Here is a 45835-nt window from a genome sequence, read left to right on the forward strand (position 1 = left end):
CATTCCGCTATGACATACGGCGAATACAACCATCCTACACCGCCGGGTCGAGTATCCCGCCTCGGACTGCCCTTAAAGCAGTTTAGCCTTGTTCCTCGTTCACAATGTTGCGTCTTGCCGCTCAGTCGTGGGTAGATGGTTTCCCCAACTTGCGACGTTTCCGGTACGCTATTGTCCCCCTTATGGTTTCCCTCCGGGGTAAACCGGCTGACGCTAAAGCGACGCTTTTTCAGCGTCTTTGATACTTTTCTTTACCGGCTTGCCAAAGCCGGATTCCCAAAATGCCCACGCACCGCCTGTGGATGACAAGCGACGCTTCTGGACGCGCTATACAGCTTGAACATCCGTCCATAAACGGTCAGGATCATAATAAAAGACAATACCGTGATCAGCAGGCTGCCAAGCAGCGTTACGATCCAAAGCGGAATAGAATCCAGCATGCCTACGGATTCCACCTTTTCCACGATCTCCGCTGGCAACTGTGACACTGTCCCGCCAGACATACTTGCATTGGCTAAAATCGTTGTGACAATGCCCTGTATGATAGAAAAGAGTGCTTTCATCAAGTCCATGCCGTATACCACGGCTCCCTGAGCCAATGCAAAACGGATGAATGCTTTCAGCACATGCTCCGGCTTTTTCATTTCTGTAAAACTGCCGCAGGTCTTAATGATCCCCATGGCAAAAAATAAAACCAAAAGCCCCAAAGCGATGGCTTTCAAGGCGCCATTGATATTTGTCATCACGCTCCAAATAGCCCCGCCTTTAAAGGATTCCGGATCCTGTGTCAGCAGTGTCCAGATTTCATTTAATTTGTCATTCCAGGTATTTAATGCAGATTGTAGGTTCTGCACGATCCAGTTATCGCTTTCCATTTCCTATCTCACCTCCTTCGTGTGATAAGGGACGGACAGTATTCCTGCCCGCCCGCTGGCATCCTTACGCCATAATCAGGTCGAGGATCTCTTTTGCGAAGGTAATGATGATACCGCCTGCCAGTGTCAAAAATCCGTTCGCCCTCTGGCTCGGATCATGGCTCTTAAGGCTGAGGCCCACCTGCACGATACCAAATCCCAACAGGATCAGGCCAATGGCGCGGATCAGGGAAAAAATGAAAGTCGACAGGTTATTTACAACAGACAGGGGATCCCCTGCCGCATAAGCGTAAGTCGTACACACATTCCCGATAAACATCAGCACAGAATAAACAGCAAACAGCTTCTTCTGCACCCTGCTCATCGGCATAGGTGAGGTTTCTTTTTTTACCTCCTGTCTGCCATTTTCCTCCATGCAGCCCTTTTTCAGTTTCATCTGGTTCAATAAATTACATTTCATCGGCATCCCTCCATTCTTAAATAGGAAACTGCCCTCCGATGATATCCTCATCAGAGAGCAGCTCATAATCTTCATATCTGCCCGCATCAAACGCAAAGGTATCATGGGCCAGCGGCGCTTTCGCATAGTCATACGCTTCTGCCCCTCCGTCCTCTGTCAGCCTGATATTGGGGTGTTTCATCAAATCATATTTTTTGTCCTTCATGGCGCGTTCCCCACGGACAAATAAAAGCGCGTACTGGTTATCCAGCATACGCACTTCATCCGGCATGAGAAGTTCCCTTCCGCTTTGCTGGAAATTTGTAGAGTAACTTCCTGACCGTCCTTTCGTCTGCCCATACGTGTTGGTATCGATGGTTTCCTTTCCAAGCAGTTCCGAGATATACTTATGCGTCTCTTTTTCATTGCCGCCAAGGTATAACAGCTCATCATGAGGTAAGGTTCAGCTTGTCCTTTACAGGACTTGCATCCCCTCCCTCCCAAACCGCACGTACACCTCTCGATGTATACGGCTTTCCGCTTATTATATTTGCGGTATTAAGAATGAATCAGTTTATGACATTCGGGGCATACCACAAGAGTTTTCCGTCTCCTTTTGCGCATAAGGAGTACCCACTCCGCATTGCCCTTTAAGTCTTTTAGTTTCTTTACTTGATGGATTTCCAGATTTCTGCAATCCTTTCCACAAAGTTCACAGGTATGGCGTTCCACTCTCTGTTTCAGAGTGTTGGTTTTAGCGTATTTTGAGAACTGCGGAAGTTCGCTTACATTGTCAAACTTCGTAGCTGATTCTTTTCGCTTAAACCCGTCTCTGTAAAAGGTTGTAGTTTTCCTTCCTGCTCTGGTATCGTATGCGATTGTAAACAGTCCTCCAACACAATATCTGCGCTTGATTTCGTGAACATTTGTTTTATACTTACAGGCAAATGTCTTGTACATACTGTACTTCATAAGATTGGCGAATCTGCCTATCTTAAAAGAATCATTTGCTATGGCATAGTAGTTATAAAGTCCACGAACTTCCGCATTATATCTTGCCAGAATCTCTATATCGCTTTGGTTTACCAGTTTTCCCCTGTGTAGGGCTACAAATCTTTCTTTTCCATTTTCGTTAATCTTGATTTTGATTGCATGATATTCCAGTAACTTTCCCACCCATTTTTCTCTGGGTACAAGTAGTTTCACCACTCCTGCATTGCTCCTGATTTTGTATCCTCCTGCGGATTTCTTTAAATCCTGACTTCTGGATACCGTAATGTCGTAGCCTAAAAATCTGGCTCTGTCTCCTGTATGTGTAACCTTAGTTTTGGTTTCGGACATTTCCAAATCCAGTTCTTCCCTGAGGAATCTGCCGACATCAGCTTTAATCTGTTCTGCGTCCGCTTTGCTCCCAATTACCCCAATAATAAAATCATCAGCGTAACGGGTGTACTGAATCCGTTTATACGTCTCATCTAAAGGTTCGGTAGGAGTTAGTTGTCGTGCTTGCTTTTCAAGCGTTTTCAAATGCTTATTGCGTTCCCAGCGTTCTTCTGGAGATAAATCCGCCCACTTCTTTTTGCCCATACATCTGTAATAGGATGCCTTTTTGACAACTTTATTGTAGTCGGAGTTCATTTGTTTCTTCTTTCCTCGGTTATATTTCTGTGCGTATTCTTCCATAAATTTGTCTAATTCATGGAGATACACGTTCACAAGCTCTGGACTGACACCAGACCCCTGCGGTACACCGCTATATGTCCGATTGTACGTCCATTGCTCCATATATCCTGCTTTTAGGAATTTCCAGATAAGTTGTAGGAACATTTCATCATCAATGCGTTTTCTCAGCAATCTGATGATTGTGTGGTGATTAAAACTGTCGAAGCAGGCGTGTATATCACCCTCAACAAACCAGTTCGTTCCCGTAAAGGTTTTCTGAATCTGGTATAATGCTGTCTGACAGCTTTTGTTTGGTCTGAACCCATGAGATGTTTTCTTAAACACAGGCTCATAAATGCTTTCTAAAATCATTTTCACTACTTCCTGCACCAGTTTGTCATTGCCCGACTGGATTCCCAACGGGCGCTTTTTATTGCTTTTTTTCTTAGCAATATATTCCCTGCGTGCAGGTTTTGGCAGGTAACTTTTATCTCGCATGGATTCAATAATCCTTTGGATTCTTTCGTCACTCATGCCATCAATGGTAGTTCCATCTGCACCGGCAGTCATACTGCCTGTGTTTGCATATATGTTTTTATATGCAAGCCAGTAGAACTCTGGATTGTACAGATTCCGATATAATCTCTGAAACCTGTAAGGTTCATTCTTTGACTTTTCCGTCAAACTACTTAATACTTGGATTGGATTTCTCAATGCCTCTCGCACCGTCCTTTCATATCGTATTAGTAAATAAGCTGCTCCCCTTCGCCATGTGAACGTCATTAACGTCTCGAACTACTATGGGAGCTGTGTGACCATGCCCGTTACCGGGTTTAGGTCATCCCCAGTTAGTATTCATAGAATTAGCGTTTCGTGTTGTCGGCACCGACTTTCGCCATTTACCCGCTGTCTTGCGGTTGTCCTTCCATGAGTATCGCTTGCTTTCATAACTGCGAAATGAAACCAACATGGAATGGCATACGTTTCAATCCTTTTCGTATGCGGAGTGCGGATTCCCCCACTCTGGCTATCGTTCAGGCAGTTTAGCTTTATACCTCATACACGAATTTTTATTCTTGAATTTTCAGATACACAGGATTAGTACCTTATCATTCAGGCTCTCGTCTATTGACAAGAGCGACAACATGCTACACTCCCCTTCGGGTTTCCCCTCTCGGATAAGTTGTAGAATAATAGGTTGTGATTTTTCGTCACTTGATACTTTTACCTACTGCTTGCTAAAGGCAGTATTCCATAAATACCACGCCGCCGAATTTATAATGCGCTGGCGACTTCTGGGCGCACACAGTTACCCACCAGGCTCTCCCAGGAGTCCTTAAAAAGTGCCTTGATCTGGCTCATATTCTGCACGATAATGCTGCAGAAAATCGAACGTGAACGGCAGGTACTCAAAATTTTTTCAAAATCATCCGGCAGGGCAACATTCGGCCACTCATCCATGATGCAGTTTACCGGAATCGGCAGCCTGCCCCCGTATTTGCGGTCAGCCACATAATAAAGTGTTTGGAAAAGTTGGGTATAGATCATACCCACCAGATAATTAAGGGATGTATCCGCGTCCGGGATACAGCAGAAAAGCGCCACCTTTTTTTCTCCCATGCTGGCAAGGTCCAGTTCATCATGGCAAGTTAAATTTGCGATCTGCGGCAGGTTAAACGCCGCCAATCGGACACCTACGGAAATCAGGATCGACTTTGCTGTCTTTCCTGCAGCCTGTTTGTAAATATGATATTGCTTCACGGCAATATTTTCCGGATCGCGCATTTCCAAACGCTCAAACAGGATATCCAGCGGTGACTCGTAATCTTCATCATCTTCCTTTACCTGGGCAGATGATAGCATCTCCATAATCATGGCAAAGTTCTGTTCCTCCGGCGGGGCTTCATGCAGAAGGTACAGCATGAGTGCCTGAAGAAGCGCAGTCTCGCTTTTCTCCCAAAACGGATCCGAGGACTGCGCCCCCTTGGGTGTCGTATTCCGGATCAGGTTTGTGATGAGTTTCAGCACATCCTTATCATCCTTCACATATTCAAACGGATTATAACCGAAAGAGGTATCCGGATTGATCAGGTCAAATACCCTCACCTCATATCCGGCCTTCTCCAAAAATCCGCCTGTTTTCCTAAGAAGTTCCCCTTTTGGATCTGTAATTACCAGAGAGCAATTCCCCTGGAGTATATTCGGTAAAGCGTATGTCCTGGATTTTCCCGCTCCGCTGCCGCCCACGACAAGGACGTTCAAGTTCCTTTTATGGCGGTAACAGTCAAGCCCCATGCGGAAATTTTGTGTAAACAGGATATTGTCGGCATAAGGCTTCTCCTGGTACTTTTTACACAACTGGGCGGCACTCCCCCATTTGGCCGACCCGTGTTCCTCACCCCTGCGGTAATTCCTCCGGTTGGCATAATAGATGCCGATTCCAAAGGCATACAAAAGGGTGCAGATCAGGATGGACTTCATGGTATATTCCGTATAGTGCAGCGCCAGGGGATGATTCAGCTTCTCCGTCAGGGCTTCCATCATCTCAAAAAGGTTCCCTCCGGGGATGATGGCATCTGCGATCAATGCCGCCGCCCACCATACAAACGGCAAAGCGGCAAGCCAGACAATCCACTCTGACTTGCCGCTTTTACTTACCGGGAAGGTTCACCCCGTTCTTTCTTCGGCCGGCTTACTACTTGGAAACTATCCACTTCCGTATTTAATGCCAGTGATCTTCCATTTTCCCAATTCACATGGATCTGGCCGATGTCATCCACAAAAGATACCGTCCCTAAAAGTCCGGGCGGCATTCCCTTTTCTCCATCCATGCAGCCCAGGCGGACTTTTGTCCCTTTAGGATACCTTTGCTTAATGCCTTGCGCCTGCCTGCTCAGTCTTTCCCATTCATTCATGGCATTCCTCCTTTCCGATCAAAAAAGACAGGCATCCCGCCTGTCCGTTACCGTGTCCGATAGGTCCTGTACCTTGCGTTCATGATACGCATTAAAACCGTATCGATCCCATCGGTATATCTTCCATTCTCAATATAAGTATCTCTGAGCCCATTTAAAGCCTGTACCGCTTTTTTATGTTCTCCTTCTGTCAGATAGAGTTTCTTATCCTTGTGGCCGGCCAGCCGCAGGATAAGATCCCCCGTCTCTTTTGTGGATGCGCCCGCTTCTTTTTCTTCCCGGAACACATCCCGCAGTGCATGCACCAGCATATTGACGGTAATCTCATCTGTTTTTACACATCGTCTCTTTTCCATCCTCCGGCCTCCTTTTTTTATTCTTCCTGACCACAACATACCACACTCACCAGCAGAAAGCTACTTACTTTTCCCCAAAAAAAGCACTTTTCCGGACGCCTTTTTTCCAACGGCAAAGTGCCTGTTTATCAGCGTTCCGGCTGTTTTTTCTCTTTCCCTGATTTTACTTTTCCATCAGAAACGGCAAACTCATCTGCAACAAATTCCTGTTCCTGCTCTCCGAGGTTGCGGTTCAAATGGTTGCTGATGCCATAAGCGGCATTACGGATATCCCCGATAAAGGCACGAAGCTCCTTGGGATCCTTATCGCCGTTGCCCTGCATCTCACACACCTTATCAAAACGGAAGCCGGAAGTATCCACACCGTATTTCTGTGCAACTATATAAGTGGTGCAGAACGCTTTGGGCGATACCTTCTGGCGGGCATAGCTGCCGTCATGGGCATCCATGACGGCGCAGGCCAGTTCCCGGTTGATGGCATGGAATGTAGTCACTTCACTCATTCCATTCCTCACATAAATGGTACGCTGTCTTGGGATATATTGCGCCTGCACTCCCTCCGGCAGATTGTCCGCAATACGGATCGGCACATCCGGGTTTGTCAAAAGCGCTCCCATGAGCGTTTCCATATCTTTCGGCTCCGGCGGGACTGGCGGCTTCATGCGGATCTGGCTGATATCATATGCTTTTCCGATATTTGTCCCCTGCATAGTCACGCCGTCTTTTTCATAATCCTGCGTGACCAGAAAACGGTATCCATGCACTCCCGCACGCAGGGAATAACCTTCCTCTTTCACTTTCTCAAATGTCATGACCTGCCGGATCTCCGGATTCTGGCTGTAGAGCAGAAGCAGGTTTGGCGTTTTCTGAGGTTTGCACTGTGCCATAAAATCAAGGAATCCTTTTAAGGAATCCCCGTCCTTAAACACATCCTGGGCCTTTGCGTCAATCTCTGCCCATACTTCTTCGCGCTCCTGCTTCTTTAAGGCGGCATATTCCTCTTTGCTCATACGGGGCTGTTCCTCTGTTACAGGCGGCTCCCCTCCCGATAAATATTTTGATAAATCCATTTATATCACCTTCCCTTCGTTTTTGCTTTTTTTCTCTTTTTCCTGCCAGCCGAGCGGTTCTGTCTGCGGTTTTTGCTGTTTTCTTTCTTTTTTGCAGACTCCTGCTTTTCCTGTTTGATCTGGTCCAATTCCGCGCGGACAGACGGTTTCTCCTTTCCTTCTGTCTTTTCCGGCGCATTTAATAAATCCTGTTCAGACTTTTCCTGCCCGGTAGAAATATCTTTGCTGCGCGAGGAAGGTTCGGACGGATTCCTTTCTTCCTGCGCCTGCATAAAATTTTCCATATCCGGCGCTGGTTCCTCAAACCCAAAATCCTGCTCCATATCCCCAAGTTCAAACTGGATCTCGCCCTCCGGCATCTCCACGGTCTCAGTCGGGGCCTCTGGCATTTCCTGGTTCCGATCTGCTTCCATTGCCACTTCCTGAACAGCTTCACCGCTTTCAGATTTTAAGAAGTCAAGATTCATTTTATCCATGACACGGTTGACCTTGGCGGCATCATCCGCAAACACCATAATCTCACACTGGGACGGATTCTTCCTGTCTCGGATGACAACATATAACAGGCCTCTTTTCTTTCCCTCACGGGCGAATTCTTTTAAACGGTCAGACGGCACGGTAAAAAATTTCAATGGACGGTTCTCCTTCAACATCCGCACCATGCGAGTCTTACCATAAGTTTTCTTCTGGTCCTTTAACACTGCCGCAAAAAATACAGCAAGATTTTTTGCAAGCGTGCCGGATAAGCGCAGGCTGTAATCGATCCCTTCCAGAGAGTAACGCACGACCTGGTCTGCCGCATCTCCACCAAAATTCATGGCTCTCACCTCCCTTCTCTCTGTTCCTGATGTTCTTTTCCTGCCTGTTCGCAGGATTCTTGTTTTTCATGCTCCGATTGTTTCTCCAGTTCCCTCATCCTCTGCTCAATTTCCAGTGAGTGCTGTTCGATCTTTACACACATGCGGATATCTTTCCGCAGCGGCTTCAGCGTGCCTGTGATCTCCTGGATCCGCACAGACTCCGGTTCTGCCCGGTACAGACGATGGCGTTCTTTCGTAAGGGCCAGAACCTGCTGTTCCAGCGGTTTCCGATAGTCTTCTAATTCTTCCCTGGTCGTGATCCCATGTTTCTGCAAAAATTCCATCTGGGCGATCCGTTCATCCAGACGCCGGATATCCTGCCGCACCACATAAGGGACACGCTTTGGTTTCCGCTTGAGAACCCCCATCTGGTAAAGATAAGAATAATAAAGGGCCTGCAGCCCGTGAAGCTTTTTCCGCTTTGCGGGATTTCCTTTTCCAGCCTGTTGCCCTTGGGGAAGTTTGGGCTGTAAGATCCATCCCCGGATGGCTTCCTCGGTATAATTCTTTCCAAGGCTTTTCAGCCTCACATACCGCTCCATGCCTGGAGCGCGCAGGGCAATATATTTCCGGTTCAATTTAAAGGAATATCCCTTCTTTTCCATCATGCTGATAAACTGCCGCCAGCTAAAGCTCTCTGCCACAGTTTCTCTAATATCCATACGGATGGCGGTCCTCCAGGTTGGTTTCCCGTCCTGCTCCGCCTGCCATTCAGCATAAGCCTTCCCTTTGCCGCCTCCCGGCTGGATAATGGACAGGCCATATTTTTTGCACAATCCATCGGATATCCTCCGCACATCCTCATAATAGCTCCGGCTGTTGCTGTGGTATTTCCTTCCATCTTCCATGCTGACGGAATTAAACACCAGATGGTTATGGTAATGGCTGGTATTCAGATGCGTGGTAACCACTACCTCATATTTCCCTTTCAGCAACTGCTCTGCCAGTTCCAGACCGATCAGATGCGCAAGTTCCGGCGATACCTCTCCGGCCGCAAAGCTCTGGATCAGGTGATACCCTTGTACGCCATCCACTTTATGGAACCTGCGCTTAGTTGCAAGCATATCCGCAAACGCATCCTCACAGGTACAGCCGATGGCATCTTCAAATACCATGGTTTCTGTTTTATCCCGGTTCAGGGCATAATCGATGGCTTCCTCCAGCGATCCAGCCGATGCCGCAGGCTTTGTGGTCTTTTCCTTATCTTTGATATAGTTAATGGAATTATCCAGACGGTGGACAGGTATGATGCTGGTATATGCCATAAGGCATTACCATTCCTCTTTCACGATCTGCCATACTTCTTTTGAAATCCGCAGCATTTCCCGGACACTCTCCGTTTCCGCACGGCCGGCAGCATTGGCCACATGGGCCAACTGGTTGGCATTGTTGCACAGCCCTGCCACCTTCCGGAGCAGATCCGCATGATGCTCACAGGGTTTTGCCCGCACCTCTGCCCCCACGATCAGTGAACGGAGGAATTCTTCCCTGGACAGCCCGCTCCGCTTTACCTGCTCATCCAGCAGGCGCAGCTCCTTTGCATTGAGGCGGACAGGTATCACATGATTTCGTTTTCTCATCCTTTCACCTGCTTTCCGTTCTTTCATTCTTCTTTTTCGCTCCGGCTGCCTGAAAGTATTCCATTGGCAGTGTTGAGGACATGTCTGCCTGCGCCAGCACCTCTTTTCCGGCAAGTTCGATCTTCCGGCAGTCAGGGACGAATGCCGCATATCTTGGATACGCATATCCTTCCGCCTCTACCAGAATCCCTTCCCTATACTCGGAAGTCGTCACAAGGATACAATGCATGTTCCGATCTCCCGGCTCCGTGTACATGACATCCCGGTTATCATATAAAAACCGATAATACCCATACAGTTCACCAGAGAATCTTTCAAATTGTTCCCTGGAAAGCTCCGCAATTTTTTCTACTTCAAAGCCACGGCGGAAACTCCCATAATATTGTTCTTTCAAATCACGCATGTTTATGGGTTTCCTTACGAATTCTGCGGTATCATTCTTTTTTGCATCTTCCACTTACATTTCCCCTTTCTTCTTCAGAATTATGAGGGCAGCAAGCAGCGATACAACGATGGTTCCTGCAATCACTTTCTTTTTCATGGCACACCTTCTTTCCAAATTAAATTCCGGGCGGAATGAAAATAACTTCGTTTCCCATGAACCGCCCGGTCTGTCTTTTATTTAAATCCATTTATAATCTTCACCCCATTCTTCTCTCTATCTGCTGTATTACCGCACCGTCTCGTCTCTGCCCGGACTCTGCTTGGCTTTCGGCTGCAGGTCGCGGGGATGCTCTCCTGAGAGCGGCCTGATAAAATCAATCCTGCCAGCGGCTGCGATTGCCTGCTGGTTTAGCTGTCTCTGCCATGCACTGGCGCTTGGCGCCCATTTGAACCCATTTCTGCGAAGTATCTGCCGTTCCTCAGCAGACGGCTTTTCTTCAAAAATAAGCTGCAGGCGGTTCATCTCCTGATTCGCCACAGCCTTTCCCCCAGCAAACTCCCATCCCCGGAATCCCGTTTCCGCATATTCTTTCAGCTCTGCAATGCGTGATCGAATGCGCCGGATCTCGGCACTGTTATTTGACAAAACATAAGATGCGAACGGCTTATCTCCCAAATGCCAGGGCTGTGCCATCGATGCCTTGAGTTTTTCTATCTCCGCCGCACTGAGTGCTGTACATCCATCCAGCGTCTTGTGCTTTCGGTAATATGCATTTACCTCTTTCATCGTCTGTTGGGACTGCTCCAGCCCCTTCAGCTTCTGCTCTAACTGTTCAACCGCATGGGGATGGTCTGCACGGATGCCTCCCATGCCCGTACTCTTGATCTTATCCAGAATGCCCTGCACCTGCCGCCATTCTTCCATGTTCTGATTGCCGGCTGCGTTCTGCTTTTCTTTTTTTCCTGCGGGGAAATTTGCAGGGCCGGCAACCATGACAGACGGAACACGGGCATCGATCTCAAATCTGCGGTTCATGTTATCTGCCAGCTTTCTGGCATAAGTATCCACAAGCGCATCTATTTTTCCATGGTAAATCGGATCGACTTTTTCTTTCTGGTGTTTTCCAGCTTCCACCGCCTGATCCACGCACCGCCGATATTCTGCCGTAGCGGTTCCTTCTATATAGCCAGAAAAACTGTTCATCTCTTTTGCCCTGCGCGCCATATTTTCACGGATTGGGTAATAGATCACCTGAATTTCCTGTCCTACTGCCAATTATGCGTCTCCTTTTTCCAAAAAATAAAACCAGCCACAAGGCCGGCTGCGATCATTCCTATGATTATCTTTTTCTTCATGGCACACCTTCTTTCTGTTCATTTGGTTATGGCCGGAGAAAACAGGATCCCCCTTATCTGCATCTGAAGGGCAAATTCTGTCATCCGCCACCTCACGCCATTGATCTCGGCATGGTCCTGATCCAGATAGCGGCACACTCCTGCCACGGTTTCTCCGTCACCATACATAAGAGTTACGCAGTCCCCATCGGGAATGGTAAACAATAGGACGCCCTCCGGATCGGTAAAGCGGATCGTCCTGCCGTCTGTTTTCGGCAGGGCAGTATCCCGCGCCCGCTTATCTCCCGGCTCATAAATGCCATCCTGCTCATCCGCTCTTTTTGCGGCAACCGCAAGGCAGGTGACAACAACTCCAAAACAACCGCCCACCATGGCTCCTACAAATACACCAATCATTCCCATTTTCTTCATTCTCCTTTCGTTCACGGGGGTTTGGGGTTCTCCCCAAAGTGCGTTTGGATATCCAAACGCTATGCTTGCAAAACCAGTTCCACCGATTTCCATCGACTCCCCCATGCAGGTTCGATTATGATGCCTTTTCTTTGATTTTGATCAATCCATCCAATGTGGTGCAGATGATATGCAATCGGTCTGCATTACTGATGTCTGTATTCATCGTTCCGGTGACCTCTTTTCCACAGACCACCACCATCCGACACCTCTTTAAGATCAAGTGGGACATCCGGTTATATGCCTGCTGATCCTCTGCTTCCCCTTCCTCTAAGAAAGGCAGAAATCCAAATCTCGGACAAATGGGAACATAACCCAGTTCATAAATCTTCCGGCAATATCGCTGCACCTTTACTCTGCTTTCTTCTGCCGGACAGCACACATATGCCATCGCCTGTTCCATCGCCTCACCTCCTATCGTACCTGTTCCTTTTTCTTGGCTTTCTCTGTTATCACTTCAAAGTTCACATCCATCGTGCGTTCATCAAATTCCCCATCAAAGCCACCGTCCTCATACAGAATCTCTGCCCGTTCTACCGCTTCTTCCCTGGAATGTGCAGAGATGGATTTGCGGATAGTATAACTTTTTCGGATTTCAATCTCAAATGTCTTTTCCTGTTTCCGTTCCACGGCTTCATACTGCACAAACTGAATGTCATATTCGCTGGTACCGGGGCCATACATACGGCATCCTTTTTCTGCTTCTTCTTTGCTGGATGCTTTCACCGCAACGGTTTTTTCACGCACTTCCCGGATAGTCACATCATAGACTCTGTCCATAAGCCCCCTTTCCTGCATCCACGTGGATGCACATTTCTTCTTCAGAAAGAAAGTTGGACATCCATGTGGATGCCCTTGCTATTTCCCGTTCTCTTCTGTTTCCTTTGCTTCCAATGCAAACTTCACCCGGTCACTGCCCAGCTTATAATAGGCGTCTGTCACCTCGATACCTACTGCCTCATAGCCTTCCTCTACGGCTGCAAGGACAGTCGTTCCGGCTCCGGCAAAGGGATCTAAGATCCTGCCGCCCGGCTCACAGATCTGGATCACGTCTTTCATCAGCTGTAACGGTTTCTCTGTCACATGGATACGGTTTTGGGGATTTCCATAACGGAATACACCGGGAAGACAAGACACCGGACGGCTGATGGGCATGGGGCCGTTGCTGCCCCACACAATATATTCAGCCTGCTGGCGGAAACGCCCTTTCTGCGGACGGGAGTTTCCCTTATCCCACACCGCAGTTCCTCTCCAGATCCAGCCTGCCCACTGGAGGGCATCTGTAATGGAGGGATACTGTCTCCAGTCAATAAACAAACAGATCGGCGCACCGACTTTGCAGGCTTTCCGCACATCGTAAAGCCACTCTGCCATCCAATGGGTCCAGGAACGCTGGTCCTTGTTATCCCCATCAAAATCCGGCAGGGCATTCTCCGCTTTCATACTGCTGTACTTCTGATTGGTGGTACGGTTTCTTTCATTCTGCTTCGTTCCTCCGGACGCATAAGGCGGATCGGTGATCACTGCATCAAAAATTCCCGGCTGGAATGCTTTCACCAGTTTCAGCGTATCTCCATGCAGAATTGTCCACTTCTCCCCTCCGGTATATTCCTCCGGGTACGTTCCTTCTTTCAACAAGTTCCCTAATTGCAGGGTATTTTCCATAGGCATCATCCTTTCTTATCAGCGCTGTGGCTGTTTTTTACTTTTCTTTTTATTTTTCTGAATACATTCCAAAAGCTGCGATTTTCTTGCCTGCGATTTTTCATCTGATACACTCAATTCGGTTTCCACATATTCACTGATGATATGCAAAGCCTGATAATAATTACCGGACTGCATCACCCGTTTATACATTTCATTTGCCTGCTGATCCATCCCTTCTTTAATCAACAAACCTGCCGCAGCTCCTAAAATGATAAACACATTTCCATCTCTTCCTAAAAGCTCCATCTTCGGTCTTTTCTTTTCCGGTTCTTGATTCTTCTGGATCTCCGGCTTGACCTGTTCAAAAAGATAGTCTTTCGGCTGCCAGAAATGGACGTAGAGTTCTCCACCATCGACCTGAATTTCCTGCTGTTCAAATCCTTCTCCCCAGCCATCACTGTACTGTCCGGTGAGATATTCACACAGTTCCGATAATTCTTCCGTTTCCAGATACTCCTTCAGTTCTAAGGTTGTACAGCCATATAACACACCATCCGATTCTTTCACCGATGGAACTGCAGACACTACCTTTTCTTTAATGGCAGCACTTCCATCAAAGTAATCCATCAAATTATCAGTCTTATCATCGTCATGTCCGACACGGCTGTATTCTGTAATCTTTTCCTGAATCGCAGTGGCATACTCCGTTAAATCATCTCCTTCAAAAAACACCTGCTCTTCTTCAAAATCGTTATACCCCTCTTCTTCCCAATCCTGTTCCATCTCATTAGGAATAAAAGTTCCTGTCAGTGGTGTCAATAATTCTATTCTGATTCTATCTTCCATTTACCTCACCTCCCTCGTTCCCTTCGCTGTTTCCTCTGTTTTTCCCATGCCTGTTTTGCCAGGTCTCCATAGTCTGCACCTTCCATCTGTGGTAGGTTACAGACCACCGTATATGTTTCCCCATACTGCTCTTTTAACTGCGCACATGCCCATTGCCCGGCAAAATCGTTATCGGTGCAGATTTCAATTTCTGTCACCTCCGGATGCTCTTTTAGGAAATGTTCCAATGCATCCGGGCGCTTCATCTTCTTCGTTGATCGTTCCGCTCCTTCTTTTGGTGCTGCAATGCCCCCTAGAGACAGACGGTACTTATCGGTTCGTCCATCTTCCAGAGTCATATGGGCAAGGGCGTCAATGCAGGCTTCATATACTGCCACCCGACAGCTATTCCCAAGAGGTGGAACACAAAAGCTGTATTGCTTTTCACTGCCTTCCTGTTCCATCCGGAAGTTCTTTCCACGGTTGTCATAGATTCCCCGTAAGAACGCATATTTTGCCTGCCCCTGCTCATCCGTTCCAACAAAAACAGCGTTATGGTATGGGGCGCTCTCATAAAGGATTCCGATCTGCAGACAGTAATCCAACACATCATCCCGGATTCCCCGCTGGTTCAAATATCTCCGCACCCGGTAAAAGCTGTCATTGGGTGTTGGCAGAGAAAAAAGCTTCTTTTTGGGTGCTGGTTCTTCTCTTGAAACATACACTGTCGTCTGCTCACACAAGGCTTTCACTGCTTCTGTATATTCCATGCCATCTACCTGCATCAAAAACCGCAAGGCAGACATTCCACCAATATCCCTGGACTTCCAATGCCATTTACTGGTAATCTCATTGATTTTGAAACTGTCATGATCTTGAAGCTGCCATTCATTTCTTGTCCGTGTTTTTTTCAGTCTCCCCGGCTGATATGTCTGCAGATACTCATAGGCTCTCACCTGCTTGGCTACCTGATATTCTTCTTCGGTAACCCAAGCCATCAGATCACCGCATTGCGAAGAGCCTCTGCTTTATCGGTACGCTCCCACGGAAACTCTTTTCTCCCGAAATGCCCAAAGGCTGCAGTCTGTCGGAAAATCGGACGGGTAAGACGCAGCGTATCCACGATCTGCTTTGGAGTCAGCCCAAACACCAGAGGGATTGCCAGCTCCAGACAATCATCGGCACACACTTTTCCCGTACCAAACGTGTCCACCTGTACCATGACTGGCTGTGCCACTCCAATTGCATAAGCCAAAGACACCTGACACTTGCTGGCAAGCCCCGCAGCTACGATATTCTTAGCAATATATCTGGCCATATAAGATCCAGAACGATCCACCTTTGAACAATCTTTCCCGGAAAATGCACCGCCGCCATGAGGAACCATGCTCCCATAACTGTCTACCATCAGCTTCCTTCCAGTCAGTCCCGTATCCGCGTCTAATCCTCCACAGACAAAACGCCCCGATGGATTGATATAAATCTTGGTTTCCTCATCCGGTGGCAGAGGACGAATAGCCGGCAGCAACACCTTTTTTCGGATCTCTGCCTCCAGCCTTTTCAAATCTTTTTCTTCCGTATGCTGACAGGACACTACCACACTATCCAGTCGGACAGGTTTCCCGTTTTCATACTCTACGGTCACCTGGGCCTTGCCATCTGGTAGAATCCCTTGAATATAAGAGCTTTGTCGGCAGGCAGATAATTCCCGGACAATCCGGTTTGCCAACACTACAGGCATAGGCATGAGTTGTTTCGTTTCATCACAGGCATATCCAATCATCACACCCTGATCTCCTGCCCCTTGGAACCAGTCCATCTGATTGTCAGACACTCCTTCCCTTCGTTCTTTTGAGGATGCGACTGCCCCTGCGATGTCGGGACTCTGTCGATGGACAAAGGTATCCATTTCAATTTCTTCACTAGAGTAACCCACATCCGACAATACTTTTCGCACTACTGCAAACACATCCGGTTCATAGGCACTGGTAATTTCCCCTGCCACAATGATCGTTCCCTTCGTGGCAAGCACTTCACAAGCAACTCTGGATTGTTCATCCTGTTTCAGACACACATCCAAGATTGCATCTGCGATCTGGTCACACAATTTGTCCGGATGTCCTTCGGTTACTGCCTCTGCTGTATAAAATTTTCTCATATATATTTCCTCTCTTTCATGCAAAAAGGCAGGATATCTTCCTTTTTACGGAAACACATCCTGCCTGATTTCTTCTTTATTTGACTGATTTACTGATGATATAAATTTTGAATAGATTGTAGATACCTCCAGATAGTTGCAAAAGCACATTCTTTTGAACACTTTCCTGGCACTACACTATGTCACATTTCGCTGCGCATCCCTGTAACTCGGAACACTTTTCGTTCCATATTGCCACTTTCCAGCTGCAACTTGTCTCACATCCTGCACTTTTCGGGTACTTTCAAACACTTCCCGGCAGGTACCGTTCCAGAAAGTCCCCAAAGAGCTGGAAAAGCACCCACCTTTGAACACTTTCCCGGAACTACAAGACCACACAAACCGCCACGATCTGTTGCGGCCCCTTAATTTTGAACACTTTTTGTGTCAGAGCTCCACTTCCCACTTATAGTTTGTCTCACATTCTGCACTTTTGGGGTACTTTTGAACACTTTCTGACATTACTGACTCCAAAGAGTACTGGAGATATCCAGAGACTGGAAGAAAGTCCCCATTTTTACTGCCACAAGGATATTCCGGGCTTGCTTCCACTCATAAGAACAAGTCACCAGCGTCAGAGTTTCCTCACAACCTATGCCATCTACCCCTGTTTCAAACAGCGACAGCTCTTTTGCCTGCTGTACATAAGCCTCCAATTCCTGTGGACTCTGAAAAGATGTCCTCTGGAAGTCGAACATGGACACATCGACTTTCAAAACTGCCGCTATCCGGTACTCCTCCATCCCTTCCGGTGTCTGAAAGAACACCCTGGGATGTGCTTTCCAGTAATCATAGGAGGCGTACTGATCCAGATTCCCAAACATTGCCCCGCTGTTCATGTTGTGTCCGTAGATGGTCAGATTCCCGGATTCTCCCAGAATACAGTCTGCCTGGAGGAACAAACTTCCATTGATGTCGTAGCTTCCCCCGTAATCCCTCCGCAGATAATACTCCGGTTCTTCCGGGCTGCTCTGCAGTACCGGATAATCGATGCCACTCTCTGGGATCGTAAGCCAACCCCGAACATCCGGATACTGACTCTGGAGGGAGCGGAGGTCAACGGCAGACACTTCCGGTTTTCTTCCAGCCTGTTCCTCTTTTTGTGTTGGAGAACCCCCGCCCGGAGGAAATTCCTCCGGGAAGTGGGATTTTAAGTCCTCCACCAGTTCCCGGTTCTGCCGGGGGATGATAACAAAGTCATAACAAAGCAACGCTACACTCATTATGCAGATGACACACAACATCACCTGCAACATCCACAGACTACTCTTCTTTTTTCGCTTCATCTGTTTTTTCTATTTTCCCATGTTTCTTCTTATAAATCAGAGTTGCTATAAGTCCGATTGCTGATGCTCCCAGAAGAGCAAACAGGAGGATTGGTTTCCAGCGGTTGTCTCCAGTCTGCGGCACACCCGGAGTTTCCGGTGTCCTTGCATCCTTCATTTCCACCTTCTGAACCTCCATGGTATCTTCCAATGTAAACTTCACATCTTCTGCAATCTCATACCCTTCCGGGGCTGTGATTTCACGCAGGATCAATTCTTCTCCTACCGGGAGCTTCTCTACCAGATGCGGTTTTCCTTCTGTTACCCACTCTTCCAGAATCTCACCATCTTTATTTAAGATCTGCAGTTTCGCTCCTTCCAGTTCTTCTCCTGTCGTGATATCTGTCTTGGAGATTTCCACCTTGGAATAGGTATCTTTCATCTCTACTTTCGTTACACTTCCATCTTCTTTTACTTCAAACTCAATATCTTCTGCAGATACATAACCCTCTGCGTAAGGCGGCAGTTCTTCATGAAGAATGTAAGTTCCCTCTGACAAACCATACACTACATGGGGTTCTTTCGTACTGATCCACTCTTCCACAATGTTGCCATCCTTATCGATGATCTGCAGTTTTGCTCCTTCCAGTTCTTCCCCAGTTGTAGCATCCGTTTTTGTAAACTGGCTCTCCGTTGGCTGGTTTTCCACCTCTTTGGTCAGCTGGATTTCAGCAAGGTTCTGGTCCTCGTAAGATGCATCGATTTCCCAGACTTCCTCATTTGGAAGATATCCTGGCTTTCTCACTTCCTCTTTTACATAATATTTTCCATGATACAGGTCGCAGTCAAAGGTAAGCTGCCCGTTCTCATCCGTTGCTTTCTTCTCCAACAGCGTATCTTTTTCCACCAAGACTTCACCCTGCTGGGACAAGATATCCTCTCTTGCATACAGTCCGAAAATCACGCCTTCCAGTTTTTCTTCTGTAACTGCATCTTTTTTCTCTACAGAAATGGAAATCTTCTGTCTTTCATTTTTATAGGCAACGCCTTCATAAACCACAGCCTGCGTATCATCCTTTGCAGTCAGGGTAAATTCCTTCTGTTCCGGGTTCAATACGAAATGGTCGCCTGCCACCGTTTCTTTCAGATAATAAGAACCTAGTGGAAGATTGTTCACCACTGCTTTTCCTTCTTTATCTGTCACCAGGGTTGCTACCAGATCATCTTTTTCATAGCGGATGACCGGATTGCCCTGTTCATCTTTCGCACCATCCGGAGAGTAAATGGTATCCTTGGCATACAATTCAAAAGTTGCCCCTTCCACACCGGATTCTTCATATACAAAGTCATGGAACACCCCAGTATCGGTATCCCCTCCGGTCACTGCATCTTTGATCTTTCCAGCCAATCTTTTTGCCTTTGCAAGCAGGGAATCTCCCTTCACCTCTACTGGCTGTTCCCCGGTTTTCGTTAATGTCAGGCTTCCCACCTGCTCATCGTTTGGCTGCTCGACTTCCACAATGACTGCTCCGGTATCCGGATCGATCTGATGGGCAGTATCCGAAGAAACGGTAATCACGATTCCCTCTTTGGCATTTTCTTTGTAATTGCCTTTTTCGGTCACTTCTAGTGGAGAAATCACCGTTTGCCCTTCATACAAGGACATTTCATACCCCTGTCTTACAAATCCTTCCGGCGCTTTCACTTCTTCAATCCGATAGGTAGAACATTTCACTTCTTCCGGTGTGACCAGATAGCCTTCCTCATTGGTCTTGAAAATGCTAATCGTTTCTTTCTTCGGATAGAATACCGTCTGCTCTACATATTCCTCTTTTTCCATATCAAAGATTTTATAGGAAGCGCCTGCTTTTAAAACCGGATTTCCTGTCTGTGCATCCTTTTTCACAATCTTTAATAAAAATTCAAACGGACGGTCATCGAACACACGCCACACCATCGGCTCTCTGCTGTCCTCGTCTACCTTCACCAAAAACGGATCGATGGCTTTCAAATTCTCCGGTACGGTGCTTTCCTCTACTACATAAAGACCATACGGAAGTTCCGGGCTAAGGGCATATCCCTTTTTATCGGTAAGAAGTTCCGGCACCGGGACAGCCTTGCCATCCACATAGGTCACTGCCACCTCTTCTTTGCTAAAATCATACCCACGGAAATCTTCCGCAGTAAACTGATCTCCATGGGATGGCTGTAGTTCCCCGCTCTTTACTTTCGACAGGTTGCTGACTAAATACACTTTAAATCCTGCACCTTCCACAAGCTCTGTTTCTGTCTGGTCTCCATCTTCGCTGATCTTGATGAGCTGGAACGCCTGTTTCTTCACCTGCTCCTGTACAGTCAGATCTCTGGTTACCTCTGCTACTTTCTGACTTTCATAGGTAAGGTCCACGTCATATTCTGTAGGATCTACCGTATAACCTTCCGGCGGAGTAATCTCTTTCACATACATTTTCCCCAGATACAGTTCAGAAAAATCTAAAGTGCCATCTTCCTTAATCACGCCCTGTGCGATGAGACTGTCTTTTTTAAACAACACACCCGTCTTTCCATCTGGGTGGACAATATCCTCTCTGGCATACAGACCATACACGGCTCCTGCAAGGGAGCTGTCTCCCTGTGGGAGAAAGTCCTGCGTCTCCTTATCAATCTTTCTGATATGGACAGCGCCTCGTACCCTCTCATCGGTTGCAGTGATTGTAACCGTCTTTCCGGCTTCCACATCCACCTTATGGATCACATCACTCTGTGCATACTTGTCCGGAGCCTTGATTTCCTTCACATATACGGTTTTAATGGCTGCCTCAAAATAATCACTCACTGCCTTTCCCTCTTCCCCGGTGTCTGGCATTTCCATCAAAAGATGCTCACACTTGCTGTCTGTATAAATGCCATATACTGCACCGTCTAAAGGATTCTTGGTATCCGCATCCTGTTTGAAAAGCTCGATCCTTGTCATCTCCAGCCAGTCTACCGTAAAACTTACCGGATTGGCTTTCTCCGATTCAAAGACTCCAATGTCCTGATTGCTGTTTCCTGTGGATAATACCAGCGTTCTCCAGGTTTCCCCTACAGAGCCACGCAGCTCCCCGGAGGAATATTTTCCGGTATGAAGCATTGGGGCAGTCAGATAAAAGGTATCCCCGCCATAAATCTTCAGCGCACCATTCTCTGCGGAAGTTCCCTTTGTCTTGTTATAAATGGTAATGTCTTTTGGTACATTGACCGAAATGTAGTTTCGATGATCCCCGGACAATGTGATATCTGGTGTTTTCTGTACGTTTCCATTTCGGACTGCTTTTACAGAAGTCTTGGAAAGGGAGATTTCCCCCTTCGGAGGTTCTTCCATGGCAAACAGGTGATCAATATAGGCGATCACGCCTGCGTTTACCAGATCTTCATACTTACATCCTGTAAATCCCGCCTCACCTGCATAGGCATAGCTGGCTGCGATGTGGGTATATACATATTTCTCTTCTGCACTTTTCCCGGACAGATAACTGCCTGTAATATCCCCGGCGCCGCCATAACCATAATACAGCACCTTCTGCAAGTTCTTATTGCTGTCCAGTACCTGTGCCACATAGTCTCCACTGGGCGGTGAAGAACGATGGGATTCCAGACAGTAAGCAATCTTTCCATTGACCGTAAACCAGCAGGTTAAGTAATTTCCAATATAACTTGGATAGTAAATAGTCTCCCCTTTTTCCAGATGTACGGTTTCCCTTGCTCGGAAAGTGTTTTCCGCACCGGAAAGCATCATCACTTCCCCATCCTCAATCTTTTCTTCCAATTCCCTTGCTGCCTGTGCATCTTCCCCGGATACCGTCACTTCCACATCCGGGATCTCCTGCACAGGCGTCTCCGAATCTTCTTCGGAATTCGTATCCTCCTTCTGTTTCTGACCGCCATTTTCTTCTGTATGCGCCTGCCCTTCCGTATCCGTCAGGATGATCTTTCTGCTCACAGAATAGCTGTCACGCGCATCCTTTGGCACAACCCAGTAGGTTGCAATATAAGTGCCTGCCTGGTCAGGGTGGTAGCTCCCTCCATCTTCCGCTTCGATACGTTCCAAGGTAACATCCTCTTGTTCTGAATTGTAATGGATGCCTTCCATACAAGTCTCTGCCATAAAATCCTTGTCGGAAATGTCTTTCGTGATATCTTCTGCTGTTACCATATGTTTCGCAGCTTCTGAAACTTTCTCTGTCTGTTCCGTTTCAGATATTTCTGCGTTCTCCGTCACTAGCTCTGACGGATTTTTTGTTTCTGCCGCATGGACATCCGCTAAGTTCCCAAGCGGACTAAGACCCATGAGCAGTGCAAGCCCGAAGGCTACAAGTCTTGTTTTGATATTCCTGCTCTTCATTGCACTCTCCTTTTTTTCGTTAAAAATACCGCAGAGACTTTCCCCTGCGGCTTTGTTATCTGCTGACTTCTGTTTTCTTGTGACTGGGTTTCTCTCTGCCTACTTCCTGTCTTGTACGCTTTAGCGCATCGGTTATAGATCGGCTGGAAATCCCATTCTGATGGCAGCCTTCCACGATCCCCATAAAATAAAGATCCGAGGGGATGGCAGGCTGATCCTTATAGGGGGCATTCATGGTATATGCCATGACTTCCCGCTTCACACCATCCTTTCCCTGAACAAGAACAGGCTCCTTCCCATACAGATGGGGATATCCTTCATAAAAGTCCAGGCTTTTTTCACACTCCGGTGTGATCTTCCAAAGCACCCCTTCCACTTGGCTGCCCTCTTCCGGCAAAATGGTGGCAACACCGCTTCCCTTCCCTCTGCCACAAAAGGTCAGGCGGTATCCATCCAGCCAGACATTCTCCACTACGGAAGCTGCCGGACAGCGGTAGGCCATCTGGTCTAAGTTCATGTTACTGCCATAGGCAAAATAATATGTTTCTTTCATCTCTACCTCCTATCGGACATCCTCTGCCCGATGATTTCTATTCAAACATTCATACTGACTGCGGTCATATCTCCACGCCCGATCCCCTTCCAGGTTGGCAAGCAGATGTTCCCGGACATTTTTATATTCCGGTCCGATAAGCCCCAACCGCAGTAAAAAGGTACGGAATGTAAACGCAGGATTCTCGGTAATCTCTGTTTTCCGCATCTGGGTACATTTCTGATTGATGGCCTGAGCGGAAATGGCAAGAGCCAGCGTGATATTTGCCCGTACTTTTCCTGCATGGAGAGTGCTTTCAAAACACCGCCATTCCAGCGTTCCCTTCGAAAACACCGCATGAAGATTTAAGGCATAATATCGGCTACTGTCATAATGATTATGACTTCCATCCCTGCCTCCATACCAGATCTGTTTCAGTTTTTCCATGGAAATGGTGTTGTTTGGCATTCTGCGGATTTTTTCTAACACAATTGGACGCACTTTCTGACAATAGTTGCTTTCTCTGGAAGTCTGCACTTTCAATGCCTTAAACAGAATATCCTCTTTGGAATACATGATAGTCATAGCATTTTTGAGGCTTCTTGGGGTGTGGTTGGAAGCGTCCACATGAACATGCTGCCCGCAGGACTCATTTACCTTTGCCCCATGGTGTCTCAAACACCTCACTACTTCCTGCAGCTTCCCCATCTCTCTATAGGAAAGTTTGGGACTGACCATTTCGGTACTGTATTCACTTCCGGCACGAACCATGCGTCCACGCTCCCTGCGTTCCGTATAGATACTGCCATCATACATAAACTTCCACTTCTTCCCTTCCTGATCTGTCACAGACCAGACGCCATAATACCCACCATCACAAACTGCCCGTGTTCCAAACATCTCCGCGACTACCTCCGCAGCCCTCTGCCTGGTAATGCCTGTCATCTCAATCTCTGTGCCGAAATACTGATCCTGAATTCCAATTGCCATACTGCCTTACCTCTTTGTCTTTTCATCCTCTGCCCGGATTTCTTCATCTGCCTGCCGAAGAAGCGTTCCGATGGCTTCGATCACGTTGACGGTCACTCCATTTCCGGCCTGTTTATAAAGCTGGCTGTCCGAAGTATCCTGTTCTATGCGGTCAATCTGCCAGTCATAAAAACCCTGCAGCCGCAGACACTCCCTCGGCACCAGCCTCCGGATTCTGCCCCGATAGGCAACTCCATGCCGGTCTGTGGCAGTAATGGTGAACATCGGCTCTTCCGGCTCCTTCATCCTCCGGCCATTCTGCCGGGTTTCTTCCCTTCCCGGAGTCAGCACTGCCCTGGCACCTTCCTCTTTTAAGACACCGGAGCATTCCCCTTTATGATTATGGATGCCGGACTGTCTGGTATTCAGACACCTGCACTGCTCTGTGACAAGAGGCGGCACAGACAGATCCACAAAATGAAGCGTTCCCTGCTGGATTCCTGTGGTAAGGGTATGGGCAATCTGATGCCCCACACGCCCTCTTCTGGTATTCATGCCTGCATATCCTAAGTCAATGCTATCTCCCGGATACGCCATCTTATATCCCTGCTTGGTATTCTCCTTGATGGGAACACCCATCTCATACAATCCAGTTTTTCCACCCATACCGCCTGCCAGCGATGTCAAAGTACAGCTTAATCCTTCCGGACTGTACACTCTTTTCCCTTGGCTGCCTGTTCGGATTTGTATAAGAGACGTTCCATTTGCTGCTGGGAAAGGTAATATTTTTCCGGCACATCTTCGATCAAGATATCCGACAAGATACACCCGTTTTCTGGATTGGGGGACTCCAAAATCCTTGCTGTTAAGCACTTTCCATTCCACACCGTACCCCAGCTCAGATAACGTACTGAGGATGGTGTGAAACGTCCTGCCTTTGTCATGCGAAAGCAGTCCGGGAACATTTTCAAGGATGAAATACGCAGGTCGCTTGTCTGCAACCAGTCTGGCAATCTCAAAGAACAGAGTTCCTCTGGCATCTGCAAATCCTCCCCTCTTTCCGGCGATAGAGAATGCCTGGCAAGGAAATCCTGCACACAAAAGATCAAAGTCTGGCATTCGTTCAATTTCGATTGTTCTTGCGTCATTGCAAAACCACTCCCCTTCTGTGTCGAACAGCAATCGGTAGTTCTTATCCGCATAAGCATCCACCTCGCAGTGTCCCACACAGGTAAAACCGCCTGCACGTCTTAACCCTTCCCGGAATCCCCCGATCCCGCTGAATAAATCAAAAAATCGAATGGTTGCGGCTATCAACCTCCTTTGCTGAGAAAAAGCAGGCGGCATGGTTTCTTTTCCACACCGCCTGCAAGTTTTATAGTTCTATTTCTTTGGCATTATACGATTTCTCCGGTTTCTTCCTCGACTTCTGGAAGTTCCTCTTCTTCATCTGCATCTTCAAAAAATTCTGTATCCGCTTCTTCCTCTTCCAGTTCTGTGGATTCTTCGAAGTTCTCATCATCTGGTTCTTCCTCCACATCTTCCATCTCTTCGATTTCCTCTTCGGTAATCTCTTCCTCATCAGTCTCTTCTATAGACTCTTCCGCCTCTTCCATTCTGTCTGTTTCTGCGGTTTCTTCCGGCTGCTCTAGCTCCTGCCATTTGGCTTCTACCTCTTCCACCGCTTTCTCGATGATGCGGATAATAAAATCTTTCTGTTTGATGCCTTCCTTCGCAACTACCCATTTGACTCTCTGGAATAATTCCTCTGTGACCTGTACTGCTAATGTTCTTTTTTCCATGCTCTCTTCTCCTTTTCCTTCCAGTCTGTTAAAGTGTTCTTCAATCACCTGCCGGATGAATATCTGTGTACTTGTTTCCTTCTCTTCGATCTCGGCTCGTACCTTCTCATGTAATTCCACCGGGATCTTTCCGCATATGTTCTTCATCTCTGCCATAAGCGTTTTCCCCTTTCGTTTTGTTATACACAACATACTCCAAAGTTTGAAAGAAAGCTATTCACAATACCCACTAAAGAATCCATGTCAAATGCATGTAAAACCCAAGCATATCCAACAATGCCATACTTTCCTTGTCCATAGGCCTCACCCCCTTTACTCCTGTTCCATCTGAAATAAAAAATCCAGCATCTGATCTGGAATTTCTTCCTTTTCACATGCTGGCAATCGTTCCATACTGCCACTTTTCAATTCTTCCCGAACCGTCTCCTGAATCAGTTTCCGCAAAGTTTCCCGCTCTTCTTTTTCCAAAATCACATCCACCAGATACTGATTCCTCTGTCCTTTTGGAACTTCCATTAAAATCTGCCACGCTTTTTCATGCTCCGGGTTCTTAAGGTTTGGGCGAAAGGAAAAGACCGGGCGGCTCACAGTGTCCTCATCTGCCCCACAATCCGTTCATATCCGGCTGCGTTGGCATGGACGTCTGTGAGGTAAATCGGACGACACAGGCGGTCCTGGGGGCTTACACGGTGCTGGAAAATGGAAGCTCCGCCTCCCATGAAAACAGATGGGACTGCCCGCAGATCAAAGCCTGCCTCGGTGATCGCAGACAGTATTTTTTCAATGTAAAGCCTGCCCTGTTTCTCGATCAAAGACACGACTTCTGCAGGCATACTACAGGGCTTTCCATTCAAAACACGCTCGATCTGTATCTCCGTTACGGACAGCCCGGTGTTTCTGCGCACCTGTTCTAAAATCTCATCCATACAACGGATGACACCAAGTTCCAGACTGCGGCAAGTAGCTGCATTGGGAACCGCATTATCAAGACGCATCAAATCTACCGTCCAGCCTCCGATATCCACAAGAAGCACAGAGGGTTCATCTTTTAAGTATTCCGGATAAAGAGCTAGTGCTGAGTACCCCTGTGGGAACAGTTTCACATCCTCAATCTGGATTTCATAGCGTTCCCCTTCGTAAAAAAAGCGGACAGGCTGTTCCTTCCGAAACAGATATTCCTTAAATTTCTGTTTTTCCCTTCCAAATCCGGTAAGGGGAAGTCCGGCTGCAAGAACAACCTTGGCAGTTCTCTCCCCTTTTCGCTTCCGAATCTCCTGTGCCAGTGCAGCCAACGTCAAAAGATAATAATTATCATTGGCAGTCTTGTCCTTCACTAAAGTCTGCCGCCCTGTCCCACACACATAATAAGCACCGCCGTATTGGAGAACATTCTGCATGGTATAAGGTTCATAGGTGTATCGCATCAACCCTGTTGGAAAACACACCTGTTTTGTTTTAATGGCATAATATCCGTGGTCGATTCCAATGATCATCGCTTACCACTCCCTTCTTTCTCGTTCTATAAAAATTTCCGGTAAAAGAGCTCCCGGACTCGGAGCCATGCTCCTGCAAAGACTTTTTCTTTTCCAGCCTGTTAAGCTTCCTACTCCCGGTCCCGGACAAATGCCAGGGCTGGAAGATAATGCAGCGTTCCCTCTAAAACAAGCGCCTGCTTTTGAAATCGCAGGACTCCCTGATTCTGCAGATCGATCAGTTCACGGTACGCTTCCTTTGTCAGGAAATAGCGATGATACTCTCCCTTTTTCCCGAACCATTCCTTTTGCTCCAACAACAAAAACTCCACCATATATCGGGTATCCGTTGCAAAGCGTTTCTCACATAGTATGGCGTCACCCTTAACTGCCTTCACACCTTCCGATTCCCTGGCTACTGCCAGTAACTCATGGATACTGATACTCACGTTTCCTATCACCTCCCTTCAAAATCTTTTCCTAATTTTCTGTGAAAAAAAGACAGGCACCTACACGATGTCTGTCTCTGTGGGATCTACCATCCCTTGTTCCTGATATTGTTGTTTTATAATTTGTTCCAGCTGTTTCCGAATTTCCTTATCCGGTACCTGGATGCAAAATTCACGGATCCATCGCTCATGCAGATGCTCATCTGCTTCTGTCGACTCCCAGGACACGATGCTGCAAGTCTCATCATATAACAATTCCAACTGCCGAAACTGTTCGCCAAACTGTCCTGCATACTTATTCCAGATTTCCAGGTTATACAAGTTTAGCCCTAAAAAATCTGTCACATACGTCAGCCTGTCTAAATCTGAAAACGTCATCTTTTCTTTTCCCAATAAGATTTCCCTGTCACGCTTCCCACATAAAAACAGGAAAGCAAACCGTTCCATATCCTTTTGGTGCATACCCATCACCCTTCTTGTAAATAATTCCTTATCACGAAACATTATAAAAAGTGAAAACAGTAAAATCAATATAAAATTTCTTTATTACGAAACATTATAAGAATGAAAGGACTTCAACATGCAAAAAATCAGACCAGATATGGATATCGGTAAAAATATACAATCCATCCGTTATGCGAATAAACTGACCCAGGATCAGGTCATTGCAAAATTGAACCTGATGGGAATTTCCATGTCCAAAAGTACCTATGCCAAGCTGGAAACCAACCGCATGAACATCAAGGTATCGGAACTTGTTGCCCTTGCTAAAATCTTCCACACCGATATCAATGCGTTCTTTTCCGGACTTCTCTAATTCTTAAAATCAATTTTTTTATCATCATTTAGTAAATGAATAATATATTTTCCACGCAATTCAATAAGAAACTTTATTCGTTTATCCATTTCTAAAATACTTTCTTTATTCTCAAACAACTTATTGAATGATATCAACGTATCGGTTTTTTCAATTTTTTCCCTATCTAACTCATGAATTAGTTCTTCCCAATTCCTTCCCTCAATATATAGTTTATATACTTTATCAAATATCCTAGTAAAATATATTTGTTGACAAGTATAGGTCATATATTCTCTAAAAGACATTAGCTTATCTATTTCCGTGGGAAACTCTTTCCAATTATCTTGTAAAAATTTTAAAAACCAAGGCCATAGTTCATTTAAATCTTTATGAATATGCTGTAAATTAGGGCCATAATTTTTTGAAACTATTGTCTTAGGTACTGGAGCCATATTGCCAATTGTATGATATATTTTTTCAAATCCCAGTTTACCATAAGCATAAAGCTGTGCTTGCTCATGAGGTTGACAACTTTTAGGGTTATGCATAATATCAAACAAAAAGTCTTTTTTTATATTTTTATCTTCAATACTAATTGCTCTTCCGCCTTCCACCATTTCTATATTTGTGAATTTAATTATTTTTCCAAATAATCTAATAAATATTAGTTGTGAAAGAACTGACTGTTCACAATCTACCATTGAATATTCTGAATCAAAACTATACTTCCAAGCGTTTTCGCTTTTCAAATATTCAGAGCATCCTTTTTCCCATGCTATCATTTCCTTTTTGCTTCTAGCATATTTTTTATGCTTGCAGTAACACATATATTATTATCTCCATTCGCTTTTAATTCATATTAAAATATTATTTTCCTGAAGATTTCTTCTGCAATAATTGTTGAACAGAATATTCTTCTGATAATATTGAAGGTAGATTCTGTTTCCAATTTTGATTTTCAAAATCCGCTAAATTCATAGTAAAATTTCCCATTTTAACAGCTGTATCTTCAATACTACACACACCTCTAATATTTTCATCCATCAAAACGTCCTTTATTAAAGGTGAGAAAAAGTAATTTGATGCTTTGTATCTAATCAGCAAATAAAATATTTCCCTTAGTTTTTCTTCTTCGCTTAATTTTTGGAATTGCTTAGCATATTTTTTCATTAGTCGATCACCTGTTTTATAAAAAACAGTAATTACTGATTTCTTTTTCAATGGGAAAATACATATCAACAAATCTTCCAGTGTTTTATGATTTAATACATTCACATTTTGCAACTTCGTAAAATCAACATTATGCGATATAGGTATTGAAACCTGTGCAGCAATGGGCACCGTATAATCTAAAATATTATGATAAATAATTTTATAATTTCCATATCCGTTCTCAAAACTTCTTTTAGCAAAATCTAAATTTTCTTGAAAATCTCTTATATCAACTTCAACGGTTGGTTCCTCTGTATTCCCAATACTATCAAAAAAAGAAACTATTATCTGATCATCTGTTAACTCTGAATGATTTAAAGTATTTTTGAAACTTCTCAATCTTGAATTAAAAAGTTCATTCAAGTATATTTTTAGCGCCAAAGAATCCACTATCTCTTCCGGTTTCATAGTTAATAGTGCTTTTTCACTTTCATAAATATTAAACTTTTCTTGATCACATTTTGAACATATTGAATAAAATACACCTGCTTTATTCGTTCCGACATATTCTTTATCAGAGAAAGGGGTCCTTAAACCTATATATTCCGCTTTCAAAACATTATAATTTTTTTTATAAAGTCCCTTTATATTTTCAAGACAAAAAAATGGCACTGTATGTGATTTATGAAAAGATCTAGATTGATTCTTTAATTCCTTTCCACATAAGGCACAGCTTATTTGATCTCGCTGATTATTAAATCTTTGATTGATCTTTGATTTAACAATGCTTATTTCTTTATTATTTGGTATTCTAACTTCGTTCATTTTTCCCTCTTCCAATTTTAAACTTATTAAACCAATTATACTATAGTTCAAATTTCCTAACAATTGAATTCAAACAAATATGTACCTCTTTTCCAGTAGAAATATAAGCTTCTCTGTGATCTACATAATTGCCATTTTCAAATCCCATTGTTTATGATAATATAAAATTACTTATTATTGCTCGGAGGAACACTATGGAAAAGATACTGTTTTGTAATCTCGATTTATTAAAAAAAACTTTTGACGGAAATGATAATGCAGCTCTTCATAGAACACGTAATCAATTTTTAAATTATGCAAATGATTTATCTTCAGACGAGGAAAATCATATCTATTTTATTAGCCGTGACCAGAAATTACTCGATTCTGCTAAAGAATACTTTTCTCCTCAAAAAGGATATCCAAATTTCAAGTTCCGGTTACGTGAAAAGGCGCGTGACTTCGTCATGCAAAATCGTCATCATAATAATTTATTTGTATTTATAGGCGGTAAAGAAGTAGACTTTCACATGGCTGTACATACACGCTCACTTTTTATTGTTCCTACATGGATACCCGTAGAAGAAAAAGCTGAATTTTACGGTGTACATGTTGATACCCCAGAACAACTTTTCAAATTTATACGCGCACTAAATAACCACGAAAACTGGTATGCACAAGTAGAAATAGAACCAAATGTGACTGCTTTGTCACTAATGGATGGTAGATATAAATATAAAGCAAAGACAGAAAATGAACGTGACATGGTAGAGCATTTTGAACAATTATTAAAATTTGGTCAAAGTAGAAATTACTACGATATCCTCTTGTACCATTTTCTTGCGGGAATGACGAATAGTAAATTATTTGATGATATTGAATTATTTGGAATGATACCTTCCTCTGATTGCTCTTTAAATAAAGATATCTTTAGTTTTATGCGTCAAACAAGAATTATAAAAGGAAAACATATTCCTCGCAAACTAACATACGGCGAAAACTTATTATTAAGAAAAAATCCAAAACAGAAGGCCCACTTATCATATTCGACTGAGCAACGTGTTATAATGGGCGCTGTAGAAGAATTCAAAACTCTATGTATCAATCCTGATTTCAAAAATAAAATCAATACTTTACGGAAATCAGGAAAATTTAATGTTTGTATATTCGATGACTATATGACACATGGAAACTCTTTTAACGCCGTCCGAAATTTACTGAAACAGTTAGGGGCTAATAAAATCATCTTTGTTTCTTTAGGAAACTTCGGAAAACCTTTTCAAAAAAAAGATTATGCAATTAACGGAGATGTCTATAATGTTGGTTATACTTACAATATGACTAATTCCAGTATTAAATCTCTTAATTATAATGATACGGCTAAAGACGAAGTGTCAGAATTATATGAAATTTTTAATTCATAATATTATATTAGAATAGGAAGTATTAACTGTGGAAAAATATTATATTGCTCTATATAAATTAGGTATTAAAAATGAATTACTTCTAAAAGCAATAACTGAATATGACTCTGATTTTATAATCCATTTATTTGAGGGGAATACCGATATTTTTCTTACTAATATAGAATGGTTAGAATACAAAAATATCTTTGAAGATCATTCTTCCCTTCTTAATGCATTAGAAGCAGCCGAAACTATTTTACAAATTAATAAGCAAAATGAAATCCATACTGCCTTATATGCAACAATTAATTATCCTCATAATCTTATGAGCATGGATAATCCTCCTGCTATTGTATATTATAAGGGTGCAAATCCTAATAGAAATTTCGAAAAGGCTATCGCTTGCATTGGAACAAGAAAACCTACCCGGTTTGGCTTTAATGCTATTAATTATTTAATACCTCAATGGGTAAATGAAGGATTTGCAATTATATCTGGTTTAGCTGCTGGAGTTGATCGACTAGCACATATATCTTGTTTAACTGAGGGAGGCAAAACAATTGCTGTTCTTGCCCATGGTCTAGATATGATTTATCCTGCCTCTAATAGAAAATTGGCTGAAAAAATATTGCTATGTAATGGAACATTACTTTCTGAATACCCTGTTGGGACAAAACCTGATAAGTTTAGATTCATCAATAGAAATCGTCTCATTGTAGGACTTTCCAAAGTAACTGTGGCAATGGAATGCGAAAGAAAAAGCGGATCTATGCATACAATTGAGTTCGCCCAAAAGCAAAATTGTCCTATTTTCTGTCCCGATCCTGGAGACACTCCAAAAGAAACTCAATCAGGATTAAAATATATATTAGACAATAACATTGGATCTCTAATAAAAAATGGATTAGATTACCAAAATGTTGTTATTTCTGCTGGATATAATATTGAACAACCTTCAATGAATGCTAAATATATAAAAGAACAATATTTGAAATCATTAATTGCTAGTATAGAGGACGATTTCATAATCAAATCTATTTTTGAAAAAATAGGTTTAAATTATACTTCCGATTGTTCTTGTCTAATTAATTTAAATAACTATTTATTGGATTTCATTCAAAATACCGGTTACCCTATCCAAACAATAATTGATTTATTTATAGAAAGCATCATTTCAACATATACACCAAGCGAGAAAGAGAGCTAACGCCCTCTCTTTCTCTATGCTATGCAGACATTATATGTTTAAAAATCTTTTCATTTATATACACCTGTTTCGTATCGCCATTTCAGATATATGAAACTTTTCTCAAAAATCTTTGGCTATCCATTTTGTCCTCAATATCGCACCCTGAGGAACCTTATTATCCACTTTTTCATAATTGTAATAATATTTTCCTTTTGACAAAGAAAAAACAGAACCTCTTTGTGATTGATTATTCCAGACAAAAGTAGGAACAACACACACCTCTGAATCCATATAGCCATATTTGCCTACTCCAAATGCGATACACGGAATAAAATCTCCAGCGATTTCTGATGTTCTTTTTTCTAATTTTTCCACAGCACGTTCATTTGCGGAAATCATAGTCGTTTCTTTTTCTTTTTTATTAGATAAGCAACGACCTACAGAATAAATAAGCAAATCAGGAATTTCAATATCATTTGTATAAGCTCTGATATACCCTTCACTATCCATCTGCACCTCATATCCTTTGGTTTCTAATGCTACCGCTGTTAGTGCCTCAAAAAAATTTTTTGTAATTTTTTTTCTCATTTTGAATATCTCCTTGTAATTCAGAGATTATTTTTTATTTTAATCTCTTTTTCAGGAATATACTATCACTCTTTTCACCTTTTGTCCAGAGTTTATTTTTGTTTTTTTACTCTAAAAGTTTTGATAATTAACATAAGGGAACTCCTCTCAGAGGCATTATCATTTTATTATTAGAACTATTCATATCGACATTCTTTTTTACAAACTCAAATCCCAATTCTTTGTAAATCTTATATAATAATTCATTCTTAATATACGTTTCACCCTCATATAGCTCAGAGTGTGGATATACACTTAAACTTGTACCACCATCTTTAATCACTTCTTGTACCATTTTATCCATAAGCTTTTTACCTATACCTTGATGCCTTACCGCCTCTCTTACTCGAAAATATTTTATTTCGTATTCGCCCTCTACTGCCATTCCTATTCTTCCAATTTCCTTCTTTCGAAAAAAATCTTTATACGCTACTGCTTCAGCCCATCCTCTATTTATGCCTACTACATTAATTCTCACCTTTATATCTTTCATTTTTCCAGACATCATACCACTCTTTCTTTATAAACAATATTTTCATATTGTATCATGACCTACTTCAAATAAAAAGATTTGTTCCGAAATATTCCAATGTACTAACATAACTATTTTAAGCATTTTTTTATATTTATTTTGAATAATCTATCTCGTTATTAATTCTAATTTGAATTTACAATACGAATATAAATTCCACAAATTAGCTTTAAACGGGAAATCTTTTCTATAAATAAATTGTGTCTTAAATGGAATATTATGGCAATGACACCATTCCTGTATTTGTTTCATTCTTACACTTTCCCCTGTATCAATCCTATTTACCAAACATTGTATCTTGAAATCATCTATCCCTAACCTAAAAAACAAATAAAACAATACATTATAATATCTAATCAATACAACTTCTTTTGTTGCTTTTTCCTCTGACCTCATACACACTTTCCACCTTTCACTGTATATCCAGTTCTATTTATCCACATATTTTTACTCTATACACCTTATACCCACCCCATAATAGGGGGTTAATATTCCCACCAATACCAACACCAGCTCAATCACCCCCACTCCCTGTTCATCCTTACAGAACTCCCTTAATTCCTTTCCTAACTCCATCGCTCTCCTCCTTATGCTTTACTTGAATTCCATCAGCGCAGGAACAGCTATCATGACCATGACCACTGACAGGAGTATGAACAGCGGAAGCAGCAGTTTTGTTCCTGCTTCCTCCCCCAGGCGCCTTGCCTGGTGTTTTCTCTGTTCAAATGCATCTGTCATCTCTGTACGCAGCAGATTCCTGAGATTCTTTGAACCGTTTTTACGGTTTTGCTCCAGCAGACCTCCTAACTTCATATAAGACTGGAGCCCGCACCGCCTTCCAAACTCCTCAAATGCCCTGCCCTCCGGCACTCCCCCCTTCATCTGGCAGCTGGTCTCATACATTTCTTCATAGACATACCGTTTCCTGCGCCTTCCCTGCTCCACCATCATTTTATATTCCAGGGCAATCTTATCCCAGGCTGTCCGGATACTCATACCGGCGCCGAGAAAGATGGTCAGCCTGGACAATACCTCCGGGTAATCCAGTGCCAGCTGGCGTTTTCTCGCCTCTGCCCTGTTTTGCTGTTCGGCCCGGTCCTTTAGAAAACATAAGACGGCTCCTGCCGCTCCCAATCCCATCACAGGAACAAAGACAGATTCTTCCGGCAGACTGTATTTCAGGCTCCGTCCCTGATATTCCTTCGGAAGCTTCATATAAGCTGTGGAGGACTGCAGTTCATCCTCCCTCTTAAGAAATTCAGCAAACGCTTCCTCCGTCTGTTCCTGTTCCGTAATCACCGGCGGCTTCACACACACAGACAGTTCATATTCCTCCGGCCAGTTTCCCTCTGTCATGCGCACATGCAGGTTGATTTTGATTCCCTGTTCGTCAATCCCCCTCTGTTTCATCTCCCGCACATGCAGTTCACCAAAGGAATCCAGAAGCTCCGGCTCATCTGATTCCCACCTGAGCCTTATTCCATAGCTGTCCAGGTATGTAAGCAGGTTCAGATCCTGCCTTACATCCTCAAGAGACGGATTATTTCCCAATATAAGTTTCGGAAGCTGTACCATCACGGCCTCGTATGCCTTATGGGCCTCCTGTTTCGTATATACCCGTTCTGACAGGACCATTTCCACAGGAACCGCCTTCTCCCCAAGACCCTCCACCATCAGGCTGTATGTCTGATCCCCCTGTCCGTAGCTTCCCCTGGCCAGGGTATTGCCTTCCAAAAGATCACTGTCTGTGCGCTGCCACAGCTGTGCCGCCATTCCCATGAAAAGGCCAGCTGCCAGGCATATGATCTGTTTCCGCCCAATCCAGGCCTGAAGCCTTCCCCCAGGTCTGTTTCTCATCTTTATCGTCCGCTCCACCTGCCTTTCACACCTCAATGTCCAGTATCTTCCCGGCCATAACCAACGCGCCCGCATAGGCTGCCAGGCACATGGTCATCACCCCCCGGCCAATCCAGGTGCCGTACATCACGCTGAAAAATCCAGGGGATGTAAGGTCAATGTAGAGCACAATCAAAAACGGTATCAGATTCATAATTTTCTGTTCAAATATCCTGGAGGCAAGCATGGTATGTATCTCCTCCTTAACCTGCACCTTATCCCTGATAATTCCCGCTGTCTGGCGGATGACTTCCACCAGCTCACCTCCGCTTCGTTTAGCCGCGGACAGGACCTGGGCAAAATTGTCCACATCCTCCAGTGCGCTGCGCCGGCCAAAATCCATAAACAGTTCTTCTGCCGGACGGTTCATCCTGATTCCATCGGACAGGATCCGGAACTCCTCTGTAATCATCTCCCGCCTCCCAAACAGTACTTCCAGCTCCTTTATGCTAAGGGTGAGTCCATTTTCCAAAGAATACCCTGCGCTGAGAAAGGAGGACAGCACCTGGATTCCCTCCTTAAACTGCAATTCCAGCCGCCTGGCCCTCTCCTTCTTCAAATCCTCCCTCCTGTATAAAGGATAACAGGCTCCAAAGGGCATCAGAATCAGGAACACCGCCGCACTGCGATAAAATACATAGGATGCCAGCCCGCAGACTCCCACCCCGCAGACTCCGTATAACAGCCACTCCCTGGCTGTAAGCCGGTAGGTACCGTAATCCACCCTGTCGGGAGGCCGGGCCCTGGGAGCCCTCTTTTCCGGTTTACTCCTGGCAATCTCCTGCCTAACAAGGTCCCGCCTGTGTCCCGGCCCCTTTCTGACGAAGCCGGTCCTCCTTCCCGTCATATTCAAACAATGGTTCCAGTTCCACCTCTCCATTCTGCAAACCTCCTATTCTCATAATGGATAAAACTCTTCTCTTTCCATCCTTCAGTCGTCCCAGATGGACCATGATGTCCAGAGCTGACACAATCTGGCTCCTGATTGCTGCCAGCGGAAGGTCCGCCGCCATCAGCACCATGGTCTCCAGCCTGCTTATCATGTCCCGCGGGCTGTTTCCATGACCCGTGGAAAGACTGCCGGGATGGCCTGTGTTCATGGCCTGGAGCATGTCCAGGGCCTCCTTCCCCCTCACCTCGCCCACTACGATACGGTTGGGATTCATGCGCAGGGCCGCCTTGATAAGCTGGCTCATGGTAATTTCCCCTTCCCCCTCCGTATTGGCGTTCCTTGTCTCCAGGCGCACGAGATTTGGAACCTGTGTTATCTGCAGTTCAGCTGAATCTTCAATGGTAATTACCCTCTCACCGGAGGGTATGAAGGATGACAATGCATTTAGGAATGTGGTTTTCCCGGAGTTTGTCCCTCCGCTGATGAACATGTTGCATCCATCCTCCACCAGCTGCTCCAGAAAACCGGCAGCCTCCGTGCTTATGGCTCCGAAACGAATCAGCTTTTCCATGGTAATCGGGTCCGGAAATTTCCTTATAGTTACAACCGGACCATCCAGGGCCACAGGCGGAAGCACCACATGGACCCTGGAGCCGTCCTCCAGCCTGGCATCCACCATGGGGGAGGATACATTCACCACACGGTTGACCCTGCTTACAATCTGCTGTATGATATCCTCCAGCTGTTCCGGCTTCTCAAAATTCCTGTCCCACAATTCCATCCTTCCGTTTTTCTCCATAAATATCTTTCCTGCCCCATTAACCATGATTTCCGATACGGAGCTGTCGTCAATAAGCTCCTGCAGGATATCCAGACGGCGGAAGCTGTCAAAGAGGCTTCCCCGCAGCCAGAGCCGTTCCTTTAACGGCAGGAACATTTCCTGCCCCATCTCGCCTATGGCCCTGTCAATCATCTCCAGCAGTTCCCCGTCGTCCATATGGTGTCTTTCCTGCAGTTCTTCCATGATGCGCTCCCTTATGACCCGCCGCACACCATCACGGCTCCTCCTCCTTGTACTCTCCCTCTCTTCCATGGCTCACTCTTCCTTTTGTTTGCTTTCCCTGGCCTTTATTCCTGCTTCTCCTCCATCCCCTACCTCTCCGGCTGCTTCCCGTCCAAAAGCTGCCTCACATAATCCCCCATCTCCCCCCATATCAGCTGTTCCAGGTACCCCTCCCGTTTCACAATACACGTATGCTTGGGCAGTCTCAGTTTCTGAATCCTGTCCCTGACCCCGGCATCGTCTGCTTCCTCCAGGTACTCCTCGAATTCCTCTATCTTGGCAGCTGAGATATAGTCCTCCCTGACCGGCATATACACCACATCACACATGGAGAGAATGGGCAGAGCTCCCCTTCCCATCTGGCCCACGTCCAACACCAGCCTGTCATAGCCGCTCTCCCTTGCAATCCTGTCTATGAGCTGCGCCATGTCCTCCGGCGCCACCTGGCTTAAGTCCTCCGCATATCGCACCGGAGGTATATAATCCATATTTCCCCAGTTGCTGATCATAGACTTTAGCTTCATCCAGTTATACCCTCCCTGTCGGTACAAATACAGCACATCCGATAAATCAGCCTTGTACTCACTGTTAATCAGCCTGGAAAATCCTGAGTATTCCTCCAGGTTCAGATACAGCACCGCCTCCTTTTTTGCCATCACCTGCCCTATGGTCAGGGCCAGCGAGGACTTAAAGCACCGGTTAACAGGGGAATATATTCCCATGACCAAGGCCCTGGCCCCAAGAAGGGCCAGCGCCGGCTCCACAGGGCGGCTGCAGTAGGAAGCCAGCACCTCACGCATGATACAGTCCCCGGACTGGTACTTGTAGATGGACGGAAATACATCCAGCCCATCCACCAGCTCCCCGTCACACAGCACCATGATCTGCTTTGCCTTCACATCCCCCACCAGCGTCCGGGAGCACTCATCTACCAGCAGGATTTCTATGGGATGTTCTTCCCCATATTCTCTGAGCCTGTCCAGGCTGGAAAATGCCATGGCTGTAAACGGAATCTTTTCCTTCTGATTCACATAATCTGCCAGCCGTTCCCCAAAGGCGGGGTCAGCGTCATAGACTGCCAGAATCTTTACCATATATTCACTTCTCACCTCGTTTCTGCCTGGTGCACAAGCACCTTAACACCCATCACTCATCCATTCCACAACGCTGTAATAAGAATCCCTGCAAAAAAACAGGCTCCCAATGGAATTACGCACTTATACCCATCCCGCTCCGGGCAGTAATACGCCTCTATTTCTTTACTCTGAATCAAACGCCTGATATAGGCAGCCAAATACAAGAATCTTTGACAGACGCTGCCCTCTCGCAGCATCTTTCCAAGAGCCAGAACAGCTCCCAGACACAAACCAATTACCACGGACCAAAATCCTCTTTCCAGGCCAAAACAGCCTGCCACAAGGGCCATGAACTTAATATCCCCGGCTCCCACCATCCGCAGCAGGAAAAATGGAAAACCGGCTGCGGCCGCCAACGCCAGCCGAATTATAAAAACAGCAACACACTCTGCCGCGGCTGCCCAAAAGCCCGTGTCTGCCGCCCAAAAACCAACGCTTCCTGATCCGGACATGCAGGCCCCCGCCGAAGCAGCCAGCCCTGCCGCCGCCACGGCTGCCAGGGCCCTGTTAGGTATCCGGTAATACCTGATATCCATAAGGGCGCAATAGGCCATCATGCCATATAATGCATATGACATAAAACAATGTAAAATTAATACACTACCTCCTCTCTCCGTTCCATCTGTCACTTTTTTCTGAGGAAATTTCTGCCTGAGCCAGGCAACGCAAAACTATTGATGTAAATACAACCATTGAAATTAATCAGACTGTCATGAAATAGACTGTGTTGAATGTTGTTCCATTATGAAGGATTTTCCGGCAAATGTCAAGGGTGAATTTTATCATTTCATCCCCGATTTCCTTGACCTTCCTCCCTATACATGGTAAAATAAAGTTGGTTCAAATTTTTAAACCAAAGGAGGAAGTGGCAGATGACAACTGCCCAGGAATTACAGAAACGCTTTCATGCCTGTATGCCGCTGTTCATTGCCCTGGGCGATGAGATGCGTCTGTCCATCATAGAGGTACTGACAGAGGAAGCCCTTGACAGCAGGAATACACCCGGCCCCACCCAGTTTGAGCAATACGGCCTCAATGTAAATGAAATCACCAGGCGGACCAGCCTTTCCCGCCCGGCCATATCCCATCACCTCAAGATATTAAAGGATGCGGGCATCGTGGGCGTACGCCAGGAAGGCACGGCCAACTATTATTACCTCACTCTGAGGGAATCCAACCGCCGGCTGATGGAGCTGGGATACAGACTGGAGGAATTCCTGTACTGACAGCCTGCATTAAAATTTAATTCCGCCGGCCCGCATGCATAAGATGGCATTTTCCAGATATACTATTTCTATCAATATCTGGGAGATGAAGCATATGTTTGACATCATGAAAGCAGTCAGGGAGACAGCTGCCGCCAGGTCCGCCGTGACCAGGGCGCGGCGTCCCAGACCTGAACTCATCCGCCTGCGCGTGGAAATCGAGCGCACAAAATGTGCCATCGAAGCCGCCAGGAACCACTTTGAGCAGGCCGTGGACCCTACCCTGATAGACTGCTATATCTACGAACTGAACGCGGCGCAGCTGCGCTACCAGTTCCTGCTGCGTAAATTTAAAAGCCAGGAGGATTAGTACTCACAGTACTATCCCCCTCCGGGCGCTGTAACATATGACTACATAAAGATTGCGAGGAAAACAACATGAGCACCTGGTATGAGCGGGGAGTGTTCTATCACATGTATCCCCTGGGGATGACTGGAGCTCCCAAACACAATGATGCAACCGAAGTAACCAACCGTTTTGAAGAATTAGACAAGTGGATTTCCCACATCCGGTCCCTGGGCTGCAACGCCGTCTACATAGGCCCGCTTTTTGAATCTACCAGTCATGGATACGATACCAGGGATTATAAACTGGTAGACCGGCGTCTGGGCGATAACGATTCTTTCAGAAAATTTGTGGACCAATGCCACCAGGAGGGCATAAAGGTGGTTGTGGACGGCGTATTCAATCACACGGGACGTGAATTTTTTGCCTTTAAGGATATACAGGAAAAGCGCTGGGATTCCCCCTATAAGGACTGGTATAAGGGAGTGAACTTTGACTGGCAGAGCCCCTGCGGCGATTCCTTTGGATACGAAGCCTGGCAGGGACATTTTGAACTGCCCTGCCTGAACCTCTTTAACCCGGATGTAAGATCCTATCTCTTTGATGTCATCCGGTTTTGGATTGATGAGTTTGACATTGACGGAATACGCCTGGACTGCGCCAATGTGCTGGACTTCAACTTCATGAAGGAAATGCGCAGCAAGACAGAGTCCATGAAGGAAGATTTCTGGCTTATGGGAGAGGTGATTCACGGGGACTACAGCCGCTGGGTTAACAGTGAGATGCTTCACTCCCTCACCAATTACGAACTTCACAAAAGCCTTTACTCCGGCTTCAATGACCACAACTTCTTTGAAATTGCCCACAACGTAAGACGGCTGGAGGCCATCGGACGCCAGCTTTACACCTTTGTGGACAATCATGACGAGGACAGGATTGCCACAAAGCTTAAGCTCAGGGAGCACCTGTTCCCCATATACCTCTGCCTCTTCACACTGCCCGGCATCCCATCCGTCTATTACGGCGGCGAATGGGGCGTTGAGGGAAAACGCACCAACACCAGCGATGAGGCGCTGCGTCCCGCCATCTCCATAGACCAGGAAGGTGAACTTCACTGTGAGCTTACGGACCTGATTGCACAGCTGGGACAGATTCACAGGCGGCAGGAGGCGCTTCACACGGGCCGTTACCAGGAACTGCTGCTGACCAACCGCCAGTATGCATTTGCTAGACACGGTGAGGACTCTGTCATTATCGCCGCGGTAAACAATGACGATGAGCCGGCCTCGCTGGCCATCCCTGTTCCGATTCAGGCCAGCGAGGCAGTCAATCTTCTGGAACCCGGAGACCGCCTCCCCATTTCAGACGGGAAGGTCCACATAAAATTAAAGGGCAACTGGGGAGCTGTCCTGAAACTCAAGGGAGAGAACTGATATGGTAGCTAAAAAACGCACTGCAGCATCTTCAAAGAAAAAGGCTTCTGCCACAGGTTTCATATCTGACCTGGACTGCTATCTGTTCGGGGCAGGCACACACTATGAAATTTACCAGAAATTAGGGGCACATCCCAAGACATACAAGGGAAAGGAAGGCATCTACTTCGCTGTTTGGGCCCCTCATGCAAGAGAGGTCCATCTGGTAGGCGATTTTAACAACTGGAATCCGGAGGCCAACCCCATGGAACGAATCTCCGAATCCGGCATCTGGGAGATTTTTAATCCGGGCATGAAGCTGGGAGAGCTCTATAAATTTGCCATTACCACCCAGTCCGGCAGGATTCTCTACAAGGCAGATCCCTTTGCCTTCAGCGCGGAATACCGTCCGGGCACAGCCTCTGTCACAGCCGATATCCAGGGCTTTTCCTGGACTGACAGCGCATGGATCGAGAAGAGGACCCAGGCGGATGTACAAAAGCTGCCCATGAGCATTTACGAAGTGCATCTGGGTTCCTGGCGCAAACGGGACAGGCCTGAAAAGGACGGCTTTTATACATACACAGAGGCTGCCCATGAGCTGGCAGCTTATGTAAAGGAGATGGGCTATACCCATGTAGAGCTGATGGGCATTGCAGAACACCCATTTGACGGCTCCTGGGGATATCAGGTGACGGGATACTTTGCCCCTACCTCCCGCTATGGCACACCGGCGCAGTTCATGTATTTTGTCAACTACCTGCATAAGAACGGCATAGGCGTCATACTGGACTGGGTTCCGGCCCACTTTCCCAAGGATGCCCATGGCCTGGCTGACTTTGACGGAGAACCCCTTTTTGAATATGCGGACCCCAGGAAGGGTGAGCATCCGGACTGGGGCACCAAGGTATTTGATTACGGCAAGAACGAGGTCAAGGACTTCCTCATCAGCAATGCACTCTACTGGGTGGAGCAGTACCACGTGGACGGCCTCAGGGTGGACGCGGTGGCGTCCATGCTGTACCTGGACTATGGACGCCAGGAGGGCCAGTGGGTCCCCAACAAACACGGCGGCAACCAGAACCTGGAAGCAATAGAGTTCTTCAAACATCTGAACACAGTGGTCCAGGGGCGCAACCACGGAGCCCTTGTCATTGCCGAGGAATCCACCGCCTGGCCCAAGGTGACGGAGCATCCCGAACAGGACGGACTGGGCTTTACCTTCAAGTGGAACATGGGTTGGATGCATGATTTCCTGGAATACATGAAGTTAGACCCCTATTTCCGCAAATATAACCATCACCGCATGACCTTCGGACTCACCTATTTTACAAGTGAGAACTATATCCTGGTCCTTTCCCACGATGAGGTGGTTCACCTGAAATGCTCCATGATTAACAAGATGCCCGGCCTTGGCAGGGACAAGTTTTCCAATCTGAAGGCCGGTTACACCTTCATGATGGGCCATCCCGGCAAGAAGCTCATGTTCATGGGTCAGGATTTCGGCCAGCTCCATGAATGGGATGAAAAGGTTTCCCTGGACTGGTACCTCACGGACGAGGTTGACCACAGGGAGCTTCAGAACTATGTGAAGGACCTGCTCCATCTGTACAAAAAGTATCCTTCCCTTTACCGCCAGGACAATGACTGGAACGGTTTCCAGTGGATTAATGCCAATGACGGCGACAGAAGCATCTTCAGCTTCATCCGGCGGGATGAGACGGGTAAGAAAAACCTGATGTTCATTATAAACTTTACTCCGGTGGAGAGACCGGATTACCGTGTAGGTGTTCCAAAGCGCGGCAGGTACACCCTGCTCCTGGATAATCACGGTGCTTACAAGGCAGCAGAAGCTCCGTGCTTCTCATCCTCAAAAAGCGAATGCGACGGACAGCCCTACTCATTCTCCTATCCTCTTCCTGCATACGGAACAGCTATCTTTCGTTTTTAAGAAATATTATCCCTTTAGGGCCTAAAAGTACGTTAAAAATTTATCAAATTGGGTATGTACTTTTCAGTCATGTTGTAGTAGAATAAAGGCAGTGCGATGGATTACCTGTCGCAGCACCGTTTATAATGTGTGGAAGGAGAGTATAATTATGGCAAAACAATTAATTTCCAGTAGCGAAACAAAATCCGTTTACCGTGACGGAAGCACTGCCATCAAGGAATTCTGCGAAGGCTTCCCAAAAGCCGAGGTTCTCAATGAAGCCCTGTGCAACGCACGTGTGGAAACCATTGAAGCCCTGAATGTTCCTAAGGTTCTGGGGGTATCTGTAATCGATGGCAAATGGTCTATTACCAGGGAATTTGTGGAGGGCAAGACCCTTCAGCAGCTGATGGAAGAAAATCCTGACAAGACAGGGGAGTATCTGGAGCAGATGGTTGATTTACACCTGTTGATTTTTGCCCAGGCCTGCCCACTGTTAAACAAGCTGAAGGAAAAGACCATCCGCGCCCTTAAATCCGAGGAACAGCTGGATGAAAACCTGCGCTACGAGCTGCTTACAAGGCTGGACGGCATGCCAAAGCACACCAAGCTGTGCCACGGCGATTTCTGCCCATCTAATATCATCGTAGGCGACGACGGCAAATGGTACCTGGTTGACTGGGTACATGCTTCCCAGGGCAACGCAAGTGCCGATGTAGCCAGAACCTATCTGCTTCTGAGCCTGAAGGATAAGAAGATAGCTGATATGTACATGGATCTGTTCTGTGTTAAAACGGGCACAGAAAAGCGCTATGTACAGGGCTGGCTTCCCATTGTGGCAGCTGCCCAGCTGGCTTACAATCGTCCTGAGGAAAAGGAACTGCTGGAAAGCTGGATTAACGTATTTGATTATCAGTAAAATCCGCCTGCACATGGAAAAAAGAGGCGCCGGAAGATATCTTCCGGCGCCTGTGACTTTAGCAAATTAATACGGCGTTTCTCACAGTCAAGGTATCATATTTTACGATATTTGTGATACCGGCTGAGAGACTGCTTATCTGCTCCACAAACAAAGCCATCAAGCTCTTGATAGCAGTGGTCAGCTCCATGTCCTGTATATCTTCACAGAACATGAAAAACAGCTCTCCATAAGTTTTCTGGCCGTTCTGGTTCCGGCGAGCCATCATAAGTGGTTGCAAAGAGTCTTTGAATGGTATATACTGTTTTCTATAAGACATCATCCTTTGTAGGTTATTTGTTTCTTGACAAAAACAGTATTCTGCTCATTTTATGAGTCGTTGACCTAAGCAACCTGGTCCGGGATTATTATTATTTGCATCTTTTTTTGAATCGAATTTGTCATTATGTAGTTTGCTTATATTCATATTTGTGCTATCGGCTTTCGAGAGAATACGTCTCTTGTGCTTCTTTTATTTTTGAGACAGCGAGGTTTCTCGACAGAGGGTCGGCATGGATGATCTTGAAAGGCTTCCAGCCAAAACATAAATCACCGCCGAATGGATTGACAGACTTTCTAAGAGGTTTTGCCATCTGGAGCTTGTTCCCAAGGAGGAAACGTCAATGAGATCGGACTTTGTAACTATTAACCTGTAGTCCCTATCGACTACACCATTATTATACTAGTATAACTCGATTTTAATAAGTTTACATTATTATCCTGAAATGGTATAATACTTATAGACCATTTCAGGAGGTAAAATGATGCCAAAGAGTGCTACGCCTATTTTTCTTTCCAATGATGATAAGTCATATTTAAAGTCCATTCTACAGAAGGGGACTGTTGAAGCCAGAGTCCACAGGAGAGCCAAAATCCTCTTATTAAAATCAGATGGCATGGCAGATGAAGCCATTGCTGACAAACTCGATATTTCGAGACCGACGGTAAAGCTCTGCCTGAAAAAATATATGGAATCAGGCGTGAAAGCTGCCATGGAAG

Annotated in this window: 48 protein-coding genes and 3 pseudogenes; 9 read left to right on the plus strand and 42 right to left on the minus strand. The window is 45.7% G+C overall.

All coding sequences use genetic code 11. The features are described 5' to 3' along the window. Positions 1–329: 329 nt before the first annotated feature. The 30 genes and pseudogenes from G614_RS27710 to G614_RS0116465 form a co-directional block, all read right to left on the minus strand. Positions 330–875: pseudogene (locus tag G614_RS27710) on the minus strand (hypothetical protein); the annotation flags it as partial. Positions 876–939: 64 nt separating this feature from the next. Continuing rightward, complete coding sequence (locus G614_RS0116315) at positions 940–1311, minus strand: hypothetical protein (protein WP_044918022.1); 372 nt, start codon at positions 1309–1311, stop codon at positions 940–942. 159 nt (positions 1312–1470) lie between these two features. Continuing rightward, a pseudogene (locus G614_RS30160) lies at positions 1471–1765 on the minus strand (type IV secretory system conjugative DNA transfer family protein); the annotation flags it as partial. A 107-nt stretch (positions 1766–1872) separates the two neighbouring features. Continuing rightward, complete coding sequence (locus G614_RS0116325) at positions 1873–3690, minus strand: reverse transcriptase/maturase family protein (protein ID WP_027642808.1); 1818 nt, start codon at positions 3688–3690, stop codon at positions 1873–1875. 561 nt (positions 3691–4251) lie between these two features. Next, complete coding sequence (locus G614_RS0116330) at positions 4252–5589, minus strand: VirD4-like conjugal transfer protein, CD1115 family (RefSeq protein ID WP_330366933.1); 1338 nt, start codon at positions 5587–5589, stop codon at positions 4252–4254. 41 nt (positions 5590–5630) lie between these two features. Then, positions 5631–5891, minus strand: a complete 261-nt coding sequence (locus G614_RS0116335) for a DUF4314 domain-containing protein (protein WP_027642810.1) — start codon at positions 5889–5891, stop codon at positions 5631–5633. 47 nt (positions 5892–5938) lie between these two features. Then, a complete protein-coding gene (locus tag G614_RS0116340) occupies positions 5939–6247 on the minus strand; it encodes a hypothetical protein (RefSeq protein WP_027642811.1) in 309 nt (102 codons plus the stop codon). 128 nt (positions 6248–6375) lie between these two features. Beyond that, positions 6376–7317: an ArdC family protein gene (locus G614_RS0116345; protein ID WP_027642812.1), complete on the minus strand. Its 942-nt coding sequence runs from the start codon at positions 7315–7317 to the stop codon at positions 6376–6378. 5 nt (positions 7318–7322) lie between these two features. After that, complete coding sequence (locus G614_RS0116350) at positions 7323–8135, minus strand: PcfB family protein (protein WP_027642813.1); 813 nt, start codon at positions 8133–8135, stop codon at positions 7323–7325. Between the two features lie 5 nt (positions 8136–8140). Further along, positions 8141–9442, minus strand: a complete 1302-nt coding sequence (locus tag G614_RS0116355; protein ID WP_027642814.1) for a relaxase/mobilization nuclease domain-containing protein — start codon at positions 9440–9442, stop codon at positions 8141–8143. A 6-nt stretch (positions 9443–9448) separates the two neighbouring features. Next, positions 9449–9757, minus strand: coding sequence for a plasmid mobilization protein (locus G614_RS0116360; protein ID WP_027642815.1), 309 nt, complete (start codon positions 9755–9757; stop codon positions 9449–9451). Positions 9758–9761: 4 nt separating this feature from the next. After that, positions 9762–10214 carry a DUF6329 domain-containing protein gene (locus tag G614_RS29305; protein ID WP_049948069.1) on the minus strand — a complete coding sequence of 151 codons (453 nt, stop codon included), beginning with the start codon at positions 10212–10214 and terminating at the stop codon, positions 9762–9764. Positions 10215–10427: 213 nt separating this feature from the next. Beyond that, positions 10428–11366, minus strand: a complete 939-nt coding sequence (locus tag G614_RS0116375) for a hypothetical protein (RefSeq protein WP_049948071.1) — start codon at positions 11364–11366, stop codon at positions 10428–10430. Between the two features lie 149 nt (positions 11367–11515). Further along, complete coding sequence (locus tag G614_RS29310) at positions 11516–11899, minus strand: DUF3789 domain-containing protein (RefSeq protein ID WP_049948070.1); 384 nt, start codon at positions 11897–11899, stop codon at positions 11516–11518. A gap of 124 nt (positions 11900–12023) precedes the next feature. Further along, positions 12024–12350, minus strand: a complete 327-nt coding sequence (locus G614_RS0116390; RefSeq protein ID WP_027642818.1) for a hypothetical protein — start codon at positions 12348–12350, stop codon at positions 12024–12026. 11 nt (positions 12351–12361) lie between these two features. Continuing rightward, positions 12362–12727 (minus strand): hypothetical protein, encoded by a 366-nt coding sequence (locus G614_RS0116395; RefSeq protein WP_027642819.1) that lies wholly within the window; start codon positions 12725–12727, stop codon positions 12362–12364. Positions 12728–12805: 78 nt separating this feature from the next. Further along, positions 12806–13612, minus strand: a complete 807-nt coding sequence (locus tag G614_RS0116400) for a DNA-methyltransferase (protein ID WP_027642820.1) — start codon at positions 13610–13612, stop codon at positions 12806–12808. Between the two features lie 18 nt (positions 13613–13630). Then, positions 13631–14440, minus strand: a complete 810-nt coding sequence (locus G614_RS27720) for a hypothetical protein (protein WP_044918012.1) — start codon at positions 14438–14440, stop codon at positions 13631–13633. A gap of 5 nt (positions 14441–14445) precedes the next feature. Continuing rightward, entirely contained in the window at positions 14446–15417 is a 972-nt protein-coding gene (locus G614_RS0116410; protein ID WP_027642821.1) for a DUF3991 and TOPRIM domain-containing protein, read from the minus strand. Continuing rightward, positions 15417–16577, minus strand: a complete 1161-nt coding sequence (gene metK, locus G614_RS0116415) for a methionine adenosyltransferase (RefSeq protein ID WP_027642822.1) — start codon at positions 16575–16577, stop codon at positions 15417–15419. Before metK ends, G614_RS0116410 begins: the two co-directional genes overlap by 1 nt. 500 nt (positions 16578–17077) lie before the next feature. Continuing rightward, positions 17078–17902 carry a class B sortase gene (locus G614_RS27725; protein ID WP_044918015.1) on the minus strand — a complete coding sequence of 275 codons (825 nt, stop codon included), beginning with the start codon at positions 17900–17902 and terminating at the stop codon, positions 17078–17080. Next, positions 17880–22265, minus strand: coding sequence for a SpaA isopeptide-forming pilin-related protein (locus G614_RS0116425; protein ID WP_027642823.1), 4386 nt, complete (start codon positions 22263–22265; stop codon positions 17880–17882). Before G614_RS0116425 ends, G614_RS27725 begins: the two co-directional genes overlap by 23 nt. 55 nt (positions 22266–22320) lie before the next feature. After that, positions 22321–22818, minus strand: coding sequence for a gamma-glutamylcyclotransferase family protein (locus G614_RS0116430; RefSeq protein ID WP_027642824.1), 498 nt, complete (start codon positions 22816–22818; stop codon positions 22321–22323). A 9-nt stretch (positions 22819–22827) separates the two neighbouring features. Then, a complete protein-coding gene (locus G614_RS0116435) occupies positions 22828–23787 on the minus strand; it encodes an amidoligase family protein (protein ID WP_027642825.1) in 960 nt (319 codons plus the stop codon). A 6-nt stretch (positions 23788–23793) separates the two neighbouring features. Then, positions 23794–25083 carry a DNA (cytosine-5-)-methyltransferase gene (gene dcm, locus G614_RS0116440; protein WP_420341527.1) on the minus strand — a complete coding sequence of 430 codons (1290 nt, stop codon included), beginning with the start codon at positions 25081–25083 and terminating at the stop codon, positions 23794–23796. An 80-nt stretch (positions 25084–25163) separates the two neighbouring features. Beyond that, positions 25164–25724: a hypothetical protein gene (locus tag G614_RS32185; RefSeq protein ID WP_027642827.1), complete on the minus strand. Its 561-nt coding sequence runs from the start codon at positions 25722–25724 to the stop codon at positions 25164–25166. Between the two features lie 156 nt (positions 25725–25880). Then, positions 25881–26156, minus strand: a complete 276-nt coding sequence (locus G614_RS34495) for a hypothetical protein (RefSeq protein ID WP_021651985.1) — start codon at positions 26154–26156, stop codon at positions 25881–25883. Next, complete coding sequence (locus G614_RS0116455; RefSeq protein WP_027642828.1) at positions 26153–27061, minus strand: ParM/StbA family protein; 909 nt, start codon at positions 27059–27061, stop codon at positions 26153–26155. The genes G614_RS34495 and G614_RS0116455 overlap by 4 nt, the downstream gene beginning before the upstream one ends. A gap of 110 nt (positions 27062–27171) precedes the next feature. Further along, the gene (locus G614_RS0116460) at positions 27172–27489 is read right to left on the minus strand and encodes a DUF5720 family protein (protein ID WP_027642829.1); all 318 of its coding nucleotides are present in this window, start codon (positions 27487–27489) and stop codon (positions 27172–27174) included. Positions 27490–27549: 60 nt separating this feature from the next. Then, the gene (locus tag G614_RS0116465; protein WP_027642830.1) at positions 27550–27951 is read right to left on the minus strand and encodes a hypothetical protein; all 402 of its coding nucleotides are present in this window, start codon (positions 27949–27951) and stop codon (positions 27550–27552) included. 118 nt (positions 27952–28069) lie between these two features. Between G614_RS0116465 and G614_RS0116470 the strand changes: the two genes are divergently transcribed. Next, positions 28070–28306 carry a helix-turn-helix domain-containing protein gene (locus G614_RS0116470; protein WP_027642831.1) on the plus strand — a complete coding sequence of 79 codons (237 nt, stop codon included), beginning with the start codon at positions 28070–28072 and terminating at the stop codon, positions 28304–28306. Here G614_RS0116470 and G614_RS0116475 read toward each other — a convergent pair. Beyond that, positions 28303–29115 (minus strand): hypothetical protein, encoded by an 813-nt coding sequence (locus tag G614_RS0116475; RefSeq protein WP_027642832.1) that lies wholly within the window; start codon positions 29113–29115, stop codon positions 28303–28305. The two genes, G614_RS0116470 and G614_RS0116475, sit on opposite strands and share 4 nt — an antisense overlap. A 40-nt stretch (positions 29116–29155) precedes the next feature. Then, positions 29156–30265 carry a hypothetical protein gene (locus tag G614_RS0116480; RefSeq protein WP_027642833.1) on the minus strand — a complete coding sequence of 370 codons (1110 nt, stop codon included), beginning with the start codon at positions 30263–30265 and terminating at the stop codon, positions 29156–29158. Positions 30266–30459: 194 nt separating this feature from the next. Between G614_RS0116480 and G614_RS0116485 the strand changes: the two genes are divergently transcribed. Both G614_RS0116485 and G614_RS0116490 read left to right on the plus strand, forming a co-directional pair. Continuing rightward, the gene (locus tag G614_RS0116485) at positions 30460–31668 is read left to right on the plus strand and encodes a phosphoribosyltransferase (RefSeq protein ID WP_027642834.1); all 1209 of its coding nucleotides are present in this window, start codon (positions 30460–30462) and stop codon (positions 31666–31668) included. Positions 31669–31696: 28 nt separating this feature from the next. Continuing rightward, positions 31697–32857, plus strand: a complete 1161-nt coding sequence (locus tag G614_RS0116490; protein WP_027642835.1) for a DNA-processing protein DprA — start codon at positions 31697–31699, stop codon at positions 32855–32857. Between the two features lie 102 nt (positions 32858–32959). Here G614_RS0116490 and G614_RS0116495 read toward each other — a convergent pair whose 3' ends face one another. The 8 genes from G614_RS0116495 to G614_RS0116535 form a co-directional block, all read right to left on the minus strand. Continuing rightward, entirely contained in the window at positions 32960–33427 is a 468-nt protein-coding gene (locus G614_RS0116495) for a hypothetical protein (protein ID WP_027642836.1), read from the minus strand. Between the two features lie 127 nt (positions 33428–33554). Beyond that, positions 33555–33959, minus strand: coding sequence for a GNAT family N-acetyltransferase (locus tag G614_RS0116500; RefSeq protein WP_162142766.1), 405 nt, complete (start codon positions 33957–33959; stop codon positions 33555–33557). Positions 33960–34445: 486 nt separating this feature from the next. Next, positions 34446–34574: a hypothetical protein gene (locus G614_RS33385; protein ID WP_278245999.1), complete on the minus strand. Its 129-nt coding sequence runs from the start codon at positions 34572–34574 to the stop codon at positions 34446–34448. 18 nt (positions 34575–34592) lie between these two features. After that, positions 34593–35855 (minus strand): hypothetical protein, encoded by a 1263-nt coding sequence (locus G614_RS0116515; protein ID WP_044918026.1) that lies wholly within the window; start codon positions 35853–35855, stop codon positions 34593–34595. A gap of 25 nt (positions 35856–35880) precedes the next feature. Beyond that, positions 35881–36741: a type II secretion system F family protein gene (locus G614_RS0116520; RefSeq protein WP_027642840.1), complete on the minus strand. Its 861-nt coding sequence runs from the start codon at positions 36739–36741 to the stop codon at positions 35881–35883. Next, positions 36680–37879, minus strand: a complete 1200-nt coding sequence (locus tag G614_RS0116525; RefSeq protein ID WP_027642841.1) for a CpaF family protein — start codon at positions 37877–37879, stop codon at positions 36680–36682. The genes G614_RS0116520 and G614_RS0116525 overlap by 62 nt, the downstream gene beginning before the upstream one ends. 59 nt (positions 37880–37938) lie before the next feature. After that, positions 37939–38943: a hypothetical protein gene (locus G614_RS0116530; protein WP_027642842.1), complete on the minus strand. Its 1005-nt coding sequence runs from the start codon at positions 38941–38943 to the stop codon at positions 37939–37941. Positions 38944–38999: 56 nt separating this feature from the next. Continuing rightward, entirely contained in the window at positions 39000–39563 is a 564-nt protein-coding gene (locus G614_RS0116535; protein ID WP_027642843.1) for a prepilin peptidase, read from the minus strand. A 294-nt stretch (positions 39564–39857) separates the two neighbouring features. On the opposite strand from G614_RS0116535, the gene G614_RS0116540 reads away from it, so the two are divergent. The 5 genes from G614_RS0116540 to G614_RS0116560 all read left to right on the plus strand — a co-directional run bounded on the left by G614_RS0116540 (position 39858) and on the right by G614_RS0116560 (position 44797). After that, positions 39858–40211 carry an ArsR/SmtB family transcription factor gene (locus G614_RS0116540; protein WP_027642844.1) on the plus strand — a complete coding sequence of 118 codons (354 nt, stop codon included), beginning with the start codon at positions 39858–39860 and terminating at the stop codon, positions 40209–40211. A 94-nt stretch (positions 40212–40305) separates the two neighbouring features. After that, complete coding sequence (locus G614_RS0116545; RefSeq protein WP_002566374.1) at positions 40306–40560, plus strand: YaaL family protein; 255 nt, start codon at positions 40306–40308, stop codon at positions 40558–40560. 68 nt (positions 40561–40628) lie between these two features. After that, complete coding sequence (locus tag G614_RS0116550) at positions 40629–41969, plus strand: alpha-amylase family glycosyl hydrolase (protein ID WP_027642846.1); 1341 nt, start codon at positions 40629–40631, stop codon at positions 41967–41969. A 1-nt stretch (position 41970) separates the two neighbouring features. Beyond that, entirely contained in the window at positions 41971–43899 is a 1929-nt protein-coding gene (gene glgB, locus G614_RS0116555; RefSeq protein WP_027642847.1) for a 1,4-alpha-glucan branching protein GlgB, read from the plus strand. A gap of 148 nt (positions 43900–44047) precedes the next feature. Continuing rightward, complete coding sequence (locus G614_RS0116560; RefSeq protein ID WP_027642848.1) at positions 44048–44797, plus strand: phosphotransferase family protein; 750 nt, start codon at positions 44048–44050, stop codon at positions 44795–44797. A gap of 58 nt (positions 44798–44855) precedes the next feature. Here the strand turns inward: G614_RS0116560 and G614_RS31365 are convergent, their stop codons facing one another. Both G614_RS31365 and G614_RS34500 read right to left on the minus strand, forming a co-directional pair. Next, on the minus strand, positions 44856–45011 hold the full coding sequence (locus tag G614_RS31365; RefSeq protein WP_155245066.1) for a hypothetical protein: 156 nt from the start codon (positions 45009–45011) through the stop codon (positions 44856–44858). Between the two features lie 201 nt (positions 45012–45212). Further along, positions 45213–45369, minus strand: a pseudogene (locus tag G614_RS34500) (IS110 family transposase); the annotation flags it as partial. A gap of 228 nt (positions 45370–45597) precedes the next feature. Here G614_RS34500 and G614_RS0116570 point away from each other — a divergent pair. Further along, positions 45598–45835: helix-turn-helix domain-containing protein (locus G614_RS0116570; RefSeq protein WP_242828111.1), on the plus strand; the 238-nt coding region annotated here is incomplete at its 3' end.

The organism is [Clostridium] clostridioforme AGR2157 (genome assembly GCF_000424325.1).
In the GTDB taxonomy this organism is placed as follows: domain Bacteria; phylum Bacillota; class Clostridia; order Lachnospirales; family Lachnospiraceae; genus Enterocloster; species Enterocloster clostridioformis_A.

Excerpts from the sequence above, each read along its gene's own strand:
- G614_RS0116315 (WP_044918022.1), bottom strand. The coding sequence starts at position 1,311 with ATGAAACTGAAAAAGGGCTGCATGGAGGAAAATGGCAGACAGGAGGTA.
- G614_RS0116335 (WP_027642810.1), bottom strand. The coding sequence starts at position 5,891 with ATGAATGAATGGGAAAGACTGAGCAGGCAGGCGCAAGGCATTAAGCAA.
- G614_RS0116340 (WP_027642811.1), bottom strand. The coding sequence starts at position 6,247 with ATGGAAAAGAGACGATGTGTAAAAACAGATGAGATTACCGTCAATATG.
- G614_RS0116345 (WP_027642812.1), bottom strand. The coding sequence starts at position 7,317 with ATGGATTTATCAAAATATTTATCGGGAGGGGAGCCGCCTGTAACAGAG.
- G614_RS0116350 (WP_027642813.1), bottom strand. The coding sequence starts at position 8,135 with ATGAATTTTGGTGGAGATGCGGCAGACCAGGTCGTGCGTTACTCTCTG.
- G614_RS0116355 (WP_027642814.1), bottom strand. The coding sequence starts at position 9,442 with ATGGCATATACCAGCATCATACCTGTCCACCGTCTGGATAATTCCATT.
- G614_RS0116360 (WP_027642815.1), bottom strand. The coding sequence starts at position 9,757 with ATGAGAAAACGAAATCATGTGATACCTGTCCGCCTCAATGCAAAGGAG.
- G614_RS0116375 (WP_049948071.1), bottom strand. The coding sequence starts at position 11,366 with ATGGCGCGCAGGGCAAAAGAGATGAACAGTTTTTCTGGCTATATAGAA.
- G614_RS29310 (WP_049948070.1), bottom strand. The coding sequence starts at position 11,899 with ATGGGAATGATTGGTGTATTTGTAGGAGCCATGGTGGGCGGTTGTTTT.
- G614_RS0116390 (WP_027642818.1), bottom strand. The coding sequence starts at position 12,350 with ATGGAACAGGCGATGGCATATGTGTGCTGTCCGGCAGAAGAAAGCAGA.
- G614_RS0116395 (WP_027642819.1), bottom strand. The coding sequence starts at position 12,727 with ATGGACAGAGTCTATGATGTGACTATCCGGGAAGTGCGTGAAAAAACC.
- G614_RS0116400 (WP_027642820.1), bottom strand. The coding sequence starts at position 13,612 with ATGGAAAATACCCTGCAATTAGGGAACTTGTTGAAAGAAGGAACGTAC.
- G614_RS27720 (WP_044918012.1), bottom strand. The coding sequence starts at position 14,440 with ATGGAAGATAGAATCAGAATAGAATTATTGACACCACTGACAGGAACT.
- G614_RS0116410 (WP_027642821.1), bottom strand. The coding sequence starts at position 15,417 with ATGGCTTGGGTTACCGAAGAAGAATATCAGGTAGCCAAGCAGGTGAGA.
- metK (WP_027642822.1), bottom strand. The coding sequence starts at position 16,577 with ATGAGAAAATTTTATACAGCAGAGGCAGTAACCGAAGGACATCCGGAC.
- G614_RS27725 (WP_044918015.1), bottom strand. The coding sequence starts at position 17,902 with ATGAAGCGAAAAAAGAAGAGTAGTCTGTGGATGTTGCAGGTGATGTTG.
- G614_RS0116425 (WP_027642823.1), bottom strand. The coding sequence starts at position 22,265 with ATGAAGAGCAGGAATATCAAAACAAGACTTGTAGCCTTCGGGCTTGCA.
- G614_RS0116430 (WP_027642824.1), bottom strand. The coding sequence starts at position 22,818 with ATGAAAGAAACATATTATTTTGCCTATGGCAGTAACATGAACTTAGAC.
- G614_RS0116435 (WP_027642825.1), bottom strand. The coding sequence starts at position 23,787 with ATGGCAATTGGAATTCAGGATCAGTATTTCGGCACAGAGATTGAGATG.
- G614_RS32185 (WP_027642827.1), bottom strand. The coding sequence starts at position 25,724 with ATGGCAGAGATGAAGAACATATGCGGAAAGATCCCGGTGGAATTACAT.
- G614_RS0116455 (WP_027642828.1), bottom strand. The coding sequence starts at position 27,061 with ATGATCATTGGAATCGACCACGGATATTATGCCATTAAAACAAAACAG.
- G614_RS0116465 (WP_027642830.1), bottom strand. The coding sequence starts at position 27,951 with ATGCACCAAAAGGATATGGAACGGTTTGCTTTCCTGTTTTTATGTGGG.
- G614_RS0116470 (WP_027642831.1), top strand. The coding sequence starts at position 28,070 with ATGCAAAAAATCAGACCAGATATGGATATCGGTAAAAATATACAATCC.
- G614_RS0116475 (WP_027642832.1), bottom strand. The coding sequence starts at position 29,115 with ATGTGTTACTGCAAGCATAAAAAATATGCTAGAAGCAAAAAGGAAATG.
- G614_RS0116480 (WP_027642833.1), bottom strand. The coding sequence starts at position 30,265 with ATGAACGAAGTTAGAATACCAAATAATAAAGAAATAAGCATTGTTAAA.
- G614_RS0116485 (WP_027642834.1), top strand. The coding sequence starts at position 30,460 with ATGGAAAAGATACTGTTTTGTAATCTCGATTTATTAAAAAAAACTTTT.
- G614_RS0116495 (WP_027642836.1), bottom strand. The coding sequence starts at position 33,427 with ATGAGAAAAAAAATTACAAAAAATTTTTTTGAGGCACTAACAGCGGTA.
- G614_RS0116500 (WP_162142766.1), bottom strand. The coding sequence starts at position 33,959 with ATGAAAGATATAAAGGTGAGAATTAATGTAGTAGGCATAAATAGAGGA.
- G614_RS33385 (WP_278245999.1), bottom strand. The coding sequence starts at position 34,574 with ATGGAGTTAGGAAAGGAATTAAGGGAGTTCTGTAAGGATGAACAGGGA.
- G614_RS0116515 (WP_044918026.1), bottom strand. The coding sequence starts at position 35,855 with ATGAGAAACAGACCTGGGGGAAGGCTTCAGGCCTGGATTGGGCGGAAA.
- G614_RS0116520 (WP_027642840.1), bottom strand. The coding sequence starts at position 36,741 with ATGACGGGAAGGAGGACCGGCTTCGTCAGAAAGGGGCCGGGACACAGG.
- G614_RS0116525 (WP_027642841.1), bottom strand. The coding sequence starts at position 37,879 with ATGGAAGAGAGGGAGAGTACAAGGAGGAGGAGCCGTGATGGTGTGCGG.
- G614_RS0116530 (WP_027642842.1), bottom strand. The coding sequence starts at position 38,943 with ATGGTAAAGATTCTGGCAGTCTATGACGCTGACCCCGCCTTTGGGGAA.
- G614_RS0116535 (WP_027642843.1), bottom strand. The coding sequence starts at position 39,563 with ATGTCATATGCATTATATGGCATGATGGCCTATTGCGCCCTTATGGAT.
- G614_RS0116540 (WP_027642844.1), top strand. The coding sequence starts at position 39,858 with ATGACAACTGCCCAGGAATTACAGAAACGCTTTCATGCCTGTATGCCG.
- G614_RS0116545 (WP_002566374.1), top strand. The coding sequence starts at position 40,306 with ATGTTTGACATCATGAAAGCAGTCAGGGAGACAGCTGCCGCCAGGTCC.
- G614_RS0116550 (WP_027642846.1), top strand. The coding sequence starts at position 40,629 with ATGAGCACCTGGTATGAGCGGGGAGTGTTCTATCACATGTATCCCCTG.
- glgB (WP_027642847.1), top strand. The coding sequence starts at position 41,971 with ATGGTAGCTAAAAAACGCACTGCAGCATCTTCAAAGAAAAAGGCTTCT.
- G614_RS0116560 (WP_027642848.1), top strand. The coding sequence starts at position 44,048 with ATGGCAAAACAATTAATTTCCAGTAGCGAAACAAAATCCGTTTACCGT.
- G614_RS31365 (WP_155245066.1), bottom strand. The coding sequence starts at position 45,011 with ATGTTCTGTGAAGATATACAGGACATGGAGCTGACCACTGCTATCAAG.